We start from the raw sequence: 43,364 nt of genomic DNA, 5'->3' as shown, positions 1-43,364 counted from the left end.
GCCTATTACCCAGATCAGGAATGGCATATCATGATTGCGGCGAGAGCAGGATTGAATGTTCTGAAAATGAAAAACAACACGAAATCCGTATTTTTATAAATTCCATGGATATTAGTGCGTTATATTTTTTGACAGGTTAATAAACGTGATCCACCGCACGCTTTGTCGCCCATCAGGCGGAGCGAATGACTACCCTTAAAGAAAAGCCCGATAATTAGCGACGAATTTCGGAGGTTGGATCCTTATGCTCAATCAGAAAATTCAAAACCCTAATCCAGACGAACTGATGATCGAAGTCGATCTCTGCTATGAGCTGGACCCGTATGAATTAAAACTGGATGAGATGATCGAGGCAGAACCGGAACCCGAGATGATTGAAGGGCTGCCCGCCTCTGATGCGCTGACGCCTGCCGATCGCTATCTCGAACTGTTCGAGCATGTTCAGTCGGCGAAAATTTTCCCCGACAGTAAAACCTTTCCCGACTGCGCACCCAAAATGGACCCGCTGGATATTTTAATCCGCTACCGTAAAGTGCGCCGTCATCGTGATTTTGACTTGCGCAAGTTTGTTGAAAATCACTTCTGGCTGCCGGAGGTCTACTCCAGCGAGTATGTATCGGACCCGCAAAATTCCCTGAAAGAGCATATCGACCAGCTGTGGCCGGTGCTAACCCGCGAACCACAGGATCACATTCCGTGGTCTTCTCTGCTGGCGCTACCGCAGTCATATATTGTCCCGGGCGGCCGTTTTAGCGAAACCTACTATTGGGATTCCTATTTCACCATGCTGGGGCTGGCGGAAAGTGGTCGGGAAGATTTGCTGAAATGCATGGCCGATAACTTCGCCTGGATGATCGAAAACTATGGTCACATCCCCAACGGCAACCGCACCTATTATTTGAGCCGATCGCAACCACCGGTTTTTGCGCTGATGGTGGAGTTGTTTGAAGAAGATGGTGTACGCGGTGCGCGCCGCTATCTCGACCACCTTAAAATGGAATATGCCTTCTGGATGGACGGTGCAGAATCGTTGATCCCTAATCAGGCCTATCGCCATGTTGTGCGGATGCCGGACGGATCGCTGCTCAACCGTTATTGGGACGATCGCGACACGCCGCGTGACGAATCCTGGCTTGAGGACGTTGAAACCGCGAAACATTCTGGTCGCCCGCCCAACGAGGTGTACCGCGATTTACGCGCGGGAGCGGCCTCAGGTTGGGATTACTCTTCCCGTTGGCTGCGTGATACTGGTCGTCTGGCGAGCATTCGTACCACCCAGTTCATCCCCATCGATCTGAATGCCTTCCTGTTTAAACTGGAGAGCGCCATCGCCAACATCTCGGCGCTGAAAGGCGAGAAAGAGACAGAAGCGCTGTTCCGCCAGAAGGCCAGTGCCCGTCGCGATGCGGTAAACCGTTACCTCTGGGATGATGAAAACGGCATCTACCGCGATTACGACTGGCGACGCGAACAACTGGCACTGTTTTCCGCTGCCGCCATTGTGCCGCTCTATGTCGGCATGGCGAACCATGAACAGGCCGATCGTCTGGCAAACGCCGTACGCAGCCGGTTACTGACACCTGGCGGGATTCTGGCAAGCGAGTACGAAACCGGTGAACAGTGGGATAAACCCAATGGCTGGGCACCGTTACAATGGATGGCAATTCAGGGATTTAAAATGTATGGCGATGACCTTCTGGGTGATGAAATCGCGCGCAGCTGGCTGAAAACGGTGAATCAGTTCTATCTGGAACAGCACAAAATGATCGAGAAATACCATATTGCCGATGGTGTTCCCCGCGAAGGCGGCGGTGGCGAGTATCCGTTGCAGGATGGGTTTGGCTGGACTAACGGTGTGGTACGCCGTTTAATTGGTTTGTACGGCGAACCATAATATTTTTACAGCCAGCCGCTAACTTCCTGCTGGCTGTAAAATTATCCTCTTCAGGAGGAGATATTTAACATCATTGCCGCCTGGGTGCGATTTTTCACTTCCAGACGGCGATACAGGGATTCCAGATGCGCTTTTACCGTTCCGGTACTGATATTCAGCGCTCTGCCGATCTCCTTATTTGATTCGCCCGCCGCTAACATGGTTAAAATCTCCCGCTGGCGGGCGCTTAACGATTTGAGATCTTTAATGTCCTTTTCCGGCGTCGTCCGCCAGTCTCCAGGCAGAAACATCATCCCCATCGCCGCACTATTTACCGCCAACGCAAATGTCTCGACGGTTGAATCACGAGGCACAATGGCCAGCACATTAAAATGAATAACTTCCTGTAACCACCGTTTATTGCAATCCGTCGCCGTGATTAACACCTTAACCTCAGGAAACTGCACCACGGTTTTTTGCAGCAACCAGTAGCAAAACTCACCATCCTGATCGCCATCGAGCATAACTAAGGCTTCAGGGTAACTTTCCAGCTTTTGCCATAACTCGTCTGCCTGACTGGCCCCCTGAATACTCACTCCTGGAATACGCTGCTGTAAACTGATTTTCATTCCATGAATAAATATTGACTGCCTGTCAAACATGACTATTTGCATAACTGAATCTCCACCTGAATACGTTAAAAAGACTTAAGTAGTGGAAGGGTATTACCCGCGAGAAAAAATAAGAATTCGCCATTTGGCGGTGGCCATTCTACAGAGATGACGCGTAGAAAATAGTTACCGATATAAATAGTTACAGCTAAACGCCTGAAATTACATGTCGAGGGCACTATTTAAAACAATTTTGAGGATTTCCTTATATTGGTGGTTAGTACGCATGCAATTAAAAATGAAACTCCGCGACCACAAGCAAAAATAACAAACGGCAATGAGACAAAAATAAGCACAAATAGCCAACACGTCCTCTATTCACTTTAAAGGGAATCGCTGAAAAATACGCTCTGTTTAGGGGGATTCACCTTTCTCAGAAAGCTATTCCGCCCTTTTCCTGCTGAGAAATCGCCACATTCGTCATGACAACATTGTGAAACCCGGCATTAGATGTTAGAAAAAACAATAAACAATGCGATATGCGCGTTACTGTTTCGCTGTGAACAACAATCGGTCAAAGAAATGGATAAAATTCACGCAATGCAGTTGTTCATCAAAGTCGCGGAGCTGGAAAGTTTTTCCCGCGCGGCGGATTTCTTTGCTTTGCCAAAAGGAAGTGTTTCGCGCCAGATACAGGCACTGGAACATCAACTTGGCACCCAGCTTCTCCAGCGCACCACGCGACGGGTCAAACTCACGCCAGAAGGCATGACCTATTATCAACGAGCAAAAGATGTGTTGAGTAATCTCAGCGAACTGGACGGTCTGTTTCAACAGGATGCCACCAGTATCAGCGGTAAATTACGCATCGACATCCCGCCAGGAATCGCGAAAAGCCTGTTACTGCCGCGCCTGTCGGAATTTCTCTATCTGCATCCGGGAATTGAGCTGGAACTGAGTAGCCATGACCGTCCGGTAGATATTCTTCATGATGGTTTTGATTGCGTGATACGCACTGGCGCGTTACCGGAAGATGGCGTTATCGCCCGTCCCCTCGGCAAACTGACCATGGTCAACTGTGCCAGTCCGCACTATCTGACGCGCTTTGGTTATCCGCAAAGCCCCGATGATCTGACTTCACACGCAATAGTGCGTTATACACCGCACCTGGGTGTACATCCGTTAGGTTTTGAGGTTGCCAGCGTTAATGGCGTCCAGTGGTTTAAGTCTGGCGGCATGTTGACGGTAAACAGTAGCGAAAACTATCTCGCCGCCGGTCTTGCCGGTCTGGGGATTATTCAGATCCCGCGCATTGCCGTGCGCGAAGCCCTGCGTGCCGGGCGGCTTATTGAAGTGTTGCCAGGCTACCGTGCCGAGCCGCTCTCCCTTTCGCTGGTTTACCCGCAGCGTCGGGAGCTTTCCCGGCGTGTAAACCTGTTTATGCAGTGGCTGGCTGGCGTAATGAAAGAGCACCTGGACTGACCGACTATACTTTTTAAGAATGACCACGACAGAAGGACAAAAGAGCGGATGACGCAGGAAAACGAGATCAAACGTCCCACCCAGGATCTGGAGCACGAGCCGATTAAGCAGTTGGATAATAGCGAGAAAGGCGGCAAAGTTAGCCAGGCGCTGGAAACCGTCACCACCACTGCCGAAAAAGTCCAACGCCAACCGGTTATTGCGCACCTGATTCGCGCGACAGAACGCTTTAACGATCGGCTGGGTAACCAGTTTGGTGCGGCTATCACCTATTTCTCATTTTTATCGATGATCCCGATTTTGATGGTGTCGTTTGCCGCAGGGGGCTTTGTGCTGGCCTCCCATCCGATGTTGCTACAGGATATCTTCGACAAAATTCTGCAAAACATCAGCGATCCGACGCTAGCCGCCACGTTGAAAAACACCATCAACACCGCCGTTCAGCAGCGTACGACTGTAGGGCTTGTCGGCCTGGCGGTGGCGCTTTATTCCGGCATCAACTGGATGGGTAACCTGCGTGAAGCGATTCGTGCCCAGTCGCGCGATGTCTGGGAACGCTCGCCGCAAGATCAGGAGAAGTTCTGGGTAAAATATCTGCGTGATTTTATTTCGCTGATTGGTTTGTTGATTGCGCTGATTGTGACGCTTTCGATCACCTCGGTTGCCGGTTCGGCGCAGCAAATGATTATTAGCGCCCTGCACCTGAACAGCATTGAGTGGCTGAAACCGACGTGGCGGTTGATTGGCCTGGCGATTTCCATCTTCGCCAACTATCTGCTTTTCTTCTGGATCTTCTGGCGGTTACCGCGCCACCGTCCGCGCAAAAAAGCCCTGATTCGCGGAACATTTCTGGCTGCTATTGGTTTTGAAGTGATTAAAATCGTGATGACCTACACCCTGCCATCGCTGATGAAATCCCCCTCTGGCGCAGCATTTGGTTCCGTGCTGGGGCTGATGGCATTTTTCTACTTCTTCGCCCGTTTGACGCTGTTTTGCGCGGCGTGGATTGCCACCGCCGAATATAAAGACGACCCGCGAATGCCAGGGAAAACGCAGCCTTAAAATAGGCCGGATGCGGCGTAAACGCCTTATCCGGCATACGATTTTATTCGGCCTGGCTCCCCGTAGGCCGGATAAGATGCGCCAGCATCGCATCCGGCTATAATGCGCACATAACCTCTTGAAACTCTTCCCCAGAGCCTCTTCAGCCATCTATTTGGGAGCAAACAATTTCATTCCAACTCATAACCCCAGCATATAAATCCAGTTGGTAACTTTTATTTAACCTGAAACCAGTTTTATCCACTATTTATAAAATTATGTGAAGCATTTCATAGAAGAAAAATCACTGGCCTAAACATTATCCCCTTTTTGCCTGGTTTTTGACCATTTCCGCGATTTGTTACACATTGAAATATCACTTTTGCTGTGCGTAATATGGCTATTCGTTAGCCAAAAAATAAGAAAAGATTATGCAAGCAACAGCCACAACACTCGACCACGAGCAAGAATACACGCCGATCAACTCGCGTAATAAAGTCCTTGTCGCCTCTCTCATTGGCACGGCCATTGAGTTCTTCGACTTTTACATTTACGCCACTGCGGCCGTTATTGTGTTTCCGCATATCTTCTTCCCGCAGGGCGATCCAACGGCAGCAACGCTACAGTCGCTCGCCACCTTCGCCATCGCCTTCGTCGCGCGCCCCATTGGCTCTGCCGTTTTTGGTCATTTTGGCGATCGCGTTGGGCGTAAAGCGACGCTGGTCGCCTCGTTGCTAACGATGGGGATTTCGACCGTGGTGATTGGTCTGCTGCCGGGCTATGCCACGATTGGTATTTTCGCCCCACTGCTGCTGGCGCTGGCTCGATTTGGTCAGGGTCTGGGCTTAGGCGGTGAATGGGGCGGCGCGGCGCTGCTGGCGACTGAAAACGCCCCACCGCGCAAACGTGCACTGTATGGCTCCTTCCCACAGCTGGGCGCACCGATTGGCTTCTTCTTTGCCAACGGCACTTTCTTGCTGCTTTCCTGGCTACTGACCGATGAGCAGTTTATGAGCTGGGGCTGGCGTGTGCCATTTATCTTCTCGGCGGTGCTGGTCATTATCGGCCTGTATGTTCGCGTGTCGCTGCATGAGTCGCCGGTGTTTGAGAAAGTCGCTAAAGCGAAAAAACAGGTGAAGATCCCGCTGGGTACGCTGCTGACCAAACATGTTCGCGTAACCGTACTGGGTACGTTCATCATGCTGGCAACATATACGCTGTTTTACATCATGACGGTCTACTCTATGACCTTCAGTACCGCCGCCGCGCCAGTTGGGCTTGGCCTGCCACGTAACGAAGTGTTGTGGATGCTGATGATGGCAGTTATTGGTTTTGGCGTGATGGTGCCAGTCGCCGGATTACTGGCTGATGCCTTTGGTCGCCGTAAAAGCATGGTAATTATCACCACGCTGATCATCCTGTTCGCGCTGTTCGCCTTTAACCCGCTGCTCGGTTCTGGCAACCCGATTCTGGTTTTTGCCTTCCTGCTGCTGGGGTTAAGTCTGATGGGGCTGACCTTCGGGCCGATGGGCGCGCTGTTACCAGAGCTGTTCCCAACAGAAGTGCGTTACACCGGAGCATCGTTCTCTTACAACGTAGCGTCGATTCTCGGGGCTTCCGTTGCGCCGTATATCGCAGCCTGGTTGCAGACTAACTACGGGTTAGGTGCGGTGGGGTTATATCTGGCGGCGATGGCTGGCTTGACGTTAATCGCCCTGCTGCTGACCCATGAGACGCGACATCAGTCGTTGTAAGTATCGTGTGGGCAGCCACCCTCACCCCAGCCCTCTCCCTGAAAGGGAGAGGGAGAAAAGCGGAGCGAGATGTTATATCGCGAACATAACAGCCCTCCCCCAGAAAGTGAACGGAAAAGCGGTACTCGTTGTTTCAACACGCACAAAACAGTCCCCTCGCCCCTTTGGGGAGAGGGTTAGGGTGAGGGGAACACGCTGCTCCCGAACTCACCAGCAAACACAATCCAACCTCATCACTTCTTCATCTGCGACAATATCGTCCGACACTGATTAGCCTCCCCTTCGGAAGGTGAGATCAGTGCCAGTAACGCCGCCGCCGGTGTTACCAGCGTTGCCAGTGCCGCAGCAACAGCACCACGGGCAATCAACGGCCCGGCTTTCACCCCAGCCTGCGGATTTTTAAACGTCCCACGCACATACAGCGGCGAACGCAGTGTGATAATCCGAATCCCTTTACTCTCCGGATCAATAGTCAAATCCAGCTGTTCCGAAGCAAAACTTGCCGTGCCGGTAACATTAATCAACGCGTTCTCAGTATCGAAAGCAAAAATCTGCGGGCGCGCCACGCCGTTGGCAATATTCAGATTCGCCGCCGCGCAGTTCACCCGCACCTCATCGTCACCAAATATCGCACCGACAATGTAGTTGCCGACATTCAGCCCAACAATCTCCATCAGGTTGCGGCTCACCAGCCCGTCATTCATCAACAGTTTCAGGTTGCCGTTACTGTTGCCTAAAAGTGCCGCCACCGAGTTACCGCTACCGCGTAGTTCCGCGTCACCGTTCATTTCCCCCAGCGTCTTCTGCATCAGTTCCACATCGGGCATCAGTTCTTTCAGTTTCAGTCGACGAGCCTGAATATCTGCCCGCCCCTGCATCGGCTTTTTATCGCCTTCCAGATGAATATTCGCCGCAATGCTGCCGCCCGCCATGCCAAATTTCAGCGGTTGCAGGCGCAGGTCAGCATTTTTGAGGATGATATGAGTAGAAAGATCGCTAATCGGCAGGCTACTGCCATGCTCAATGCGCCGCCCTTTGAAGCGAACATCGGCATCCATAACGTCCCATTTATCGGTTTCGAAGCGGTCATAAGGCAGCACTTTGCCCGCAGGCTGAACGCTTTTTTCGCCCTTCTTCTGTTCAGACCGTTTCGACTTTTCTGCCCCTTTCCCGGAGTCAACGCCAATTAACGGTCCCAGGTCCGCCAGCCGCAATTGCCGCGACTCGACATCACCTTCCAGTTTTGGTCGTGGCTTTCCGGTGGTGTAGACCAGAGAACCGTGGATATCGCTATCGCCAATTCGCCCATTAAAACCGCGATAATCAAAGACCGACGATTTTTCAGTGTCGATTTTCGCTACCAGCCGACCATCCGTTTCAAACGGCGGGGTATCGGGCAGCAGAACGCCCGTCAGTTCATAGAGATCACCCAGTGAATCGCCAGAAAATTTAAGCCGTAAATCGACACCGCCCATCTTCATTGGGTCATTCACGACGCCATCAAAAGCAACACGGGTGTTACCAGAGCGGAAATCAGCCTGTACCGGAAACGGCGTCCCTTCGCCACGCAGCGCCAGCATACCGCCTATTTTTCCCGTACCCGTGAGCGGTTCACCGTTATAACGTCCCTGCGCCTTCAGGCCAAAAACGTAATCGCCCACCTTTTCTTTATCCGCTTTACCTTTCGATCCAGTAACTTCGCTGAACGGCAGCGGCTTGCCTAACGGATCAACAAAAATCTCCAGATCCGCTTTGCTTACTTTGTCATCAATGGCGATCCGCCCTTGATCGAAAAGAATATTATCCAGCCGAAACGACCATGCCGACGGCTTTGCATTCGCGTCTTTGTTATCATCGTTGGCGAGATTAAACGTCCAGTTATTGTTCTTTTCGGAGAGGCGAATCAGGCGCGCGTCGGGCTTTTCGAGCTTGATCCACGGCAGCCAGACCGTTTTGGTCAGCAGCGCCAGCGGGGCCAGCGTTGCCTCTACGCGTGGCAAATGCACCATCGTGACTTCGGGAATATCCGGTGGATTGCCAAGAATGATGTCTTCCGCGTGTACATGGGGCCACGGCACCCAGCTGCGCCAGCCAGTTTCTTGTTTTTGCCGCTCCCACACCACGCCCAGATCGCCACGGATAGCGAACGGACGATTCAACTCCGCAGAGACTTTCTGGTTGATGGTCGGTTTGAGTCGATTCCAGTCAAAAGTTGCAATCAAAATGATCGCCACGACAATCAACAACAAGAAAGCCCCTGAAATCGCAGCGGTTATTTTGCCTGCCTTGCTCATCGTTCGCTTCCTCATATTCTTCCTGTGCCAGTCCTAAAGATAGTCCAGCCAGGCGGAAAATGAGGCAGCTTATAGCGCCAGAACCGCCGTATTCAGCGTTTCTATCGGTGCCGGGCGTGAAAGAAACCAGCCTTGTGCGGCGAATGCGGGCGAGTTCTGAACATCACGCCACTCTTCCGGTGTTTCTACGCCCTCGACAATCACCCCGCGACAATAGCGATTCATTAGATGTAAAAGCTGAGAAAAGAGTGTGCGGCCTTCCGGCGACTGACGCAGCATCACGAACAGCTCTCGCGCGATTTTGATGTAGTCATAACGCACTTCACTTAGCGCAGAGAAATTTGCCATCCCGGTGCCAAAATCATCCAGCCACAGCGGGCCAAATTCACACATCGAGGCAAAGGTTGAATCTTTCGGCAGGCGGATGTGTTCCACCAGTTCGAAACGCAGCCAGGGAAGACGCTCAATCTGGCGCAGGATTTTTGGTTGCTGACGCAGGGCGATGAGCGTAGGGCCATCAATATTGACCGATGCCAGCAGGCCGTGCTCTATAAAGAAGTCGGCTTTTTGCGCCAACAAATCAATCTGCTCTTTCACAACCTCCATCCGATGGCTGACGGTGATTTCAGTAAAATAGCGATCCGGCGGCAGGCGTTGCGAAGGGTTCAAGGGATGCGTGACCACCGTTAATAGCTCCACGGCCATTAACCGCCCGCATGTTTGATAGATCGGCTGCCAGGTGTAAGCACGCTCACACTGCAACCAAAAACGCCGTTCCTGCAAGCTCTCGATGCTTGCTTCAGGGTTGCTTATTCGCTGGATAACCTGCCTTATCATCAAAGATGTCCTGTGTTTAAAAGTGATGCTGCCCGGACTCGACAAAGATTATCGGCGCGTAAGGGCAGAACTTTACCGCCTGGCCGGGGTAAATTTCCTCACTCCACAACGGAATCTTTCAGGAATACGTCCTGGCTCAAAAAAATAATGGAACACTGTTTTAATATGGTTGACCAGCAAACCACCACAGCGCAAACTAACGCTAATTTTTTACAGATCAGGTTCACGACTATGTCCAAAAAGATTGCCGTGATTGGCGAATGCATGATTGAGCTTTCCGAGAAAGGCGCGGACGTTAAGCGCGGTTTCGGCGGCGATACCCTGAACACTTCCGTCTATATCGCCCGTCAGGTCGATCCTGCGGCATTAACCGTTCATTACGTAACGGCGCTGGGAACGGACAGTTTTAGCCAGCAAATGCTGGACGCCTGGCACGGCGAGAACGTTGATACTTCCCTAACCCAACGGATGGAAAACCGTCTGCCGGGCCTTTACTACATTGAAACCGACAGCACCGGCGAACGTACGTTCTACTACTGGCGTAACGAAGCCGCGGCAAAATTCTGGCTGGAGAGCGAGCAGTCTGCGGCGATTTGCGAAGAGCTGGCGAATTTCGATTATCTCTACCTGAGCGGGATTAGCCTGGCGATCTTAAGCCCGACCAGCCGCGAGAAACTGCTTTCCCTGCTGCGCGAATGCCGCGCCAACGGCGGAAAAGTGATTTTCGACAATAACTATCGTCCGCGCCTGTGGGCCAGCAAAGAAGAGACACAGCAGGTGTACCAGCAAATGCTGGAATGCACGGATATCGCCTTCCTGACGCTGGACGACGAAGACGCGCTGTGGGGTCAACAGCCGGTGGAAGACGTCATTGCGCGCACCCATAACGCGGGCGTGAAAGAAGTGGTGGTGAAACGCGGGGCGGATTCTTGCCTGGTGTCCATTGCTGGCGAAGGGTTAGTGGATGTTCCGGCGGTGAAACTGCCGAAAGAAAAAGTGATCGATACCACCGCAGCTGGCGACTCTTTCAGCGCCGGTTATCTGGCGGTACGTTTGACGGGCGGCAGTGCGGAAAACGCGGCGAAACGCGGGCACCTGACCGCAAGTACCGTTATTCAGTATCGCGGCGCGATTATCCCGCGTGAGGCGATGCCAGCGTAAACGCAGCATATGCAAAAGGCTGGATAAAGTGTTACCCCTCTATCCAGCTCATCCATAAATACCTGATGGTTGTGCTAACTCATCACCATCAGGCATTACTGTGCAGGTGGAATATCCGTCACTTCAGGATGTACGTCATCCGTGGCGACAGAGGTGGCGGCAGCAGCAGTCGATGGGGCCATGATTTGATCCCAGGCCGCCTGCAACGCTTTCATGTTAAATTCCGGCTCGCCTTTCGGCTGCAGCAGTATTAACGCCATATCATTCGACAACTGCTGACGCAGATCCTGATTTAACATCTCCACCGTCAGGCTGTTAAGGAAATCCTGCCGCAGTTTCTGATACTGCTCCGGCGCGATATCGACGACCTGATTTTGCAACGAACGCATCCGCTGACCCATCAGAATATCGGTATCAGCCCGCGCATAGGCGGCAAACAGTTTCTGCAGCTCCAGTTTCTTTTGCGCCACTAACGCATTGAACTCTTCTTCCGGCAGACCTTTATCGCGAACCTTCGCCAGTTCACGCGCCACCAGATTAAGGTTGCTGTTCAGCTTGTCGTTTGGTGATTCGATGTTGATGGCACACTGCGCACGCAGATACAGCACACGGCAGTCAAATCCAAGACCGATGTCTTTGCTGTTACTGGCGCTTAACGCTTGCTGAACATGCCAGAACAGCGCCTCGCGGGCCAGGTCCGCACGCCAGTAGCGCAGCAGTGCGGCTGATTCACGAATCGGCTGCCACGGCGTATCCCACATGATAGATAACCGGTCCTGACGCACCGCGTCAGTCATAATACTCACCGCTTCCGCACGCAGCGGAGAAAGCGTCGGCACCGGAGCTGGCGTTTCACGTTTGCCTTTCAGTTCGCCAAACGTTTTGTTGATTTGGTCGACAACCGAGCGCGCATCCACGTTTCCCACCACCAGTAGCGTCATTGCATCCGGGGTGTACCATTTCTGATAGAAATCTTTAATTTTTTCCGCTTCAACGGGTTGTTTCAGCGGATCGGCAGGATCGTGACCTAACAAGGTTGATCCTTTCAGACGATAACGCCACCAGCCCTCTTTAGTATCGGCAGGCCAGGTTGCCACCATGTCCTGACTTTGCAGCGCGTGGTTGATGGTTTCTGGCGTGATAGTCAGTTTGCCAGTGGCATTTGCCAGGTAAGAGAGCGCCTCTTTCAGCAAATCGTTACGGTTATTGGGCAAACTCAGATTAAACAGCGTAGTGTCATACGAGACAATTACCGGCGGCATCGGGCGTTTAGGGTCGATCCCCTGCTGCCACAATGAACGCGCCTGTGCTGCGTCAAGGCCACCGCTTTGCGTTAGCGCAATACGAGGGATGGCGTGACTGTAACCGCTCTGTTGTGTACTTTCGGCGAGCGAACCGGTATTAACCAGCAGGCGAATTTCAACACGATCGCTGGGACGCTGGGGGGTGGTCAGCACTTGCCACTGTAAACCGTTGGAAAGCGTCCCCTGTTGCCATGCTGGATCAGGCTGGAGCGCATCTGCCTGCACATAGCCAGCAGTGGCCATCATCAGCAAACCGCCCGCTAAAAGTCGAATTTTTGTGCCCTGCATGTGAACCCCTGATCAACTATCCTGGTAATAAAAAAACTGCCCGTTGTCGGTCAGTCTAAATGACGTTAAAAACACTTCGTGTTAGACCGCAAGAACATGAAAATGTCACGGAAGAAGTGAAATAAACCTGAACTCACCCAGGTGGTAAGTTCAGGCACAGGGGTCAATTATGCGCAAACACCCGCACTCGGGGAAGGGAGTGCGGGCATAAGTGATGAGATTAAGAGGATAATTCGTGCGTTTTGCCATCCGGCGCACGATTATTCAGCACATCGTCCAGTTTTTTGTGGTCCAGTTCTTTCACCCACTTAGCAACGACAATGGTCGCTACGCCGTTACCGACCAGGTTAGTCAGCGCACGAGCTTCTGACATAAAGCGGTCGATACCGAGGATCAGCGCCAGACCCGCTACCGGCAAATGGCCCACCGCAGAGAGCGTCGCCGCCAGCACGATAAAGCCACTACCCGTTACCCCTGCCGCCCCTTTAGAAGAAAGCAGCAACACGATTAACAGCGTGATTTGGTGGACGATATCCATCTGACTGTTAGTGGCCTGGGCGATAAACACCGCCGCCATTGTCAGGTATATCGATGTGCCATCAAGGTTAAACGAGTAGCCTGTCGGGATGACCAGCCCCACCACCGATTTACGGCAGCCGAGTTTCTCCATCTTGTCGAGCATACGCGGCAGCGCCGACTCGGAAGATGAAGTCCCCAGTACAATCAGCAGTTCTTCACGGATGTAGCGGATAAATTTGAAGATACTGAAACCAGTCGCTTTAGCGATTGAACCCAATACCAGCACCACAAACAGGATACAGGTAATGTAGAAACAGATAATCAGCTGCCCCAGTTGCACCAGTGTGCCGACGCCGTATTTACCGATGGTAAACGCCATTGCCCCGAACGCACCAATAGGCGCCAGACGCATGATCATATTGATGATGCCGAAGATGACCTGCGAGAAACTTTCGATGACGTTAAAAATCAGTTGGCCTTTGCTGCCCAGACGGTGGAGCGCAAAACCAAACAGTACGGCAAACAGCAGCACCTGCAGAATGTTACCGCTGGCAAATGCGCCAATGACGCTCGCCGGGATGACATCCATAATGAAGGCGACAATGCCCTGGTCTTTCGCCTGATCGGCGTAAACCGCTACCGCTTTCGCATCAAGCGTTGCCGGATCGACGTTCATTCCGGCACCAGGCTGCACGACGTTAACGATGATAAGACCAATAATCAGCGCGATGCTACTGACAATTTCAAAGTAAAGCAGTGCGACTGCGCCGGTACGACCGACCGCCTTCATGCTTTCCATGCCCGCAATGCCCGTTACGACGGTACAAAAGATGACAGGAGCGATGATCATCTTAATGAGCTTAACGAAGCCGTCGCCAAGCGGTTTCATTTGCTCGCCTATTTCAGGATAGAAATGGCCAAGGAGAATACCAATGGCTATCGCTGTCAGGACCTGAAAGTAAAGGCTTTTAAACAGAGAGGTTTTCATAGGGTGTCCTTTAGTAAAACCACAGGTCTTGTAAGGTTATGGGGTACCTGCGGCCTTAAAATAACACCCAGACAACATCACAGAAATGTACCTGGATCATAATTGAAACAAAAAGGTTAAAAAGTTTGAGCTGGCTCGCACAAACCAGCACTTTTTAAAGTTTTGTAATCAGTTTGGGGTAGCTACTTTTCTTCCAGGTAACTCTCTTCGAAGATTTCAATAGGGAGTGGGCGAGCAAAAAGGAAGCCCTGGGCAATACCAACGCCCGCTTTTGCCAGCCAGTCGCGTTGTGCTTCAGTCTCCACGCCTTCGGCAATCATTTGTAAGTTCAGGCTCTGCGCCAGCATGATAATTGCAGCAATCATGCTGCTATCTTCCGGCAAGCCTTCAACAAACATTTTGTCGATTTTCAGTACGTCGATTGGCAACGATTTCATATGCTGCAGCTGACGCAGCCCTGCGTAGCCCATGCCGAAATCATCCAGCGCCACCCGAACTCCGGCATTGCGCAGCGGACGGAGGATTGCCACCGCAGCATGAGGGTCGTCAATACGTCGGCTTTCTGTCACTTCCAGAATCAGTGTTCCCGGCTGAATGCGATAGCGGGTTAACAGTTCCAGCATATCCGCCACCATATTTGGGTGCATCAGTTGCAGCGCAGAGAGGTTTACCGACAAGGGCAGCATAATGCCGCGCTCTTGCCAGGCTGCAAGCAATCGACAGGACTCTTCCAGCACCCAGTGACCGACGGTAACCATCAGCCCACAGCACTCAATGCGATCGATTAAGCCATCCGGCAGGTCCCAACTGCCATCCGGTTGCTGGATACGCAGTAACACTTCCGCACTGACCAGTTTTCCGCTGGTCATCTCGACCTGTGGCTGTAACCAAATAGCAAACTGATGATTTTCCAGTGCATTAAGGATATCGCTCTCTTCCGTCAACCGCTTCTGGGCGGCTTCCATCTGCTGCGGATCAAAGAACTGAATCTGATTCTTGCCTTTATGGCGAGCGGTAAATGCCGCAGAAATAGCGCGACTGTAAAGCTGTTCGGCGGTGAGATCGCCGTAGAACATCGCCACGCCAATGCTACAGTGCGGACGGAGTTGAATACGTTCAATCGGCAGGCGCTCGCTCATGATAGTGAGCACTTGCTGACCTAAGGTGATTGCGTGCCACGGTTCCTGTACACCGTTGGCAATGACAGCAAAGTCATAACCGCTAATCTGCGCGAGGATCATACGTGGCGACAGTACCGATTTGAGTTTTTCCACCAGCGTCAGCAGCAGAATTTCTCGTTGCGCCTCTTTCAGCACGCCCGCAGTATCACGCAGGGTTTCACAGGTGATGATCATCAGCGCGGTGGTTTGTTTACGCGCGACAACCTGCTCCAGCATCTCCATCAGCAAGGCTTTGTTCGGCAAATCCGACACCGGGAAGCGCATCGCATTTTCGTTCTGTTCTTCATAATGGCGCTGCAGCAATTGCTGGTTGAGGTTGTAACTGCGCACCAACATACCGATTTCATCGTCCTGATGCAGACGCGGTAATGCCAGTTGGTGACCAACAAGCTCCTGGGCTGGGATGGCGTTAAGTTCGCGAGCAATATTGCGTAACGGATGCAAAATCAGGCGGTTAATGCACCAGCTAATCGCCACCGTCAATATTAACGACAAAAGTAAGTAAATGGTCACTAACGTTGAGAGGGTGCTCATCACGAACTTATACATACGGAAGGAATCCGCCTGTAGCACCAGATAGGCAATTGGCTGCGGATTTGCCGGACGTTCGAGCGAGTAGACGCCCAGCGAGATTTGAACCGGTAGCTCAAACAGGCGAGTAACCATTACCGGCACCGGACGCTCTGGAATAAAACTTTTACGCAGCGCCTGGAACTGGTTAGGCAGCACTACATCGGCACGGCTGACCACGCCTGCCGGTTTAATGCTGGCAAGAATAGCTTCCGCTTCGGGAATATCGCCTTTCAAAATAGCTGAAGATAAGGGTTCGCGGACAGAGCGAGCAATGCTTTCCAGTTGCGTAGCCGTGTTATAGCGATTCTGCTGGACCAGATGGAACAGCAAAACGGTGCAAAAAATAAAAACGAACACCAGGACAACGGCTGCCACCATTGCCATCTGCTTGATTGTTAACGAGCGACTTACGCGCAAATTGTCTCCCCCCGGAAATCCCAGATTGCCGCCCGAGTATACCCGATCGCAGCGGCATTAAGAGAGGCGCTATCTGAAAACTTACCAGTCGGCGTAAGGTATCAGCGGCTGCGGCGGTAAATCCATGTCACCCTGCCATCCGGCGGCGGAATAACGTACGTAGAGCAGGAAATGGCTGGGTGCGTAATCTTTCGCCTGCTGGATATCAATTGCCGTGCCAACAAACCAGTTGGAAGTAACACGTCGTTCAAGTAATGCCCGCGCCGTGTAGCCGAAGCCCTGACTGCTGCCGCCATCGTTGGATTGCCGCGCAGCTTCTTCCTGCCAGTCGGTCGGGATCAGATTCATCAGCGGATAACGCGGCATGGTTTTGGTGCGTGAATGCGACCACGAGCCAGACGCCCCCAGCTCCCACGACCAGTTTTCCGTGCGCTCCCGCCACATCACCGGTATGGCAAACGACAGGTATTCCTGCGGACTGTAGTAACCGCCCTGACCGAGTGAGTAGCCACTCAGGTCTTTGTCGTAATGCCAGATCATGTTGTTCAGGCCGATTGTGACGCGGCGATTGTTCTGGTTAATGACCTTATAGTAATAGCCCGTCATCCAGCGCACGCGCCAGTTATCTTCGACATTTTTACCGGTTAACTGGTCGCCACTAAGCGATGCCCAGACGCCGTTTGCTTCACCTTTATCGTAGCTCAGACTTAGCCCCACACCGTCGGCACGTACGCCACCCCATTTTTTCCCGGTATTGCTCGGGGAGTCTTTTTGCCCGCCAAAGGCAAGCAAAGAACTGGAGATGGGCCGACGGTGGGCGTTAACGGTGTAACCCAGCGGCCCGATATCATCGCTGTAACTGATGCCGCCGACCACATCCACCACGTTGAAGCCCATCGGCGTGGTGCCGATATCCCAGCTCCAGGTGTCGTTGCGCCAGCCAACCGCCACGCTGGCACCGGAATCCGACTGGCTGCGGTTGCCACTACAGTCGTGCAACGTACAGGTACCCCAGTTGTCATCCCATTTGCCATCGGCATTAGTGGAGAAACTGCCGACGTTCATATTGACGAAATCACTGCGAAAGAACATCCGCCCGTCAGAATACGGCGCATCCACCTGCAACATGGTAGTGTGCGCTTTCAGATCGGAGTAACCACCGGTGCCGCTCGACCCCCAGTAATCGTGCTCGAGGGTGACGTTAAGATCCTGCTGGCGATAGAGGTCCGCCGCATCGCTGCGCACGCCGCGTTTCAGCCAGTCATCTTTCTCGTCGTTACGGGTCAGTCGGGTAAAGGTGTCGTTATCCTGCGGACGCGTCGTAGTCACACCGGATGCGACCATGGCGTCTTTGTAGGTTTCCAGCGCCTGCTTTGGATCGCCCGCCTGCGCTTCAAACTTCGCACCATCACGCAGCACCATCGCGCTTTCCATCGACGGTGGCTGAGATTTTGCCTGCGGGATCAACTTATTAAACGTCCGCTGCGCTGCTGCGGTATCGCCAAGCTGCGCCTGTGCCAGCGCCACGCGCCGCTGTGTGTTCAGCGAGGCGTTATCGGTAGCGGGCAGTTTCGCCAGCTGGCTACGTGCCGCCGCTTTGTCACCGGCAGCAATATCCACTTCCGTCAGACCAAGAATGGCGTCGGCGTTAGCTGGCTCCCGCGTCAGGACATTCTGATATGCAGCGCGGGCGGCGGTGTAATCACGTCGTTGTTGCGCCCAGTCAGCCAGCGTGAGGTCAATACGCGTGGAAGGTGGTTGCTGGCGCAGCATCGCTTCCGCTTCAGCTTCTTTGCCGCTTTCTCGCAGGCGATTAGCGGTTTCCAGCACCTGATCGCTTTGCAGTCGATTAACCAGCTCCTGAATATTGCTGTTCCACTGCGCGCGCGGCAGGCTGTTGATATGCGCCAGCGCCGCTCTGTCCTGGTCATGACCAGAGAGGTACAGCCCGTAAGCGTAAACCTGCTCCGGGTCGTTCGGCTTCTGCTGCGCCAGATTGCGCATTAACATATCGGCCTGGCTGCGTTGTCCGGCCTGCCAGAGATCCTGCGAAAGTCGGTAAGTAATCCATACGCTGCCGGGGTCCAGCGCCAGTCGTTGCCGCTGAAGTGCTGCCGCCTGCGCCCATTTGCCCTGGTTTTCCAGTGCCTCTGCCTGCTGTGCCAGACGGTCGTTTTGCAGGCTGCGTTCGATATCATCAATGCTACGCCGCTGACTGGCAGAGAGCGAGGCGATAAACGCTTCAGCTTTTTCTGGCGATTGCTGGCGGTAAATATTTGCCAGCCCGCGCACGGCGTTAGTGTTGCCGCTGTCCATACGCAAGGTCTGCTGATAATAACGTTCGGCGGCGGGATAATCTTTTCGCGCCATCGCCACATCGCCCAGCCCCAGCACTGCATAACTGTCGGTGTTATCGACATTACGCGCCTGCTGGAACAGGCGTTCTGCCCGGTCAGGATTATTGGCTTTCAGCGCAGCATCGCCCTGCTGGATCGCCAGCCAGTAGCGGTTTACTTTCAGCAGACTGTTCCATTTGTCGTTGTTGCTGCTGTGCGGGTCCAGTGCGAGGGCTTTTTCCAGATTCGCCACTGCATTGGCGCGATCGCCTTTCTGAGAATACGCCTGGCCCAGCGCCCCCAGAGCTTCACTGTCTTTCGGGTTCGCCCGCACCGCCTGTTGTAGTTCGGGAATGGCTTTACCCGCCATACCAGAGTCCACCGCCGCTAAACCTTGCGCACGAGCGCGGAAAGCAGGATCGGCCAGCTGTTTTTGCTGTTCTGCCAGTTGCGATTGCGCAGCCGCCACGCTATCGCCATCACTAAAGATCGAGAGATATTTTTTCAGCGCCGACACACTGGCATCACTGACGGGCATGTCTTTAATCTGCCCGTACCAGATTTTAGAGGCCCCTTCGCGCCCGGCGTTCGATTTTGCCATCTGTTCCAGGACGGCAAAACCTTCGTCACGCCGATCGCTACTAAACAGCAATAGCGCCAGATTGTTTTGCAGGCCCGTATTGCCCGGCGTATCCGCATTAATGCGTTTTAGCTGATTAATCGCTTCGCCACGGCGAGCCGGAATTTTCGCCACCGTACTCCAGTACTCGACGGCAATGTCACCTTCCGGCGGCGCACCGTTGAACAGTTTGTTGTAACTCGCCACAGCTTCTTCTGCATGACCGGTCGTCGCCTGCAATCGTGCCTGTTGCAGTGCCTGACGACCATCCGGCGTGGAAAGTAGCATCGTAGTCCGCGACGATTTATACGCATTTGAACTCGGCGCTAACTGCGACAGCCGATCGAGCTGTTTTTGCGCGCCATCAATATCGCCCTGACGTAACAAAGAACGGAAACGGGCGGCAACGACGTCCGGGTTATTCGGATCAATAAGTTCCAGCCGATATAACGACTGTTGCACCAGATCTTCACGATGGGTCGCTTCGCCTAACCGAACTTGCTCCAGCAACTGTTGCTGAGCGGTTGGTGCTGCCTCGACCATCGGCATGACGGCCAGACCGAGGGAAAGCGTGAATATGTTTAGTGTGAATTTGCGCATTCCTGGCCCCAGTCAGGTAATAACTCACCTTTTGTCGAGAAGCGGAAACGGTGTTGATCCCAGCCTTGTCCAAACAGGGTCAGCACATAGTTGTAATAGGCATCGCTGCCGGGAAAGTTATCGGCCACGCGCTGGCGCTGAACGGCCTGCGCATCGCGGTTTTGTAAAAAGGGCAGCATGGCGGCAGAAAAACCGACCGGTCCTTTACCCTGCGCTTTCCCCGTAGCCACATCCACTTTTTCCGGCGGATAACCGTTTTTCTCAGTGAATGTCGCCATCGGTTTAAACCGGTTGAGCATCCGCGCTTTTTGCGGATCGCTGTCAGGCATCATGCCTACCCACATGTAAACGCGGATAGCGTCGTAGCTGCTGATCAATGTTTTTTCGGCTTTTAGCTGCCAGCCTTTGTCTTTCTCATAGCGCACCCAGTCTGGCGAAAAACCTTTCGGGGCGGTTTCCAGCAATAAACGTTGATTGGTTTCGCGCAGCGTGGTCCACGGCGCGCCAAAGCGGGTGAAATACTGCGCCAGCGTCGGCGGCAGGTAGCTGGGGTTAAAACGCCAGCTGTTATCCTCAGCAAAACCCACTTTGCCCGGTAACAACATGGAACCCAGCCCAGGCACCGTCACCACTTCCTCCCGCGCGATACGTTTTAGCAACGCGCTGCCGATGTCGGTATAACGCTGCTCTTTCCACAAACGCCCCGCCTCCAGCAACGACCAGGCCATCCAGACATCACCATCGGAGGCCGAATTGCTGTCCAGCACTTCCCACTTACTGTTCTCTTTCTTGCCCCACAGCCAGGCGGGCAAACGTTCTTTTAAAGAGCCCTGAGCGAGATTGTTCTGCGTCCAGTCGAGAATATTATCGAAAGCTACACGGTCGTTAGCCGCCAGGGCAAAGAACATACCGTAACTTTGCCCTTCGGAGGTGGTGATTTTGCGCGCGTCGCTGGGGTCGATGACGCGCCCTTCCTGACTGATGTAATCCTTTTTAAACTGCTCCCAGGCAGGCCAGGTACAGGCTGCCTGAACACTAAAGGCAGCCAGCAGCAGCATCGTCACGATTCCACTACGCAACACATTCATCTTCAATTACTCGTTATCCGGGTTAAGACGACGACGACTAATAATTCGCAGCAGACGCCACAGTACCCATGCCAGCAATATCACACTGATAGCCGCCAGCACCGCCAGCAGAATCGGATGGTTTGCCAGCGCATACCACACGCGCTCGAACCACGGCAGATGACCTACGTAATAAACGTCGCCAACACGTAGGCTGTTGATACCGGACTCGCGGATCACCGCGACCGAACCGAACATGGTGGCGCGTTTGCCGCTATCGTTCACCGCATCGTTAAGCATTTCATAACCGCGTGGGCTATCTGCCAACAGCGCAATCACGCTGCGCTGGTCGTTATACGGCGACTGGAAGCCAATCACCGCCGCCATCGCACCGGAAGAGGTCAGCGTTGACCGGGTTTCTGCCGCGCGATCGCTCTCGTCCGGCACAATGCCGGGGAACGGGGTCTGGCGCATCGGTGTTTTCACCCAGCTTTCGGTCGCCTGCACCAATAGGTCGATCTGCTTATCGTCTTTCAGTTTGTCCGGGATACCACCGATGATCATGATGTCGGCATCTTTGCCCTGAATGGTGCTGCCATCATCGGTCACCGTCAGATTAATCGCCGGGAAGCCCGTCTGTGCGCCGATAAAACCAACAGTATTCAGCAACGTTTCCATCTGTGCTTCGTTAGGCGCTTTCGGCATCACGGTGATGGTTTGCGACAGATCCGCCATCCGGCTGAATGGGAAGCCCGCGTTAGCAAAGGCGCGTAGATCCGGCATCGGGATGAAGTGGTAATACTTCGAGAAGTCGATGGTGGAGTCGTCACCAATCACCACATGATTCTGCACCGGCTGGAAGGTAATACAGTTATCCACCGAGCCGCCCGGCATCGGGTTCATATACTCAAAGTCGAAGCGCAGCTGGTTGGTCGCGCCCAGTTTCAGCGCCGGAATAGAGACATCTGTTTTGCCATCCAGCAAACCTTGTAATACCGGAATCCGCAGCAGCAGGCGGTTCGCCTCCTGTTTGCTGCTCAGGTTGAAGGATTGCAGGAACTGGTTATTCAGGCTGATATCCATCCGCGAACTGTCTTTCACCGGCGGCATGGTGTAGCGGTAATTAATATCCATATCAATGCCGGTACTGCGCATCAGGTAGAGATCCGGCGGCAGGTTTAGCGAAACGTTAATCGCTGCTGGCTCAAGACCGCTGGATTGTAACTGTTCTTCATAGGTTTTCAGTTCGCCAAATGTGACCGGACGATCGGTACGTACCCAGTTCGGCGCATCGTACGGCTTACGCGGTAGCAGCGGTTTCACTTCATTCACTACCACGCTTTCACCACGGAACAGAATGTTACCCTGAGCGATACCTTTCGCTGCCTGCAACAGGTCTTTGTCGTCACGACCAAACACCACCAGCAGTTTGACGTAAGGATTCTGCGGATGGTTAATCATCTCAATCACAGGGGCTTTTACCGCCGGATGATCGCGCAGGAAGTCCGGCCGTTTGTCGTTGGTTGCAAAGACAATGGCATTACGATCCGGCAGTTGGTTATAGAGCACCGGGAAGTTCTGCCCACGCCAGCCAGAACGCGAACCAAACCACGAGGCGACAATGGCAGAGGCTTGTTGCAGCCCAACATCCGGCGCACCCGCAAAGACCATCGGCAAGGTGTTAGTACGGTTATCGCGCGGGTCAAAGAATGGCACCGGGAAGTGTGACAGGTCATTCTTCACATTCAGGGTCTGATAGGTCAGATCCAGTCCACTGCTCCGCCCAACATCCAGCCAAAGCGTGGTGCTGGCCGGGTTTTCGCACACGTCCTGATAATGGCCGACAAACTCCAGCCGCACACGGTTGAAGTCGGTAATAAACAGTGGGTTAATGGGCATTTGCGCCAGCGTTTTTTTACCCAACTGTTCTTTGGTCACTGGCAGCACGCCCATCAGCTCATCATTGAGATAAACCTTTAACTGCGACTGGACAGGCAGTAACGATGGCGATGGCGTGTATTCGAGGTTGAGCATCGCCTTCGTCACCACTTCATCGCTGCGCATACCAAACTCAATGCTGCCGTTCGGGTTAATGCCACGTAGCACCATGCTGCCCGGCGGCGGCGCAATTTGCGCAAAGGTCAGCTTCACATCACGCGAAGGACCGTTCTGCGCCACGACTGGCGCATCAGCGCCCTGCACGCCCGGCATCACTTGCCCCACCTGCGGATTTTGTTCCGTCTGGGCGGCTACAGCTGGCTCAGCATTGATCAGTGGTTGCGTTGCTGGCGTCGCCTGCGTCATGAAAGAGGGGAACGCACTCATCCCCATAGCCACTGCACAAATCCAGAATAGTTTTCTTTTCATCGCGTTATCATCATTGTTGAGCCAAAGCCTGATCCGATGGTTGTGCCGTTTCGCTCCGCTCCGGGCGGCGCGGAATAAACGATACAACCCAGGAAACCAGAGAAGTCAGCACACGGAATATGCCCTTCACCGAAGAAGGCGCAAACTCCGCCAGATGGCGGTAGCCACGGAAGCCGAGCTTCAGAATATCCAGCAGACTTTCCAGCGGCTTATCTTCCGGGTAGCTGTCCTGCCAGAGCGCCCATGTATCCGCACGGGCAAACGTACACTGCACAAAATCGATATGTTGCTGGGTGGTGAGCGGCATTAATTTCAGCCCAACTTCATTACCCATCACGCGCGCCACCTGGGTCGGGAAGACGTATTCCTGCTGACCGCGTTTAAGCAACAGATTCACTTTCTGCCCTTCCAGAATCTGCGCCTGACCGTTGATCTTGATCCCCAAACCACCGTCGGAGAAATCCTGAACGGTACACGAGAAGAGGTGACCATCTTCGCGGGCAATTGCCGCGGGCATCGTCATCTCCACGCGGTGCGATCGGCGTACCTGTTTGCTTTCTACCGATACCGCAACTGCGCCGCCAAGAACAATCAGGTTGTAGAACACCCACACCATACTGACGACCACGGTGAGCATCTCGGTTGGCGGGCCATAGAAGTAGCGCCAGATGCCTACCGCAACGCCCACCAGGTTGAGTAGAACAAGGAAGATGTAGGGCCGCGAGATCACCCAGTCGACGTACTCTTCTTCCACCAGTCCACCTTTGGCGGTGACGTTAAATTTGCCTTTGTGCGGGTTAATCAGCGCCACCAGCGTCGGTGGTGCGATATACCACGCCAGCACCGTTTCGTAGATTTCACTCCAGAAAGAGTGGCGATATTTGCCCTGGATCTTGGAGTTGGTCAGGCTGGCATGGATCATATGCGGCAGCACGAATAGGGCGATCATCAACGCTGGCGCATAGATGATGTAGGCATGAAGCAGCAGGAACGCCAGCGGCGCAGTCAGGAAGATCAGTCGTGGAATGCCCGACAAGAAGTGGAACATGGCGTTGACGTAGCACAGCCGCTGGGCGAATTTCAGCCCTTTACCGGTAAGCGGGTTATCGAGACGGAAGATTTGCACCATCCCGCGTGCCCAGCGAATACGCTGACCGATATGCGCCGACAGACTTTCGGTCGCCAGCCCCGCCGCCTGCGGAATACGCATATACGCGGAGGTATAGCCACGACGGTGCAAACGCAGAGAAGTATGCGCATCTTCAGTCACGGTTTCGACAGCAATGCCGCCAATTTCATCCAGCGGCTTACGACGAATCACCGCACAGGAACCGCAGAAGAAAGTGGCGTCCCACATATCGTTGCCATCCTGCACCAGACCATAGAACAGCGTGCCTTCGTTCGGTGTTTTACGAAAACGCCCCAGGTTGCGTTCAAACGGGTCCGGCGAGAAGAAGTGGTGTGGAGTCTGCATCATCGCCAGCTGTTTCTCTTTCAGGAACCAGCCCATGGTCATTTGCAGGAACGATCGCGTTGGTACGTGGTCGCAGTCGAAAATCGACACGAACTCGCCTTTGGCATATTTCAGCGCATTGTTGATGTTGCCCGCTTTCGCATGTTCATGAGTGGTACGGGCGATATATTTCACCCCCACGTTTTGCGCAAACTGGCGAAACTCTTCCCTACCGCCGTCATCGAGGATCCAGATGTTCAGCTTGTCTTTCGGCCAGTCGATACCCAGCGAGGCGTAAATAGTATTTTTCACCACGTTGAGATCTTCGTTGTAAGTCGGGACAAAGATATCCACCGACGGCCACAGCGACATATCTTTCGGCAATGGCACCGGCTGACGATTCAGCGGCCATACTACCTGGAAGTAGCCGAGCACCAGCACAATCCACGCGTACGTTTCAGCGAAGAGCAGAATAAGCCCGCACACCAGGCTGACCGGATCGTCCCAGTTCAGCGTAGAGGTGTAACGCCACCAGATATAACGGCAAGAAACGGTCAGCGACAGCACAATCAACATTAGCGCCGAGAAGCGCCCCGGCATCCGCCGTACGATCAGCGCTACACCCCACAGCAGCATCAGGAAGATAAACTGCGCCAGCGGGTTAAACGGTTGAGTAACGCAGATTAACGCCAGAATCAGCGAGAAGGTGACGATGATACCGAGGATCAACCGCCGCGCCCCGGCACTCAAATGACCGAGCTCTTTTTTCTCATCAAGATGCTGTGTTTTATGGCTAACGCGCTCAGGCAGCTCGTTCATCCATTGATGGTAACGTCCACGAATATTCTGCAGACCTGAAAATGCCCGCCTGCGCGGTTTCGGCGTTTCTTTGCGCGATGTACCGATCAGTAACCAGCATGTTTGAATGAGATAACGGACCGGGTCCAGCGGACGCGGACGCGAGGCGTTGATATGCGGATACAGGTTTTTATGTTCTGCGCGAATACGCTGCCAGCGCGGGTGCTCCAGCGGAATAAAAATCCAGGCCAGGATCATCCAGAAACAGCCGAGCGTCGCGCTGAAAGCCGACGCACCGTGACGACGATAATCGCGATAACGCCCGATAAGCCGCGCGTTGACCGGCGGGATAAGCAACCACCGGGTCAGGATACTCATGATGCACTCCCGACTGGCGTTTTCAGCCCGGAATAGTTCAACAGGCACCAGTTCGCCAGCGTCAGTATCTCTTCTGCCGCCAGGCATTCAGCCATCGCTTCATCACGATGAATGAGCATCGGCAGCAATCGGCGCTGGCTTTGCAACCAAAGCTGGTAAATATCGTCCTGAACCTGACTGCCAATACGGAAGTTATTAATCAAAATATGTGCGCCATCCGGCAGCGCTTGCTGATGCAGGCGGATATGGCAGTTGGCATCCACATTGACGATTGCCAGCGAGTGATCGCACAAACTCAGCAGCTGGTGGGTTATCTGCGAGGCATCACGCGGTAAGTCGATTAAAATCCACTGGTAACGCCCGCTGGCTTTTAGTTGCTGTAAGCCGGAGCAAATATCGCTCAGCCGGGTTTGCCAGTGCTGTGGATTTTCTTGTTCTTCAATGGATAACTGACCAAAAGGCAGCAAATCGAGCTGCGAGGTGTAGCGCAACCCAGCGTCACGCCAGTCCTGGCCATCCAGCATCGCTCTGGCCCAGCCCTGACGGTGGGTAAAATCAACATTAAATGACAGGCGCAACAAGTTGTCCGGGCAGGCATCGACCACCAGGACATTTTCTCCCAACATTTGTAATGACCAGGCTAATGCGGCGGTGATGGTTGTTGTCCCCACGCCTCCCCGCACCCCCTGCAATCCCAGTACGGCCATTCACCAATCCCCTACTTTTGTTGCGCAAACTCTGCCAGCAACGGCCAGCGTTTTAATGCCGCGGCCAACTGTTCGCGTTGGGAAATATCGGCATAATCAATATCAGGCAGTGAAAATGCCTGCTTTAACGCCACAATATCATTCTGGAAGATATAGCCTATCGCGGGATCAGGCAGAGTATCTGGTTCATTGTTATTCATTTTGCTTGATCCCTATGAAATAACTGTACCGTTCATGAGACAATTCTAACCGTGAGCATTTCGCCGGTTTATTGTTTACGGCGAGACGGGAATTTGCTCACTTTTTGACTTTCCGTTACGCAACAGAAAAAGTTAAAAACGAAAAGACTAAAATCACACGTCTTGTGACCTTCTAAATTGATTCACATGCTAAATCTGATAAGTTTTAATTTCAATGGTAGGTTTATTTCTTAGCTTTCGCTAGTAAACTGATAATCAGACAAAATGGTGACATGAGGGACATTGTGGACCCTGTATTCTCTATCGGTATCTCATCATTATGGGATGAGCTGCGACATATGCCAGCAGGCGGCGTCTGGTGGTTTAACGTCGATCGCCATGAAGATGCTATCAGTCTGGCGAATCAAACAATTGCATCCCAGGCTGAAACCGCACACGTCGCGGTCATTAGCATGGACAGCGATCCGGCGAAAATCTTTCAATTAGATGATTCTCAAGGGCCGGAAAAAATAAAATTATTTTCAATGCTAAATCATGAAAAAGGTCTATACTATTTGACCCGTGATTTGCAGTGTTCTATTGATCCCCATAATTACCTTTTTATTCTTGTTTGCGCAAATAACGCATGGCAAAACATTCCTGCCGAGCGGCTTCGCTCATGGTTGGATAAAATGAATAAATGGAGCAGGTTAAACCATTGTTCGCTTTTGGTAATTAATCCCGGAAATAATAACGATAAACAATTTTCATTGTTGCTTGAGGAATACCGTTCACTTTTTGGTCTTGCCAGTTTGCGTTTTCAGGGTGACCAACATTTGCTGGATATTGCCTTCTGGTGCAACGAAAAAGGGGTCAGCGCCCGTCAGCAGCTTAGCGTTCAGCAACAAAATGGTATCTGGACATTAGTTCAAAGCGAAGAGGCGGAGATCCAACCACGCAGCGACGAAAAACGCATTCTGAGTAATGTTGCTGTACTGGAAGGTGCGCCGCCGCTATCGGAACACTGGCAACTGTTCAACAATAACGAAGTCCTGTTCAATGAAGCCCGTACCGCTCAGGCGGCGACGGTGGTCTTTTCTTTACAGCAAAATGCGCAAATCGAGCCACTGGCCCGCAGCATTCATACCCTGCGTCGCCAGCGCGGTAGTGCGATGAAAATCCTCGTGCGGGAAAATACCGCTAGCCTGCGCGCCACCGATGAACGTTTGTTATTGGCCTGCGGTGCAAATATGGTTATTCCGTGGAATGCGCCACTCTCCCGTTGTCTGACGATGATCGAAAGCGTGCAAGGGCAGAAGTTTAGTCGCTATGTGCCGGAAGATATCACTACCTTGCTGTCAATGACCCAGCCGCTCAAACTGCGTGGTTTCCAGAAGTGGGATGTGTTCTGTAATGCCGTCAACAACATGATGAATAACCCTCTATTACCTGCCCACGGTAAAGGCGTTCTGGTTGCCCTACGTCCGGTACCGGGTATCCGCGTTGAACAAGCCCTGACGCTGTGTCGCCCTAACCGTACCGGCGATATCATGACCATTGGCGGTAATCGGCTGGTGCTGTTTCTCTCATTCTGTCGGATTAACGATCTGGATACCGCGTTGAATCATATTTTCCCATTGCCTACTGGCGACATTTTCTCAAACCGTATGGTCTGGTTTGAAGATGATCAAATCAGTGCCGAGCTGGTGCAGATGCGCTTGCTTGCCCCAGAACAATGGGGCATGCCGCTGCCTTTAACGCAAAGTTCTAAACCGGTCATCAATGCCGAGCACGATGGTCGCCACTGGCGACGAATACCAGAACCCATGCGACTGTTAGATGATGCTGTGGAGCGCTCATCATGATGACCATCAGCGATATCATTGAAATTATTGTCGTTTGCGCACTGATATTTTTCCCGCTGGGCTATCTGGCGCGGCACTCTTTGCGACGCATTCGCGACACCTTACGTTTGTTCTTTGCTAAACCTCGTTATGTTAAACCGGCCGGGACGTTACGCCGCACGGAAAAAGCCAGGGCAACCAAAAAATGACTCAATTTACGCAAAATACCGCCATGCCTTCTTCCCTCTGGCAATACTGGCGCGGCCTTTCCGGCTGGAACTTCTATTTTCTGGTTAAGTTCGGCCTGTTGTGGGCGGGATATCTTAACTTCCATCCGCTCCTCAATTTGGTGTTTGCCGCGTTTCTGCTGATGCCCATTCCGCGCTACAGCCTGCATCGCTTGCGCCACTGGATTGCCCTGCCGATCGGCTTTGCTTTGTTCTGGCATGACACCTGGTTGCCTGGCCCGGAAAGCATAATGAGCCAGGGTTCGCAGGTGGCGGGGTTCAGTACCGATTATTTAATCGACCTTGTCACACGCTTTATTAACTGGCAGATGATTGGGGCCATTTTTGTTTTATTAGTGGCCTGGTTATTCCTGTCACAATGGATTCGCATTACCGTTTTTGTGGTTGCCATACTGCTATGGCTGAACGTACTTCCCCTGGCGGGACCAAGTTTCTCCTTGTGGCCAGCCGGACAACCGACGACCACTGTAACAACGACGGGTGGTAACGCAGCGGCAACCGTTGCGGCGACGGGTGGCGCACCGGTAGTGGGTGATATGCCCGCACAAACTGCACCGCCAACAACGGCGAACCTTAACGCCTGGCTGAATAATTTCTATAACGCGGAGGCGAAACGTAAATCGACCTTCCCGTCTTCGCTGCCCGCTGATGCTCAGCCATTTGAACTACTGGTGATTAACATCTGTTCGCTTTCCTGGTCGGATATAGAAGCCGCCGGGTTGATGTCGCATCCACTGTGGTCGCATTTCGATATTGAGTTCAAGAACTTTAACTCCGCCACCTCCTACAGTGGCCCGGCGGCGATCCGTTTACTGCGCGCCAGCTGCGGGCAGACTTCGCACACTAATCTGTATCAACCGGCAAATAACGACTGCTATCTGTTTGATAACCTTTCGAAACTGGGCTTTACCCAGCACCTGATGATGGGGCATAACGGCAAGTTCGGCGGTTTTTTGAAAGAAGTTCGCGAAAATGGCGGCATGCAGACTGAATTGATGGATCAAACAAATCTGCCGGTTATTTTGCGGGGCTTTGATGGTTCGCCGGTTTATGACGATACCGCCGTGCTTAACCGCTGGCTGGACGTTACCGAAAAAGATAAAAATAGCCGTAGTGCCACGTTCTACAACACGCTTCCACTGCATGACGGCAACCATTATCCGGGGGTCAGCAAAACAGCGGATTACAAAGCGCGGGCGCAGAAATTCTTTGATGAACTGGACGCCTTCTTTACTGAACTGGAGAAATCGGGTCGTAAAGTGATGGTGGTCGTGGTGCCGGAACACGGCGGCGCGCTGAAGGGCGACAGAATGCAGGTATCTGGCCTACGTGATATCCCTAGCCCGTCTATCACAGACGTCCCCGTTGGGGTGAAATTCTTCGGCATGAAGGCACCACATCAGGGGGCACCGATTGTCATTGACCAACCGAGCAGCTTCCTGGCTATCTCCGATCTGGTGGTTCGCGTTCTTGATGGCAAGATTTTCACCGAAGACAATGTTGACTGGAAAAAACTCACCAGTGGGTTGCCACAAACAGCACCGGTCTCCGAGAACTCAAATGCAGTAGTTATTCAATACCAGGATAAACCGTACGTTCGCCTGAACGGCGGCGACTGGGTGCCTTACCCGCAGTAAGCACGAAAAAGGCCGCAGAGTTTCACCCCTGCGGCCTGATCCGGGCGCAAATTGCCATTACGGCAGCCTGATGCCCGCATGGCACGTTACTTCCGCTTGTTCAGCCAGTTCACGATCATACTGGCAAGAATACCAGCAATGACCGGAGCCGCTAAATCATGCCAGAAGGCCATGCCCAGTTCTGCGAGCGTCATATAGCCGCCTGTATTGTAATGACAACGTTTCGCGGCTATTCTTGTATTGTTTGGATGCAAGAATGGCCCCCGTGGTGTTGTCAGGTGCATACCTGCAACGTGCGGGGGTTTTCTCTCTCCAGCAACCAATGCCACCAGGGATTAAGCCCCCGCAACATTGCGCCTTACCGGAACCTTTCCGGCTTGCCGCTGATTCTACGACTGTTTTTCTGTTCCGAAATCCATCACTTACTCACTCTGTGCTGCGCATTCCGCAGAATATTATCCGCTTGCAACCGTTGCATTTTTCTTACGAAAAAGGCCGCAGAGTTTCACCCCTGCGGCCTGGTCCGGGCGCAAATTGCCATTACGGCAGCCTGACGCCCGCATGACACGTTACTTCCGCTTGTTCAGCCAGTTCACGATCATACTGGCAAGAATGCCAGCAATGACCGGAGCCGCTAAATCATGCCAGAAGGCCATGCCCAGTTCTGCGAGCGTCATATAGCCGCCTGTGTTGTAATGACAACGTTTCGCGGCTATTCTTGAGTTGTTCAGGTTCAAGAATGGCCCCCGTGATGTTGTCAGGTGCATACCTGCAACGTGCGGGGGTTTTCTCTCTCCAGCAACCAATGCCACCAGGGATAAAGCCCCCGCAACATTGCGCCTCACCGGAACCCTTCCGGCTTGACGCTGATTCTACGACTGTTTTTCTGTTCCGGAATCCGTCTCATCTTCACTCTGTGCTGCGCATTCCGCAGAATATTATCCGCTTGCAACCGTTGCATTTTTCTTACGAAAAAGGCCGCAGAGTTTCACTCCTGCGGCCTGGTCCGGGCGCAAATTGCCATTACGGCAGCCTGACGCCCACATGACACGCTACTTCCGCTTGTTCAGCCAGTTCACGATCATACTGGCAAGAATGCCAGCAATGACCGGAGCCGCTAAATCATGCCAGAAGGCCATGCCCAGCTCTGCGAGCGTCATATAGCCGCCTGTGTTGTAATGACAACGTTTCGCGGCTATTCTTGAGTGGTCTAGGTTCAAGATTAGCCCCCGTTATGTTGTCAGGTATATACCTGCAACGTGCGGGGGTTTTCTCTCTCCAGCAACCAATGCCACCAGGGATAAAGCCCCCGCAACATTGCGCCTCACCGGAACCCTTCCGGCTTGCCGCTGATTTTACGATTGCTTTTTACTGTCAGCACCCGGCAATCTTCCTCATTGCGCGATGCCTTCCAGCTTAATTTCTTTATTTGCAATAGTTGCAGTTCATATCCGGGCTGACTCCAGACTGGTAGTGAAATGCGCAATTTTGTAGAATTGCGCCTCCTCGCGACCTCCCCAGTGAATCTGTTGCCTCATTTTTTACATACTGCGTATTCGACTTCTCCACCTGTTGCGCAAGAGAAACTGGGTTTATTCATTTTTGCGAGGCCGACTTCTTTCTGGACAGGACTTTATGCAGCACAACACACTATCGAAACACAATCAGAAATTGCCGTTTACACGCTACGACTTCGGCTGGGTTTTATTATGCATAGGCATGGCGATTGGTGCCGGAACCGTGCTGATGCCAGTACAAATTGGCTTGAAGGGAATTTGGGTATTTATTACCGCAGCGATCATTGCTTATCCTGCCACCTGGGTAGTGCAGGACATTTATTTAAAAACCCTTTCTGAAAGCGATTCCTGTAATGACTACACCGATATTATCAGTCATTACCTGGGGAAGAACTGGGGAATTTTCCTCGGGGTTATCTACTTTTTGATGATTATCCACGGGATTTTTATCTACTCTCTCTCCGTGGTTTTCGACAGCGCCTCGTACCTGAAAACCTTCGGTTTAACCGATGCCGATCTTTCACAATCTCTACTTTATAAAGTCGCTATTTTCGCCGTACTGGTAGCGATTGCGTCTGGTGGTGAACGATTACTGTTTAAGATTTCCGGGCCAATGGTGGTGGTCAAAGTAGGGATTATTGTCGTGTTCGGTTTTGCGATGATCCCGCACTGGAATTTCGCCAATATAACCGCCTTCCCGCAAGCCTCCGTCTTTTTCCGCGATGTCCTGCTTACAATTCCATTTTGCTTCTTTTCTGCGGTATTTATTCAGGTACTTAACCCAATGAATATTGCCTATCGTAAACGGGAAGCAGATAAAGTACTGGCAACCCGGCTCGCGCTGCGTACCCACCGAATTAGTTATATCACGCTCATCGCGGTGATCCTGTTTTTTGCCTTTTCGTTTACCTTCTCAATTAGCCACGAAGAAGCCGTTTCTGCCTTTGAACAAAATATCTCGGCACTGGCGCTGGCCGCGCAGGTGATCCCTGGACATATCATTCATATCACCTCTACGGTGCTGAATATCTTTGCCGTACTGACCGCATTCTTTGGCATTTATCTCGGTTTCCACGAGGCTATTAAAGGCATTATTCTCAATCTGTTAAGCCGAATTATTGATACCAAGAAAATTAACTCACGCATGCTGACTCTGGCGATCTGCGCTTTTATCGTCATTACATTGACGATTTGGGTTTCGTTTCGTGTATCGGTGCTGGTGTTCTTTCAGTTGGGAAGCCCGTTATATGGCATTGTGTCGTGCCTCATTCCGTTTTTCCTGATCTATAAAGTCGCACAACTGGAAAAACTTCGCGGATTTAAAGCCTGGCTAATTCTGCTTTACGGCATTTTGCTATGCTTGTCGCCACTGTTGAAGCTGATTGAGTAAACCGGAGCGCATGGCCCCGGTTTTGTGAGTTAACGCTGCGGATTTTCATCCTGATCAACAGCAAAACAAGCTACCAGTTGACCGCCGTAGTCTTTTAGCTGCGGCTGCAACTGGGTGCAGGGGCCGAAGCGCCGACGACAGCGGGCGTTGAAGGCGCAACCCGGCGGAGGATTCAGCGGGCTTGGCAGTTCACCGGTGAGTTTGATGCGTTCACGACGATCGTCCGGGTTCAGGCGTGGCGTCGCGGAGAGCAGCGCCTGGGTGTACGGATGGCGCGGGTTATTGAAGATTTGGTCCTTCGTTCCTTTCTCCACGCAGCGGCCCAGGTACATCACCATCACTTCATCAGCAATGTGCTCCACAACCGACAGGTCGTGGGAGATAAAGACATAAGAAAGCCCCAACTCCTGCTGCAAATCCATCATCAGATTCAGCACCTGCGCACGCACTGAGACGTCCAGCGCAGAAACCGGTTCATCGGCAATCACCACGTCCGGGTCGAGCATCAGACCACGGGCAATAGCGATACGCTGACGTTGTCCGCCGGAGAACATATGCGGATAGCGGTCATAGTGCTCGGTTTTCAGGCCGACTTTCGCCATCATCGACAGGGCTTTTTCCCGACGCTGTTCTTTGCTGAAGCTGGTGTTAATAAGCAGCGGCTCTTCGAGAATTTGCCCAACTTTTTTACGCGGATTCAGCGAACCGTAAGGGTTCTGGAAGACAATCTGGATTTTCTGCCGACGCAGCTTCTGCGCCTGCGGATCGTGCTTGAGCAGATCCTGCCCCTGGTAATACAGCTCACCACCGGTGGGCGTTTCGATCATCGTCAGCAACCGACCGAGGGTCGATTTACCGCAGCCAGATTCGCCCACTACTGCCAGCGTTTTGCCACGTTCAAGGTTAAACGAAACGCCGTCCAGCGCCTTCACCAGACGTTCCGGCGCGAACATGCCTTTCTTCACCGGATAATGTTTTTTCAGGTCGATAGCCTGCAACAGCGGTTGTTGCGAGGTGGCCTCTTGCGTACTCATAGTGTCGGCCTCCCGGCATCATCAAGTGGGTAATGGCATTTGGACTGACGCCCGTCAGCGAGCATATTCAGCGCCGGTTCTTCAGCGCGACATCTGTCAGTGGCATAGGGGCAGCGCGGGTTAAGCAGGCAGCCGTTCGGGCGGTCGTACTTACCGGGAACGACACCTGGCAACGACGCCAGACGTTCTTTGTCCTGAGCAAATTCTGGCAGCGCACGCAGCAATGCCTGAGTATACGGGTGACGCGGCGCATGGAAGATGGCGTGCGCATCACCGGTTTCCACCACCTGGCCTGCATACATCACGATGATTTTATGTGCCGCTTCCGCCACCAGCGCCAGGTCATGGGTAATTAACACCAGCGCCATGTTCTCTTTCTGCTGTAGCTCCAGCAGTAGTTCGATGATTTGCGCCTGAATGGTCACGTCCAGCGCGGTGGTCGGTTCATCGGCAATCAGCAGTTTTGGCCGACAGGCAATCGCCATGGCGATCATCACGCGCTGGCTCATGCCGCCGGAAAGCTGATGCGGGTAAACATCCAGACGCGATGCCGGATCGGGAATACCGACCTGATTCAGCAGGTCAATCGCTCGCTGACGGCGGGTACTTTTGTTGCCGCCCTGATGCACCTTAATCGCTTCCATAATCTGGAAACCCACGGTGTAGCACGGGTTAAGGCTGGTCATCGGGTCCTGGAAGATCATCGCCACTTCGGCACCCACCAGGTTGCGGCGCTCTTTTTCTGAGATACGCTGCAAATCCTGGCCGTTAAACTCCAGTTTTTCTGCCATTACGCGGCCCGGATAATCAATCAGCCCCATAATCGCCAGTGAACTGACCGACTTACCGGAGCCGGACTCACCCACAATCCCGACCACTTCGCCCTGTTTTACGCTGTAGCTGATGCGGTCTACGGCGCGGAACGGCGCGCTTTCGTCGCCGAAATGCACCGATAATTTATCTACATTTAATAACGCCATCTCGAACCTCTTACTGCTTCAGTTTGGGATCGAGCGCGTCACGCAGACCGTCACCCATCAGGTTAAATGCCAGCACCGTCAGCAGGATCGCCAGACCCGGGAAGGTCACGACCCACCAGGCGCTTTGCGCGAACTGCAACACGTCGGAGAGCATGGTGCCCCACTCAGGCGTTGGCGGCTGTGCCCCCATGCCGAGGAAACCAAGAGCAGCCATATCGAGAATGGCGTTAGAGAAACCGAGCGACGCCTGAACAATCAGCGGCGCAAGGCAGTTCGGGAAGATGTTAATAAACATCTGACGCATCGCCCCGGCACCCGCCACGCGAGACGCGGTGACGTAATCGCGGTTAACTTCCACCAGCACGGCGGCGCGGGTTAAGCGCACATAGTGCGGCAAGGCAACGAAGGTCAGTGCCAGCGCGGCGTTACCAATCGACGGGCCGAAAATTGCCACCAGCACCAGCGCCAGCAGCAGACTTGGCAGCGCCAGCATGATATCGACCACGCGCATAATGATGTTATCGACCAGGCCGCCAAAGTAACCGGCGATCAGGCCGAGAATAACGCCCATAATCAGCGATAACACAACTACCAGACAGCCAACCAGCAGCGACAGGCGCGCACCGTACATCAGGCGCGACAGCACATCACGGCCTACGTCATCGGTGCCCAGCAAGTGCGCCATGCTGCCGCCTTCCTGCCAGGCTGGCGGGGCGAGCAGTGCATCGCGGAACTGTTCCGCCGGGTTATAGGGTGCAATCCAGTTGGCAAAGATCGCGATGAACAGCACGATGACGACGTAAACCAGCCCGACGACCGCGCCTTTGTTGCGTTTAAAATAGTGCCAGAACTCCTGTAACGGGGTCATCGGCACCGGTGCGCTAATCACTTTATTTTCAGTAACCTGTGACATGATGTCCCCTTACTTCTTATGACGAATACGCGGGTTCACCACGCCGTACAGCAGATCGACCAGCAAGTTGACGAGGATAATCATCGTCGCCACCAGCAATACGCCGCCCTGCACTACCGGATAGTCGCGGCGTTGCAGTGCGTCAATCAACCAGCGTCCCAGACCGGGCCACGAGAAGATGGTTTCGGTCAGAATCGCCCCCGCCAGCAATGTTCCCACCTGCAGGCCGATAACGGTCACCACCGGCAGCATCGCGTTACGCAGCGCATGGACGATAATCACCCGCATGCGGGTTAGCCCTTTGGCGCGCGCGGTGCGGATGTAATCCTCGCCCAGCACTTCCAGCATCGAGGAGCGTGTCATACGCACAATGACCGCCAGCGGAATAGTACCCAGCACAATGGCAGGCAAGATCATATGGGCGACGGCATCGATAAAGTTGCCGTCTTCACCCCAGATGGCGGTGTCGATTAGCATAAAACCGGTTAACGGATTGGAGTCATCGAGGAACACCATATCGCTCACGCGACCGGAGACGGGCGTCAGGTTCCAGTGCACCGAAACCAGCATGATCAGCATCATGCCCCACCAGAAGATCGGCATCGAGTAGCCGGTCAGCGCCAGGCCAACCGCTGTGTGATCGAAAATGGAACCGCGTTTAACCGCAGCCAGCACACCAACCGGAATACCGACTGCCGTAGCAAAAATCATCGCGCAGACGCCAAGTTCCAGCGTGGCCTGAAAGCGCGGCACGAACTCTTCCCATACTGGAATTCGGCTTTTCATTGAAATGCCTAGATCGCCGTGCATTACGCCCCAAATGTAATGGAGATACTGCTGCCACATCGGTTTATCTAAGCCGAGTTCAGCCAGCAGCTGCGCGTGACGCTCAGGGGAGATCCCACGTTCGCCTGCCATGATCATCACCGGATCGCCCGGGATCATGTGGACAAAGGCAAATGTGAGAAGGGTAATACCGATAAACGTGGGGATGACGAGTCCCAAACGTCGGAGAATAAACTGCAACATAACCCGGATTCTCTATAGTGACCCGCAGCCTGGAACTGCGTGTCTGTATTGCTCACAAATCAATTCCCGCCCTTGTCGGACAGAGAATGAAGTATTGCTGCCGGATGGCGCTGCACGCAGAGGCACAGCGCCACCGGGTATACAGATTGTTGACAAAGTGCGCTTTGTTTATGCCGGATGCGGCGTTAACGCCTTATCCGGCCTACAAAATCGTGCAAATTCAATACATTGCAGAATTTTCGTAGGCCTGATAAGCGGAGCACATCAGGCAGTTTTGCCTTTGCCATCAGTCTTGTATGGCTTTTAATTATTCGATAGAGACGTTTTCGAAGTGATGTTTGCCTAATGGATCAACCACATAGCCTTTGACTTCTTTGCGTACCGGTTCAAACACGGTGGAGTGAGCGATGATCAGTGCCGGAGCCTGATCGTGCATCACCACCTGCGCTTGCTTGTACAGTTCAACGCGTTTGTTATGGTCGTCGGTAGCACGCGCCGGTTGAATCAGATCTTCAAACGGTTTGTAGCACCATTTTGAGTAGTTAGAACCTTGTTCAGAGGCGGCGCAGCTGAACAGGGTGGCGAAGAAGTTATCCGGGTCCCCGTTATCGCCAGTCCAGCCCATCATTACCGTCTGGTGCTCGCCATCTTTCGCACGCTTGAGGTACTCACCCCATTCGTAGGTGACAATTTTGGCCTGCACGCCGACTTTCGCCCAGTCAGCCTGAATCATCTCCGCCATGCGGCGAGCGTTCGGGTTATATGGGCGCTGTACCGGCATCGCCCACAGGTCGATGGAGAAACCTTTTTCCAGACCCGCTTCTTTCAGCAAGGCTTTCGCTTTTTCAGGATCGTAGGTGTAGTCCTGAACGTCGTCGTTATAGCCCCACATGGTTGGCGGGATCAGGTTTTTCGCTGATACACCCGCGCCCTGATAAACCGCTTTGATGATCGCGTCTTTGTTCACCGCGTAGGTCAGAGCCTGGCGAACTTTCACATCATCGAGTGGTTTTTTCTGCACGTTATACGAGAGATAACCGACGTTCAGCCCCGGCATTTCCATCAGGTTGATGGATTTATCCTGCTTCATGCGAGCGATATCTGCCGGGTTCGGGTACGGCATCACCTGGCATTCATTCTTCTGCAATTTCGCGTAACGCACGGAAGCATCAGGGGTAATAGAGAAAACCAGCGTATCGATCTGCGGTTTGGTGCCCCAGTAGCCATCAAACGCTTTGTAGCGGATACGGGAATCTTTTTGGTACTGCTGTAACTGGAACGGACCGGTTCCGATTGGGTTGAGGTCCAGTTTTTCCGGTGTACCGGCTTTCATCATCGCGTCAGCATATTCTTTTGACAGAATAGAGGCGAAGTCCATTGCCAGGTCAGCGAGGAACGGCGCTTCCGGGCGAGTCAGCACGAACTGAACTGTGTTGTCGTCCACCTTTTTCACTTCGCTGATCAGCTCCGGCAAGCCCATGCCTTCGAAGTATTCGTAGCTGCCGCCAGAAACTTTATGGTACGGGTTTTGCGCGTTTTTCTGACGATCAAACGAGAACACCACATCATCGGCGTTCAGTTCGCGCGTCGGTTTGAATTCTTTATTGTCGTGCCACTTCACACCTTTACGCAGATGGAAGGTATAGGTTTTACCGTCTTCGCTGACTTCCCACTTTTCAGCGAGGCCCGGGATCACTTCAGTGGTGCCGATTTTAAATTCAACCAGGCGGTTATAAAGCGGTACGGAAGAGGCGTCATAGGTGGTGCCGGAGGTAAACAGCTGCGGGTTAAACCCTTCCGGAGATCCTTCTGAGCAATAAACCAGAGTTTTAGCCTGAACACTTGCTGCGACGGTCATAGCCACCAGGCTGAGACCAAGCTTCAGCATCCCTGACTTTTTCAAGGAAATACGCATTATTCTGCTCCAATTGTGATGTTTGTTGTTTTAACCCTTTGCAGTGGGTTGTCGCTGCCTGACCTTTTTTGTTTTTTGCCCGGTCGGGTCAACGTTATGAGGTGGGGATGCCGTACTAATTAACATCAGTGTAACAGTGCGGATCCTCCATAAAATGCCCCTCGTGACCTACAATCTGTCAACAGAATGTGAAAACGTCAATACAGCCAACCGGGATTTACACCAACGGTGAGAATCCACAAACAAAGATTAAAAAAACTTCAAACAGCTATTTGCAGCAGAGAAATTTGTGCTACTCCAACATGACCAGAACAATCAGCTTAATATTTAGCAACATTTGGTGATTAAGTTTTATGCATTTAATGAAAAAAATCTGAGGAAAAGGTGGATATCTGAGCGATTAATACCATGAACGCTAAAACGCACAGCGGAAAATGCCAGGGTCAGCCATAAGTAACGCAAAAAAAGATTTAAGCAAATATAAAAAAAGACAATGGTTTCTGTCACAAATCCGTTAATGGATAGTGAGATATGGGGCGCAAATTTGGCAGGGAAATGTGTGGTGTGTAGGTCGAATAAGGCGGTCGCGCCGCATCCGACAATAAGTGCGGTGCCGTTGCCTGATGCGACGCTGGCGCGTCTTATCAGGCCTACGTCGAGTCGAACCTCCCCGCCCCCGGAGGTTCTCATCCTCATGGGCTTCAAATGCAAAAAAGCCTGCTCGCTGAGCAGGCTTTTCGAATTTGGTCGGTGATAGAGGATTACTCGCCACTTCGTGGCTCGCCCTGCGGGCCGTTGCTGGCGCAACGTTCTCTCGCTTCGCTCGAGTCGAACCTCCCTGCCCCGGAGGTTCTCATCCTCATGAGCTGCAGATGCAAAAAAGCCTGCTCGTTGAGCAGGCTTTTCGAATTTGGTCGGTGATAGAGGATTCGAACCTCCGACCCCTTCGTCCCGAACGAAGTGCGCTACCAGGCTGCGCCAATCACCGAATGCGGGGCGCATCTTACTGCGCAGATACGCCCTCGTCAATCCCTTAATAGCAAAATGCCTTTTGATCGGCGAGAAAGTCAGCAGGCCGCTTAGTTAGCCGCTGCCACTTTTGTCTGCGGGATGTGACACCAGTTGTTGTTTTCGTTAATTCCACCATCCGGTGAAGTATAGCCAAGACAACCCATGATGGTGTCGTACAGCTCTACATGACGGCGTGGCACTTTCATGTCGGCTTCTTTTTTCAGCTGCGCAAATGCCTGAGCATTGGCCGGATTTTCCAGATATTTATCTGACATCCAGACCATCATCGGTACGCGGAACTGCTCCGGCGGTGCCAGTTCACGCGGCGTGCCGTGCAGGTGCTCGCGTTCATTAATTGACTCACCGTGGTCAGCTGCGTAGAACACAATCGCTTTCTTATCGCGAACCTGATCAATCACGCTGGAGATAAAGTGATCCACATAGGTCACCGAGTTGTCATAGGAGTTGATCATCTGCGCTTTGGTACAACCGCTATCAACACCAATACATTCCGGCTTCCACTGCGCGAAGCTACGCGGATAACGCTGGGTGTAGTTAAAATGCGAACCTTTGGTATGCAGAATGATCAGATGCTTACCATCCGGGTTGCGCCCTAGCGATTGCTGCATTTCGTCTACCAGCAACATATCATCTACCGGCTTGCCACGATTACGTGGCTCCGCACCAATCTGCTCACGATAAGCAATGTTGTCCGCCATCGTGTTGCTGTAGAACCACATTTCGCTCTGCATAGCGTAGAGGTCAGAACTGAATCCTAACTGCTTCAGAACCGCGAAAATGTTCTGTTCTTTTAATGTGCGCTGCGGATTATCTTCCGCGCCCCCCTGACGTACAAACATGCAACGCAGTGAGAGTTTGGTTGCGGTATCACAGGAGTAACCACGGAACGCCGCCAGATTTTTCTCCTGGGCCAGTTTCGGCGTGGTATTACGCTCATAGCCGAAAATGCCCATATGGTCCCAACGCGTGGTTTCACCGATGATAAACACGACATAAGTGTCATCAACGTTTTGCGGTGCCTGATAAGTGAATTTCTTCGCCGGATTAAGCAATGAATTATTATCGGAAGATTCATCGACCCGCGCCCAGGCATACAGCCCCAACGCAGAAAGCCAGTTTGATGGCAGATAAGAGTTCGCTACGACACCGCCATAACTCGGCAAATCAACGCCGGTCGCCCTCTCCACTTTCTTCTGCTGGATATCCAGCAAACGAATCGGTGCCCAAACCATAATACCCGCCAGTACGACGACCGCCAGGCTGCGAATACGCTGCCCTGGGGTTCGCAGTTGTCGGAGCAAGGTGTAGCGACAGCGGTTATTCCAGATAAGGATAAGAGGCAATGCACTAACGGCGATTAACCAGAGAATAAAGTTCAGACCAACAACTTCTTTTGACAGGTCGATATCGGTAGTCATGACGGAAGCGATGATGCCATAACCAATGACCACATTAAGGAAGGTCATGTAATAGCTGGCACCTGCGGAAAAGAGCACCACCAGCGACGCCAGAATACGCCAGCTGCGGCGGCCAAACAGCGATAGAAGACGTAGTAAAAAGAAGGTCACCAGTACGGTGGCGGCCAGTTCAACAACAGCAGAAACGCCTTTCCAGACGGTAAAATCGTGCGCATAGCTGCCGAAGCGGCGATAAAAAACCGCGCCATTCATAAAAAGGCCAATATAGATTGCAAGCAAAAAGCTCAGCTTCTGCTGTGTAATCGATTTGATGTATCTCATGCAAACAAACCCTGGACAAACAGGTGATAACACCCTGCTTAGCGGCTTTTCAGGCCCGGCAGGGGAAAAGTGCGGAGGTAGTCAGATAAGTAAAATCTACACGCGCGAATAAGTAGACCACAGCAAAGCGAAAAAGTGTGGGGAAAGAGTGTGCATGAAGCACAAATTTACAAAAATGCAAGTTTGAAAAGAGACTTTAGCGTTACAAAAAGCAGTAAAAAGGGCCAGTTAACTGGCCCAAATTTTACGAGTCATTGTTTATACATTTCGTTGATGCGTTTGATGCACACGGAAGCTGAAGCCCAGTAGCTCGCGGCTGAGCATTAAAGGGAGCCATGCGCCTCACGCAACATTTTCTGCTCTGGCTGACGAATCGTCGTAGAAAGCGCCAATGACAGAATCAGCAGGGCGAAAATCACGTAGAAGGTCACATAGAAACCGCCAAACAGTGAGGCGATAATCGAACCAAAAATGCTACCGATACCGAAACCGAGGTAAATCACACCGTAGTTTTTCGCCAGGTTATTGAGGCCGAAGAACTCACTGACCAGTGATGGAAAGACGGTAATAGTGCCGCCAAAGTTAAATGCCACGCAGGCAATCGCTGCAAAGAACGTCACTGCATTTAATGGTGCAAACAGCAGGGCCGCCATACCCACCAGCGAAATCACCTGACCAATGGTGATAACACGGATACGGGCAATTTTGTCAGACAGAATGCCCAGCACCAGACGACCTGAAAGGTTAGCGATGGAAATAACCGTTACTGCATTGGCTGCGGAAACCACATCAAGGTGTGCCAGACTTTGGGCGATATCTTTCGCTACCCCAATCACGTACAGGCCGCTCATGCAGGCAGTCAGGAACATTACCGCTAACATCCAGTACTGCGGTTTACGCATCGACTCTGCCAGCGTGTAATCTTTCTCCACTACGCCATTGCTGGTTTTCACTTCCTGTTTTGGTGCGTCTTTCATTAACGTTGCGCCGAAAACAATCATCACCAGCGCAATCGCTCCCCAAATCACAAAGGTTTTTTCCAGACCCACCGTTTCCAGCAGCTGCGTGTCGATAAATTTGAAACCCAGACTACCCAGACCATAAGAACCGATAGCGAACGCGGATATCAGACCTTGTATTATCCCTCCAGTGCAGAGAAAATCGGCCAGTTTTCTCTGCCTGCAGTCCGCATGCCGTATCGGGCCTTGGGTTCTAACCTGTTGCGTAGATTTATGCAGCGGACTGCCTTTCTCCCAAAG

At 52.7% G+C, this 43,364-nt stretch carries 31 protein-coding genes, 1 tRNA gene and 1 other RNA gene; 9 read left to right on the top strand and 24 right to left on the bottom strand.

Going from position 1 to position 43,364, the window contains the following annotated elements; translation table 11 throughout:
* Positions 1 to 244: 244 nt before the first annotated feature.
* On the top strand, positions 245 to 1,894 hold the full coding sequence (locus E0D98_RS05250) for an alpha,alpha-trehalase (RefSeq protein ID WP_000934218.1): 1,650 nt from the start codon (positions 245 to 247) through the stop codon (positions 1,892 to 1,894).
* 50 nt (positions 1,895 to 1,944) lie between these two features.
* On the opposite strand, the gene E0D98_RS05245 is transcribed toward E0D98_RS05250, so the two are convergent.
* Entirely contained in the window at positions 1,945 to 2,547 is a 603-nt protein-coding gene (locus E0D98_RS05245) for a response regulator transcription factor (protein ID WP_001167676.1), read from the bottom strand.
* Positions 2,548 to 3,066: 519 nt separating this feature from the next.
* On the opposite strand from E0D98_RS05245, the gene E0D98_RS05240 reads away from it, so the two are divergent.
* The 3 genes from E0D98_RS05240 (at position 3,067) to E0D98_RS05230 (ending at position 6,761) form a co-directional block, all read left to right on the top strand.
* Positions 3,067 to 3,966, top strand: coding sequence for a LysR family transcriptional regulator (locus E0D98_RS05240; RefSeq protein ID WP_001307449.1), 900 nt, complete (start codon positions 3,067 to 3,069; stop codon positions 3,964 to 3,966).
* 48 nt (positions 3,967 to 4,014) lie between these two features.
* A complete protein-coding gene (gene yhjD, locus E0D98_RS05235; protein ID WP_000191257.1) occupies positions 4,015 to 5,028 on the top strand; it encodes an inner membrane protein YhjD in 1,014 nt (337 codons plus the stop codon).
* Between the two features lie 410 nt (positions 5,029 to 5,438).
* A complete protein-coding gene (locus E0D98_RS05230; RefSeq protein WP_001149003.1) occupies positions 5,439 to 6,761 on the top strand; it encodes an MFS transporter in 1,323 nt (440 codons plus the stop codon).
* Between the two features lie 233 nt (positions 6,762 to 6,994).
* Here the strand turns inward: E0D98_RS05230 and E0D98_RS05225 are convergent, their stop codons facing one another.
* Both E0D98_RS05225 and pdeH read right to left on the bottom strand, forming a co-directional pair.
* Positions 6,995 to 9,055 (bottom strand): AsmA family protein, encoded by a 2,061-nt coding sequence (locus tag E0D98_RS05225; protein ID WP_001296794.1) that lies wholly within the window; start codon positions 9,053 to 9,055, stop codon positions 6,995 to 6,997.
* A gap of 69 nt (positions 9,056 to 9,124) precedes the next feature.
* Positions 9,125 to 9,892, bottom strand: a complete 768-nt coding sequence (pdeH, locus tag E0D98_RS05220) for a cyclic-guanylate-specific phosphodiesterase (protein ID WP_001295219.1) — start codon at positions 9,890 to 9,892, stop codon at positions 9,125 to 9,127.
* Between the two features lie 231 nt (positions 9,893 to 10,123).
* Here pdeH and kdgK point away from each other — a divergent pair, with 231 nt between their 5' ends.
* Positions 10,124 to 11,053, top strand: coding sequence for a 2-dehydro-3-deoxygluconokinase (kdgK, locus tag E0D98_RS05215; protein ID WP_001296796.1), 930 nt, complete (start codon positions 10,124 to 10,126; stop codon positions 11,051 to 11,053).
* A gap of 95 nt (positions 11,054 to 11,148) precedes the next feature.
* Here kdgK and E0D98_RS05210 read toward each other — a convergent pair whose 3' ends face one another.
* The 9 genes from E0D98_RS05210 to bcsR all read right to left on the bottom strand — a co-directional run bounded on the left by E0D98_RS05210 (position 11,149) and on the right by bcsR (position 26,848).
* Complete coding sequence (locus E0D98_RS05210) at positions 11,149 to 12,645, bottom strand: pitrilysin family protein (RefSeq protein ID WP_001163135.1); 1,497 nt, start codon at positions 12,643 to 12,645, stop codon at positions 11,149 to 11,151.
* Between the two features lie 220 nt (positions 12,646 to 12,865).
* A complete protein-coding gene (dctA, locus tag E0D98_RS05205) occupies positions 12,866 to 14,152 on the bottom strand; it encodes a C4-dicarboxylate transporter DctC (protein ID WP_050877174.1) in 1,287 nt (428 codons plus the stop codon).
* Between the two features lie 182 nt (positions 14,153 to 14,334).
* Positions 14,335 to 16,323: a biofilm formation regulator HmsP gene (hmsP, locus tag E0D98_RS05200; protein ID WP_001266306.1), complete on the bottom strand. Its 1,989-nt coding sequence runs from the start codon at positions 16,321 to 16,323 to the stop codon at positions 14,335 to 14,337.
* Between the two features lie 81 nt (positions 16,324 to 16,404).
* Positions 16,405 to 19,878 carry a cellulose synthase complex outer membrane protein BcsC gene (gene bcsC / locus E0D98_RS05195; protein ID WP_047089310.1) on the bottom strand — a complete coding sequence of 1,158 codons (3,474 nt, stop codon included), beginning with the start codon at positions 19,876 to 19,878 and terminating at the stop codon, positions 16,405 to 16,407.
* Positions 19,860 to 20,966, bottom strand: coding sequence for a cellulose synthase complex periplasmic endoglucanase BcsZ (gene bcsZ, locus E0D98_RS05190; RefSeq protein WP_001307453.1), 1,107 nt, complete (start codon positions 20,964 to 20,966; stop codon positions 19,860 to 19,862). Before bcsZ ends, bcsC begins: the two co-directional genes overlap by 19 nt.
* Before the next feature lie 6 nt (positions 20,967 to 20,972).
* The gene (gene bcsB, locus E0D98_RS05185; protein WP_000823624.1) at positions 20,973 to 23,312 is read right to left on the bottom strand and encodes a cellulose biosynthesis cyclic di-GMP-binding regulatory protein BcsB; all 2,340 of its coding nucleotides are present in this window, start codon (positions 23,310 to 23,312) and stop codon (positions 20,973 to 20,975) included.
* A 10-nt stretch (positions 23,313 to 23,322) separates the two neighbouring features.
* On the bottom strand, positions 23,323 to 25,941 hold the full coding sequence (gene bcsA / locus E0D98_RS05180; protein WP_000025914.1) for a UDP-forming cellulose synthase catalytic subunit: 2,619 nt from the start codon (positions 25,939 to 25,941) through the stop codon (positions 23,323 to 23,325).
* A complete protein-coding gene (gene bcsQ / locus E0D98_RS05175; RefSeq protein WP_131890541.1) occupies positions 25,938 to 26,648 on the bottom strand; it encodes a cellulose biosynthesis protein BcsQ in 711 nt (236 codons plus the stop codon). Before bcsQ ends, bcsA begins: the two co-directional genes overlap by 4 nt.
* A gap of 11 nt (positions 26,649 to 26,659) precedes the next feature.
* Positions 26,660 to 26,848, bottom strand: coding sequence for a cellulose biosynthesis protein BcsR (gene bcsR / locus E0D98_RS05170; RefSeq protein ID WP_001063318.1), 189 nt, complete (start codon positions 26,846 to 26,848; stop codon positions 26,660 to 26,662).
* Between the two features lie 272 nt (positions 26,849 to 27,120).
* Here bcsR and bcsE point away from each other — a divergent pair, with 272 nt between their 5' ends.
* From bcsE to bcsG, 3 genes are read left to right on the top strand one after another with little or no spacing between them, the layout of a single operon-like run.
* Positions 27,121 to 28,692: a cellulose biosynthesis c-di-GMP-binding protein BcsE gene (bcsE, locus tag E0D98_RS05165; RefSeq protein ID WP_001204931.1), complete on the top strand. Its 1,572-nt coding sequence runs from the start codon at positions 27,121 to 27,123 to the stop codon at positions 28,690 to 28,692.
* Complete coding sequence (gene bcsF / locus E0D98_RS05160) at positions 28,689 to 28,880, top strand: cellulose biosynthesis protein BcsF (RefSeq protein ID WP_000988308.1); 192 nt, start codon at positions 28,689 to 28,691, stop codon at positions 28,878 to 28,880. The genes bcsE and bcsF overlap by 4 nt, the downstream gene beginning before the upstream one ends.
* A complete protein-coding gene (bcsG, locus tag E0D98_RS05155) occupies positions 28,877 to 30,556 on the top strand; it encodes a cellulose biosynthesis protein BcsG (protein ID WP_131890538.1) in 1,680 nt (559 codons plus the stop codon). The genes bcsF and bcsG overlap by 4 nt, the downstream gene beginning before the upstream one ends.
* Before the next feature lie 86 nt (positions 30,557 to 30,642).
* Here the strand turns inward: bcsG and E0D98_RS05150 are convergent, their stop codons facing one another.
* The 3 genes from E0D98_RS05150 to E0D98_RS05130 form a co-directional block, all read right to left on the bottom strand.
* On the bottom strand, positions 30,643 to 30,750 hold the full coding sequence (locus E0D98_RS05150) for a type I toxin-antitoxin system toxin Ldr family protein (protein WP_001295224.1): 108 nt from the start codon (positions 30,748 to 30,750) through the stop codon (positions 30,643 to 30,645).
* 375 nt (positions 30,751 to 31,125) lie between these two features.
* Positions 31,126 to 31,233 carry a type I toxin-antitoxin system toxin Ldr family protein gene (locus E0D98_RS05140; protein ID WP_001295224.1) on the bottom strand — a complete coding sequence of 36 codons (108 nt, stop codon included), beginning with the start codon at positions 31,231 to 31,233 and terminating at the stop codon, positions 31,126 to 31,128.
* A 375-nt stretch (positions 31,234 to 31,608) separates the two neighbouring features.
* Complete coding sequence (locus E0D98_RS05130) at positions 31,609 to 31,716, bottom strand: type I toxin-antitoxin system toxin Ldr family protein (RefSeq protein WP_001295224.1); 108 nt, start codon at positions 31,714 to 31,716, stop codon at positions 31,609 to 31,611.
* 475 nt (positions 31,717 to 32,191) lie between these two features.
* Here E0D98_RS05130 and E0D98_RS05120 point away from each other — a divergent pair, with 475 nt between their 5' ends.
* Positions 32,192 to 33,463 (top strand): aromatic amino acid transport family protein, encoded by a 1,272-nt coding sequence (locus E0D98_RS05120; RefSeq protein ID WP_001296805.1) that lies wholly within the window; start codon positions 32,192 to 32,194, stop codon positions 33,461 to 33,463.
* A 29-nt stretch (positions 33,464 to 33,492) separates the two neighbouring features.
* On the opposite strand, the gene dppF is transcribed toward E0D98_RS05120, so the two are convergent.
* From dppF to E0D98_RS05070, 9 genes are all read right to left on the bottom strand, one after another.
* On the bottom strand, positions 33,493 to 34,497 hold the full coding sequence (gene dppF / locus E0D98_RS05115; protein ID WP_000107031.1) for a dipeptide ABC transporter ATP-binding subunit DppF: 1,005 nt from the start codon (positions 34,495 to 34,497) through the stop codon (positions 33,493 to 33,495).
* On the bottom strand, positions 34,494 to 35,477 hold the full coding sequence (gene dppD / locus E0D98_RS05110; RefSeq protein WP_001196486.1) for a dipeptide ABC transporter ATP-binding protein: 984 nt from the start codon (positions 35,475 to 35,477) through the stop codon (positions 34,494 to 34,496). The genes dppF and dppD overlap by 4 nt, the downstream gene beginning before the upstream one ends.
* Before the next feature lie 10 nt (positions 35,478 to 35,487).
* Positions 35,488 to 36,390, bottom strand: coding sequence for a dipeptide ABC transporter permease DppC (dppC, locus tag E0D98_RS05105; protein WP_000084677.1), 903 nt, complete (start codon positions 36,388 to 36,390; stop codon positions 35,488 to 35,490).
* A gap of 9 nt (positions 36,391 to 36,399) precedes the next feature.
* Positions 36,400 to 37,419 (bottom strand): dipeptide ABC transporter permease DppB, encoded by a 1,020-nt coding sequence (gene dppB / locus E0D98_RS05100; protein ID WP_000938855.1) that lies wholly within the window; start codon positions 37,417 to 37,419, stop codon positions 36,400 to 36,402.
* Between the two features lie 307 nt (positions 37,420 to 37,726).
* Positions 37,727 to 39,334, bottom strand: a complete 1,608-nt coding sequence (gene dppA, locus E0D98_RS05090) for a dipeptide ABC transporter substrate-binding protein DppA (protein WP_001222883.1) — start codon at positions 39,332 to 39,334, stop codon at positions 37,727 to 37,729.
* A 744-nt stretch (positions 39,335 to 40,078) separates the two neighbouring features.
* A non-coding RNA gene (locus E0D98_RS05085) (RtT sRNA) lies at positions 40,079 to 40,211 on the bottom strand.
* Positions 40,212 to 40,245: 34 nt separating this feature from the next.
* Positions 40,246 to 40,322: transfer RNA gene (locus E0D98_RS05080), tRNA-Pro, on the bottom strand.
* A gap of 91 nt (positions 40,323 to 40,413) precedes the next feature.
* Positions 40,414 to 42,105: a kdo(2)-lipid A phosphoethanolamine 7''-transferase gene (gene eptB / locus E0D98_RS05075; RefSeq protein WP_001269224.1), complete on the bottom strand. Its 1,692-nt coding sequence runs from the start codon at positions 42,103 to 42,105 to the stop codon at positions 40,414 to 40,416.
* Positions 42,106 to 42,428: 323 nt separating this feature from the next.
* Positions 42,429 to 43,364: MFS transporter (locus E0D98_RS05070; protein ID WP_240723729.1), on the bottom strand; the 936-nt coding region annotated here is incomplete at its 5' end.

The sequence above is a fragment of the Escherichia sp. KCJ4928 genome (assembly GCF_004352695.1).
In the GTDB taxonomy this organism is placed as follows: Bacteria; Pseudomonadota; Gammaproteobacteria; order Enterobacterales; family Enterobacteriaceae; genus ECMA0423.
The sequence above is the reverse complement of the archived record's forward strand: the minus strand, read 5'-3'. Positions and strand labels throughout refer to the sequence as shown.

Excerpts from the sequence above, each read along its gene's own strand:
- E0D98_RS05140 (WP_001295224.1), bottom strand. The coding sequence starts at position 31,233 with ATGACGCTCGCAGAACTGGGCATGGCCTTCTGGCATGATTTAGCGGCT.
- E0D98_RS05230 (WP_001149003.1), top strand. The coding sequence starts at position 5,439 with ATGCAAGCAACAGCCACAACACTCGACCACGAGCAAGAATACACGCCG.
- bcsB (WP_000823624.1), bottom strand. The coding sequence starts at position 23,312 with ATGAAAAGAAAACTATTCTGGATTTGTGCAGTGGCTATGGGGATGAGT.
- E0D98_RS05210 (WP_001163135.1), bottom strand. The coding sequence starts at position 12,645 with ATGCAGGGCACAAAAATTCGACTTTTAGCGGGCGGTTTGCTGATGATG.
- E0D98_RS05225 (WP_001296794.1), bottom strand. The coding sequence starts at position 9,055 with ATGAGCAAGGCAGGCAAAATAACCGCTGCGATTTCAGGGGCTTTCTTG.
- bcsC (WP_047089310.1), bottom strand. The coding sequence starts at position 19,878 with ATGCGCAAATTCACACTAAACATATTCACGCTTTCCCTCGGTCTGGCC.
- dppC (WP_000084677.1), bottom strand. The coding sequence starts at position 36,390 with ATGTCACAGGTTACTGAAAATAAAGTGATTAGCGCACCGGTGCCGATG.
- E0D98_RS05245 (WP_001167676.1), bottom strand. The coding sequence starts at position 2,547 with ATGCAAATAGTCATGTTTGACAGGCAGTCAATATTTATTCATGGAATG.
- dppB (WP_000938855.1), bottom strand. The coding sequence starts at position 37,419 with ATGTTGCAGTTTATTCTCCGACGTTTGGGACTCGTCATCCCCACGTTT.
- bcsQ (WP_131890541.1), bottom strand. The coding sequence starts at position 26,648 with ATGGCCGTACTGGGATTGCAGGGGGTGCGGGGAGGCGTGGGGACAACA.
- pdeH (WP_001295219.1), bottom strand. The coding sequence starts at position 9,892 with ATGATAAGGCAGGTTATCCAGCGAATAAGCAACCCTGAAGCAAGCATC.
- yhjD (WP_000191257.1), top strand. The coding sequence starts at position 4,015 with ATGACGCAGGAAAACGAGATCAAACGTCCCACCCAGGATCTGGAGCAC.
- dppD (WP_001196486.1), bottom strand. The coding sequence starts at position 35,477 with ATGGCGTTATTAAATGTAGATAAATTATCGGTGCATTTCGGCGACGAA.
- E0D98_RS05150 (WP_001295224.1), bottom strand. The coding sequence starts at position 30,750 with ATGACGCTCGCAGAACTGGGCATGGCCTTCTGGCATGATTTAGCGGCT.
- E0D98_RS05250 (WP_000934218.1), top strand. The coding sequence starts at position 245 with ATGCTCAATCAGAAAATTCAAAACCCTAATCCAGACGAACTGATGATC.
- bcsA (WP_000025914.1), bottom strand. The coding sequence starts at position 25,941 with ATGAGTATCCTGACCCGGTGGTTGCTTATCCCGCCGGTCAACGCGCGG.
- bcsZ (WP_001307453.1), bottom strand. The coding sequence starts at position 20,966 with ATGAATGTGTTGCGTAGTGGAATCGTGACGATGCTGCTGCTGGCTGCC.
- dppA (WP_001222883.1), bottom strand. The coding sequence starts at position 39,334 with ATGCGTATTTCCTTGAAAAAGTCAGGGATGCTGAAGCTTGGTCTCAGC.
- dctA (WP_050877174.1), bottom strand. The coding sequence starts at position 14,152 with ATGAAAACCTCTCTGTTTAAAAGCCTTTACTTTCAGGTCCTGACAGCG.
- E0D98_RS05120 (WP_001296805.1), top strand. The coding sequence starts at position 32,192 with ATGCAGCACAACACACTATCGAAACACAATCAGAAATTGCCGTTTACA.
- E0D98_RS05130 (WP_001295224.1), bottom strand. The coding sequence starts at position 31,716 with ATGACGCTCGCAGAGCTGGGCATGGCCTTCTGGCATGATTTAGCGGCT.
- kdgK (WP_001296796.1), top strand. The coding sequence starts at position 10,124 with ATGTCCAAAAAGATTGCCGTGATTGGCGAATGCATGATTGAGCTTTCC.
- bcsE (WP_001204931.1), top strand. The coding sequence starts at position 27,121 with ATGAGGGACATTGTGGACCCTGTATTCTCTATCGGTATCTCATCATTA.
- eptB (WP_001269224.1), bottom strand. The coding sequence starts at position 42,105 with ATGAGATACATCAAATCGATTACACAGCAGAAGCTGAGCTTTTTGCTT.
- bcsR (WP_001063318.1), bottom strand. The coding sequence starts at position 26,848 with ATGAATAACAATGAACCAGATACTCTGCCTGATCCCGCGATAGGCTAT.
- dppF (WP_000107031.1), bottom strand. The coding sequence starts at position 34,497 with ATGAGTACGCAAGAGGCCACCTCGCAACAACCGCTGTTGCAGGCTATC.
- E0D98_RS05240 (WP_001307449.1), top strand. The coding sequence starts at position 3,067 with ATGGATAAAATTCACGCAATGCAGTTGTTCATCAAAGTCGCGGAGCTG.
- bcsG (WP_131890538.1), top strand. The coding sequence starts at position 28,877 with ATGACTCAATTTACGCAAAATACCGCCATGCCTTCTTCCCTCTGGCAA.
- bcsF (WP_000988308.1), top strand. The coding sequence starts at position 28,689 with ATGATGACCATCAGCGATATCATTGAAATTATTGTCGTTTGCGCACTG.